Here is a 57,671-nt window from a genome sequence, read left to right on the forward strand (position 1 = left end):
GGTCGGGCCTTGCGCGTCGCGTTGGGACGTGAGCCTCGGCTGCTGCTTCCTGTGTCATGATGGACCACCCATGCCCTCTCGCGGCGGTGCGAGCGGTTGAGTTCTGTTTAGCCGAGACGCCGGTTACAGGCTGTGACGCAGTTCACAGATGCGTCAGGGTGGGTTCGGACGACGTGAAGCCACCCCGCATTCATACGGACGAAATTGCCATCGGTCCGTCCATATCGGTCGGTTAGGTTCGGCCTCATGTGCCCCAAGTACGACCCACAGCACGAAGCCGAGGCGGCGATGAAGCGGGCCGCGGCGTCCGCCGACGGCGCCGACCGGCAGAGACTGATCCAACTGGCTCTGGCCTGGCATCAGCTTGCCCGCGACCGGCGCGACGAGCAGACGGACTAATCGCATCCTCGGCGAGATCTCGCGTCAATGGCCGGACGAGGTCGGGGCGCTGGCTGGCCTGCATGAGAAAGCCCCGTGCTCGGGGGGACAAGCACGGGGCCCTTCAAAGCCGACCGGGGCTGGCGGGTCGGCACCACTCCATTACGTTGCAGCCAACGTGCTGGTCGTGATCTCATTCCGCGGCGCTGCGCATTTCGTCGCGCCGGACTGACGTTGCGCGGTTAGGAACATCCGTTCCCCGCCGACGTTGGCCGGCTATGACAGACCCCGAATTACGCGCGCAGTCTTTCGAGATCGCCTGGAAATATCTCGACCAATCCGGCCTGCTCACCGGCGAGCCCAATGATTCAGCCCGCTTCATCCTGAACAGGATCGATCGCATGATGCTACGCGGCGAGCGGCGCAGGCTGCTACTGTCGAACGCTGCGATCGACGCGTACCGCTTGCGGCCCGTGCTCGTGACCTTGGATGCATGAACGAACCGAGCGAGCGAAACGCGACATTAACAAATGCGCGCTGCCGATTTTTGCGATGACGATTCGTGCTTTTGGAACGAAGCGGAGTCGGACCGTGAACAAAAGAAATGCCGCTTAGGCGTCGGCTGATTTGGTGCTGCGACCTGACTCAATCGATCGCCAGGCAGTGCTCCAAGCGTGGCTCCGAGTCCGGCTTCTGGCGGCTTGGGCGCGCCCAGGCCTGAATAGCGAAAGCGAGTTGATGCTGACTGGCCGCCGCGTCCGCAATGGAGGCCCGCGCCGTCTCGATGCGCCGTGTGATCACGCTGGAGTTCACGACGCCAGCGTCGATTGCCAAATACGACATCGCGATCACGGCAACCGCAGATGCGATAGCCATTCTCGTCCACTCGGTTGGCAGCATCGAATTCCCTATCGGGCGCACGTCGCCCGGCGCATAGATAGGGTTCGTCCGTCAGGTTCAAAGACCGGGGCGAGGGTACCCACGTATTCGTGAAGTAAAAGGATTGGTAACTGTGCGTCCGTCACGTCGATCAAGCGGCACCGAAATTCCGGCAGCGCGAATCGAAATCGTCCACGGGATCGACGCGACAAATCGGCTCCACGTTTGCGGGCAGTCGATGTGCAGCGCCCTGCTTTCGGCCGTGGACGTCGGAGGAGGGGCGGGGATTGTTTCGCGCATCAGCGAGGCTCTTGGGCTTCCGCCGTAATATCTCCTACGATCGTTTCGTTAAGTTCGCGCGCGATTGCCTTCCTGACGTCCCCGCGGCTCATTCCCATTTGGGCTGGGCCTTGCGGTTGAACAGCCGCTCCACGCGGGAGCATCAATAACTGCTCAGGTGGTATCGCGGAGGCTTCCTCGATAAACTGCTGTTGCAGGCGCAGAATCTGAGCCTCGACATAGCGGATCGCCAACGACACAACGGCCAACAGTTGAGCATGGCCGTCTTGGCTGGGACCAACATAGGCCGCAAACAATTTGGAATGGCCAAGAAACGCACCTGTTCCCGGGCGGACCACTGCCGCGATGCTGCACTGGCGGGCCGCGCCATGCCTATGCGCGGTGTAGGAGTTCCTCAGGTTGCGCAGCCATTTGAAGTAGGGGGCTACGCCGGTGGCGTTCGGGTAGACCGTTTCCACTACAAGGGGGAAGCGATTCTTGCTGTCGAAGCAGCTGACGAATTGGGTGATTCCGTCGCGGAACAAGCTGCCATTAACAGCCCTCTCTTTTTCGCTTTCGCCACCTTCTGGGCGATATCCCTGCGTCCATAGCGTCAAGCTGACTAGGGCGCAATCGAGGTCGAACTTCGTGATCTCCATCTCCGCCAGCTCCTCCGCCACAGCCAAGCCAGTGTCGGCCATGATGAGCTCTTCGCCTTCGCCTGTGTCTGCATCGCTCATTGCCGACTTTCCTCGCTAGGTTGATCGCCCGATGCGCCTTGGCCAGCGCCTGCAGGAGCCTACTTACTCGCGTGCGGCGTACCGTGATTCGCAAGCCATTGGATCGCGCGAAACAGTGCAGCGTCGAGTTCGGCCGCGCTCATGTGAAGAACTGCGTCGGCGGCAACCTCCAAGAGCGATGGCGACCAGAATACTCCCGGCGTTTCGGTGCAAACGGTTAGCCAAAAATACGCCGCGCCTGACGCGGCTGGCGATCCCAGCAGGACTCGAACCTGCAACCCGCGGAGTAGAAAGGATTCAGTTGGGCGGTGAAAGTTCTTCAACAATCAGAGGGTTAGCAGTCCCGCCGGCAAAGTTCGGGAGTTTTTCCGGGAGGCCTCTAGCGGTTCGCCAAGCGGCGGAGATTTTGCTGATATTCAGCAAGCAAGGACGTCATATCGTCGACATCATGATAGAAACTTTGCGAGTCTATTCCCTGTTCCGATGTAAGCTTGCATAGCTTTCGGACCTTGCGAAGATCAGCCTTCGATACCTGTTTTGTGTCGCCAGGGAAACCAATGCGTCCTATGCGCCTGCGAGAGTTTCCGCCAACGAAGAGGGCTGCCAAGCCCGTGCGTGGTTCGACCTTCACGACGTCGATCGTGTTGTTGTTCGGATTCTCCAATACGAATCCGTACCGCTGAAGAATACTTCGTAACTCGCGATAGGTGATCGAATATTCGCGATCGTCGATTTCGCGAGTGTTTCGTCGCAGCCAATGCGCGATGAACTTTATCTCTGGATCGTCTTCGTTCTCGCTCAGTTGCTGATAGCGGGCTCGCTTTACGATCTCCATCTCCGCGATTTCCACCGTGAAGTCTTCAAAGTCGTCCTTCGAACACTTCGGAATCCGGCGACGCTTTGCAAGGAGGAACAACGTTGAGAGTAGGGCGGTTCTTTTGTTTGCGTCGTGGAACGGGTGATCCTTGATCAAGCCGAATAACGTGGTCGCCACCTTCTCCAAAGGATCAGGCCATTTGGCTACCCCACCGAACTCCGCCCAAGGTCGGTAAAGCGCTGACTCGAGCAGCTTCATATCCTTTGGGCCGACCCCGCCCAGCTCTCGTTGTTCTGTTATAAAGAAATCAGTAATCAGGAAGTGCGCGCGAAGTACATCCCGTATTCCTAGCGTTTGGGCGGAAGCGAACGGATCTTCAGAAATCTTACCGATGATGCGATCGTATTCGGTTTGAACGCTCGGATTGAAAAGCTGCATACCTAAACCATTGCGAGTGAAGTCCAGCGTTTGATACCAGCATTGACGCTAATGTCACCTCCGACATTCGTTCTGTGCACATGGTGGGTTGCTGATCTAGTCGTTGGTCATTCGGTCGGCGAACGACTTCGCCATTCCGTGGAAGATCCACGCGAAAAAGAGGCCCGCCGCCATCGGCAGGAGCGTGGTGTAGGCGAGTTTCGAAAAGTGGGGGAATACTTGCGCGCTCCATAGTTGATCGTTCGAATAGGCCTGCAGCAACGGCAGGATGATGCCGCCGGCGCCGGCTGCGATCGCTAGGCCGTTCCAAAAGCTTGCCTGAATTTTCAGGCGCTCGTTTTCCGTGCTCATTAGACCAGCCCTTCGCCCGTCATTAGCTCTCCTCGCGCAGGTTCACTGCCTTGTACCTGCTCCTCTTATCAATCTTTGCCTGCAGCGCCGTCACAAGTTCGACCGGCAGTCCGGACAAATGACCGCGATATATCCAATCGAGCGAAGCTCCAGTGGCCACGCAGACCTTGATCGCTTGATCGATCGAAATTCGCCGCACCGCATTCTCGTAGTTGCTCCAGGCTTGCGGTTCGATTCCAACGAAGCGGCACCAATCCGCCTGGTTTAGGTTCTTCGCCTCGCGGGTGCGTTTGAGACGTTCCGCGAGCAATTGCAGTTCGGATTTTGCTGACACAACACTGCTACTCACAAATTCTATCCACGTTCTGTGTATGCGAACAACCAAAACGAGATCATAACAATCACGCACGTTCAAGGTGTCGCGACATAAGTAACTGGTTATTATAGGCTTTTCGCGGTTCAACCCACGGATTAGAACTCCGCTGCTCTATCGAAGGCAAAAAGGGGGATTGACGAATCATTTCAATTCGATCTGAGCGGTCGGTATGTCAGCGGGAGGGGACGAAAGAATCAGTTCGGTAATTTTTTCGGGAATCTGGCTCGAAAAATCCGGCATACACCGGCATCCATTCTTGCTTTTTCGAGAATTGGTATTTTCTTGAAATTTAAAAAGTGCTTATTTTATAGGGGTTTCTTGAATTTTTCTGGCGATCCCAGCAGGACTCGAACCTGCAACCCGCGGAGTAGAAATCCGCTACTCTATCCAGTTGAGCTATGGGACCGTCTTGATGCCGGCCTCGGCTGCCGCCTGCCGGTCTTCTATCACGCCAAATATGAAAAATCCTCGCTCCCGCCAAGTCTGAACCGAACCGTTTTCCTCAACGCCGCGACTAAGCGGAACGGTGGGGTGTCAGGGTGCCGGGTTGAGCGGCAGCGGACTGGACGATGGATTACATCGCCGGGAACGCTGGCCAGCTTCCGGGACACGGCCGCCGGTCGATCGGTCAGGTAGGGCTGCGCCATCAGGACGGCGTGCGCGGTGATATCTCGATCGGTTTCCTCAGGGCTTGCCTTGTCATGGCGAATGCGACGATTTGCACCTTTGGTTCCATCGCCTTGAGTCCGTCACCTTTCCGCGCATTTCATGCTCACGCGGCGTTCGCCGCGATTTCCGGGAGTCCATTATGATCGGTCTTGTTCGCGCCGTCACACTCTGCGCCACGCTGGCGCTCGGCCTTAGCGCAGCGCTGGCCGCCGACAAGGCGTTCAAGCGCGACGACCTCGCCGATTCCGCGATCAAGCTGGAGGCCCAGATCAAGAGCGAGGCGGGGCCGGTAGCCAAGACCAGCGCGACGCTGCGCACCGACGCCGACGCCGCCTTCCGGCGCAATGATTTCCGCACCGGGCTGTCGGTGCTCGGCCAGATCGCCGCGACCACGCCGGAGGATACCGGCAACTGGCTGCGGCTCGCCAAGGTGATCTTCCAGATCTCGCCGAAAAGCTCGAGCGAGCAGACGTTCCTGCTGGAGCGGGCCTCGACCGCCGCCTACATCGCCTACCAGCGCGCCGGCAATCCGGGCGAGGAGGCGGATGCGCTCGCCGTGCTCGGCAAGTCGCTGGCCGAACGCAAGCTGTGGCGGCCGGCGCTCGATGCGCTGCGGCTGTCGCTCGACATGCGCGAGGTCGCCGACGTCCGCGGTCAATACGAGAAGATGCGCGACGAGCACGGCTTCCGGCTGCTCGACTATACCGTGGACTCGGATTCGGCGAGCCCGCGCGCCTGCTTCCAGTTCTCGGAGGAGCTGGCCAAGCGCACCGATTTCGCGCCGTACCTAGCGCTGGCGGGCCAGGACAAGCCGGCGCTGTCGGCCGAAGGCAAGCAGCTCTGCGTCGACGGGCTGAAGCACGGCGAGCGCTACAACATCAATCTGCGCGCCGGCCTGCCGTCCACCGTGAAGGAGGGCCTGCCGAAATCCGCCGAGTTCAACGTCTATGTGCGCGACCGCAAGCCGTTCGTGCGCTTCACCAGCCGCGCCTATGTGCTGCCGCGGACCGGCCAGCGCGGCATTCCCGTGGTCAGCGTCAACACGCCCGCGGTCAGCGTCAACGTCTTCAGGATCGGCGACCGCAACCTGATCAACACGGTCGTCGACAGCGATTTCCAGAAGACGCTGTCGCGCTACCAGCTCGCCGATCTCGGCGGCGAGCGTGGCGTCAAGGTCTGGACCGGCGAGCTCGCGACCGCGATGACGCTGAACCAGGACGTCACCACCGCATTCCCGGTCGACCAGGCGCTCGGCGAGCTCCAGCCCGGGGTCTACGTGATGACCGCCGCGGCCAAGGGGCCGGGCTCGGACGACGATTACCAGCTCGCGACGCAATGGTTCATCGTCTCAGACCTCGGGGTCACCGCCTATTCCGGCAATGACGGCATCCACGTCTTCGTCAATTCGCTGGCCTCGACCGACCCGGTCGGCAAGGCCGAGGTCCGGCTGGTCGCCCGCAACAACGAGATTTTGGCGACCCGCAAGACCGACGATAGCGGCCATGTGTTGTTCGAGGCGGGCCTTGCGCGCGGCGAAGGCGGCCTGTCGCCGGCGATGCTCACGGTCACCGGCGAGAAGGCCGACTATGCCTTCCTGAGCCTGAAGACCTCGGCTTTCGACCTGTCCGACCGCGGCCTTTCGGGCCGGGCGGTGCCATCGGGCGCCGATGCCTTCGTCTATGCCGAGCGCGGCGTCTATCGCTCCAGCGAGACCGTCTATCTCACCGCGCTTTTGCGCGACGGGCAGGGCAATGCCGTTGCCGGCGGGCCGCTGACGCTGGTGATCGAGCGCCCCGACGGCGTCGAATTCCGCCGCGCCGTGCTGGCCGACCAGGGCGCCGGCGGCCGCACGCTGTCCCTGCCGCTCAATTCGGCCGTCCCGACCGGGACCTGGCGGGTGCGTGCCTTCACCGATCCGAAGGGCTCGTCGGTCGGCGAAACCACCTTCATGGTCGAGGACTACGTTCCTGACAGGATCGAATTCGACTTGTCCGCCAAGGACAAGCTGATCAAAGCTAACGCTCCGGTGGAGCTCAAGGCGGATGGCCATTTCCTCTATGGCGCGCCGGCTTCGGGCCTCCAGCTCGAAGGCGACATGCTGGTCGCGCCCGCGAGCGAACGCCCAGGCTTTGCCGGCTACCAGTTCGGCGTCGCGGACGAGGAGACCACCTCGAACGAGCGCACGCCGCTGGAGAATTTGCCGGAGGCCGACGCCAACGGCGTTGCCACCTTCCCGGTGACGCTGGACAAGCAGCCTGCCTCGACGCGCCCGCAGGAGGCGCAGATCTTCGTTCGCATGGTCGAGACCGGCGGCCGTGCCGTTGAGCGCAAGATCGTGCTGCCGGTCGCACCCGCCAACGCCATGATCGGCATCAAGCCGCTGTTCGGCGACAAGAACGTCGCCGAGGGCGACAATGCGGAGTTCGATGTCGTGTTCGTCTCGCCCGAAGGCGAGAGGCTGCGCCGCGACGGCCTGCGCTACGAGCTCCTGAAGATGGAGTCGCGCTACCAGTGGTATCGCCAGAACAATTACTGGGAGTACGAGCCGGTCAAATCGACTTCGCGCGTTTCCGACGGCGACGTGACGATCGCTGCCGACAAGCCGTCGCGGATTTCGCTTAGCCCGCAGCCCGGCCGCTACCGGCTCGATGTGAAGTCGAACGACGCCGACGGTCCGGTGACCTCGGTGCAGTTCGACGTCGGCTGGTACTCCGACGGCAGCGCCGACACGCCGGACCTGCTGGAGACCTCGATCGACAAGCCGCAATACGCCTCCGGCGACACCATGACGGTGTCGGTGAACGTCCGCAGCGCTGGCAAGCTCACCGTCAATGTGCTCGGCGACCGCCTGCTGACGACGCAGACCATCGACGTCAAGGAAGGTACCGCGCAGGTGAGACTGCCGGTCGGCAAGGACTGGGGCACCGGCGCCTATGTGGTGGCGACGCTGCGCCGCCCGCTCGATGCGGCTGCGCAACGCATGCCGGGCCGGGCGATCGGCCTGAAATGGTTCGGCATCGACAAGCAGACCCGCACGCTCCAGGTGAAGCTGACGCCGCCGGCACTGGTTCGGCCGAATGCGACGTTGAAGATCCCGGTCAAGCTCGACGGGCTCAATCCGGGTGAGGACGCCAAAATCGTCATCGCTGCGGTCGATGTCGGCATCCTCAACCTGACCAATTACAAGCCGCCGGCGCCTGACGATTACTATCTCGGCCAGCGTCGCCTGAGCGCGGAGATCCGCGATCTCTATGGGCAACTGATCGACGGCATGTCGGGCACGCGCGGACAGATCAAGTCCGGCGGCGATGCCGGCGCCGGCGAATTGCAGGGCTCTCCGCCCGCGCAAAAGCCGCTCGCGCTCTACTCGGGCATCGTCACGGTCGCCGCCGACGGCACCGCCGAAGTGAGCTTCGATGTCCCCGAGTTCGCCGGCACCGCGCGCGTCATGGCGGTGGCGTGGACCGCGACCAAGCTCGGCCGTGCCAACACGGATGTCGTGATCCGCGATCCCGTGGTGCTGACCACGACCTTGCCGCGCTTCCTGCTCAATGGCGACCACGGCACGGTCAACCTCGAGATCGACAATGTCGAGGGCCAGGCCGGCGACTACGTCATCAACGTGAAGACCGGCGGCCCGGTGAAGATGACCGGCAATCCCGCAACCACGGTCAAGCTCGCCGCCAAGCAGCGCAACGCGTTTACGCTCGCAATCGACGCGACGGCGGCGGGGCAGGCGACGCTCGACGTCGACATCAAGGGACCGAACGGCCTTGCGCTGGCGCGTCACTATGCGCTCGACGTCAAGGCGGCGACACAGGTGCTGGCGCGGCGTTCGATCCGGACGCTGGCGAAGGGTGAAAGCCTGACGCTGACCTCGGACATGTTCTCCGATCTCGTCCCGGGCACCGGCAGCGTCTCGGTTTCGGCCAGCCTGTCGACGGCGCTCGACGCCGCAACGATCCTGAAGGCGCTCGACCGCTACCCCTATGGCTGCTCGGAACAGATCACGAGCCGTGCCCTGCCGTTGCTCTATGTCAACGAGCTCGCCGCCGGCGCGCATCTGGCCATGGACACCGAGGTCGACCAGCGCATCCGCGATGCGGTCGAGCGGCTCCTGGCACGCCAGGGCTCCAACGGCTCGTTCGGCCTGTGGTCGGCCGGAGGCGACGACGCCTGGCTCGACGCCTACGTGACGGACTTCCTCACCCGCGCCCGCGAAAAAGGCTTTGCGGTGCCGGACGTGCTGTTCAAGAACGCGCTCGACCGTATCCGCAACTCGGTCGTGAACGGCAACGAGCCGGAGAAGGACGGCGGGCGCGATCTCGCCTACGGCCTCTACGTGCTCGCGCGTAACGGGGCGGCGCCGATCGGCGATCTCCGCTATCTCGCCGACACCAAGTTGAGCAACCTCGCGACCCCGATCGCGAAGTCGCAGCTTGCGGCCGCGCTCGCGCTGGTCGGCGACCGCAATCGCGCGGAACGCGTCTACGGTGCCGCCCTCGACGGCCTCGCGCCGAAGCCGGTGCTGGAGTTCGGCCGCACCGACTACGGCTCGCAGCTGCGCGATGCCGCCGCGCTGGTCTCTCTCGCCAGCGAAGGCAACGCGCCGAAGGCGACGCTGACGCAGGCGGTGTCGCGGGTCGAGACCGCGCGCGGCCTGACGCCCTACACCTCCACGCAGGAGAATGCGTGGCTGGTGCTGGCGGCGCGGGCGCTGGCCAAGGAAAACCTCTCGATGGAAGTCGACGGCCAGCCGGTGAAGACCGCGCTGTACCGCAGCTACAAGGCCGTGACGCTGGAGGGCAAGCCGCTGAAGATCACCAACACCGGCGATGCGCCGGTCCAGGCGGTGGTCTCGGTGTCGGGCTCGCCGGTCACGCCGGAGCCAGCTGCATCGAACGGCTTCAAGATCGAGCGCAATTATTTCACGCTCGATGGCAAGCCCGCCGACATCAGCAAGGTCAAGCAGAACCAGCGTTTCGCCGTGGTGCTTAAGATCACCGAGGCGAAGCCCGAGTACGGCCACATCATGGTGTCCGACTATCTGCCCGCGGGCCTCGAGATCGATAATCCGAAGCTGGTGTCGTCGGGCGACAGCGGCACGCTGGACTGGATCGAGGACGGCGAGGAGCCTGAAGACACCGAGTTCCGTGACGACCGCTTCACGGCGGCGGTCGATCGCGCCTCGGACTCCAAGTCGGTCTTCACCGTCGCCTACGTCGTGCGCGCGGTCTCGCCCGGCAAATACGTGCTGCCCCAGGCCTATGTCGAGGACATGTACAATCCCTCGCGCTACGGCCGGACCGGGACGGGTAACGTCGAGGTGCGGGCGGCGAAGTGAGTGTGAAATGAACGAGTCGGCGCTTCAAACTCAGTCGTCATGCCCGGGCTTGTCCCGGGCATCCACGAACTGTGGCGCCGTGGCGAAGAACGTGGATGGCCGGGACAAGCCCGGCCATGACGGAGCAAAGGGCTGGGGCCGTCGTGTCCTCTCGGCCCTCGCACTCACGCTCATCCTCGCCATCGGCGGCTTTGTCGGCTGGGTCTATTCCCTCGGCCCGCTCCCGCTCGACGAGGCACGCCAGGTCTCCACCACGGTCGTCGATCGCAACGGAAAGCTGCTGCGCGCTTATGCCATGGCCGACGGCCGCTGGCGGCTGCCGGTCGATGCCAAGGCCAACGTCGATCCGACCTATCTCAAGTTACTGCTCGCCTATGAGGACCAGCGCTTCTACGCGCATAACGGTCTCGACCCGCTCGCTCTCGTGCGCGCCGCACTACAGCTCACCACGCGCGGCCACATCGTCTCGGGCGGCTCGACCATCTCGATGCAACTGGCGCGGCTGATGGAGCCGCGGCGGCAACGCTCGCTCTATGCAAAGCTGCGGCAGATCGTGCGGGCGATCGAGATCGAGCGCAGCATGAGCAAGGATGCGATCCTGGACCTCTATCTCGCGTTGGCGCCCTATGGCGGCAATCTCGAAGGCATCCGCTCAGCCTCGATCGCCTATCTCGGCAAGGAGCCGAAGCGGCTCTCGCTGGCCGAGGCCGCGCTGCTGGTGGCGCTGCCGCAATCGCCGGAGACGCGCCGGCTCGATCGCTATCCCGAGGCCGCACGTAAAGCCCGCGACCGCGTGCTGGACCGCATGGTCGAGGAGCATGTGGTCAGCCTTGAGGACGCGAAGCAGGCCAAGGCCGTGCCCGTGCCAAAACTGCGCAAGCCGATGCCGATCCTCGCGCCACATGCCTCCGACACGGCGCTGTCGACGGTCAAGGATACGCCGGTCATCAAGCTGACGCTCGACGCCAATCTGCAGAAGGTGCTGGAACCGCTGGCGCGTGACCGCGCCATTGCGCTCGGGCCCAATATCTCGGTCGGCATCATCGTGGTCGACAATGAGAGCGGCGACGTGCTCGCCCGCGTCGGTTCGGCCGATTATTTCGACGAGAGCCGGGCGGGGCAGGTCGACATGACCCGCGCCGTCCGTTCGCCGGGGTCGACGCTGAAACCCTTCATCTACGGGCTCGCGTTCGAGGACGGCTTCGTCCACCCCGACAGTTTGATCGACGACCGGCCCGTCCGCTTCGGCTCCTACGCGCCGGAAAATTTCGACATGACGTTTCAGGGCACGGTGCCGGTGAAGAAGGCGCTGCAATTGTCGCTGAACGTGCCGGCGATCGTGCTGCTCGACCGCGTCGGCGCGAGCCGGCTGTCGTCGCGGCTGCGGCAGGCCGGCGGCAATCTGGTCCTGCCCAAGGACGAGGCACCGGGGCTCGCGATGGGACTCGGCGGCGTTGGTGTGACACTGCAAGACCTCACCCAGCTCTATACGGGTTTCGCCCGGCTCGGCACCACCATGCCGTTGCGCGACCTCATGACCGGCCGGGACGATCGGGAACCGCTGCGGCTGCTGGACCAGGTCGCGGCCTGGCAGGTCGGCAACGTGCTTCTGGGCACGCCGCCGCCCGAAAATGCCGCCCACAACCGCATCGCCTTCAAGACCGGCACCTCCTACGGCTATCGCGACGCATGGTCGGTCGGCTTCGACGGCCGCCTGACCATCGGCGTCTGGGTCGGTCGGCCCGACGGCGCGCCGGTTCCCGGGCTGATCGGCCGCGTGGCCGCAGCCCCGATCCTGTTCGACGCCTTCGCGCGCACCGGCAAGACGCTGGCCCCGTTGCCGAAGCCGCCGAAGGGAACCCTGGTCGCCAGCAACGCCAAGTTGCCATTGCCGCTGAAGCGGTTCCGCCCGGTCGGGGACCTGTTGCGGACCGGCAGCGAGCAGGCGCTGCACATCCAGTTCCCGCTGAACGGCTCGCGGATCGATGTCGACCGTTCCGGCGGCGAGGGGAGCGCAGCCATGCCGGTGAAGGTCGCCGGCGGCGTCCTTCCCATGACCATCATGGTTAATGGAACATCACTCGGCGAGATCGACGGGCGCCGCCAGCGCCTGATCGATCCGCCCGGTCCGGGCTTTGCGCGGCTGACCGTGATCGACGCCACTGGCGCCGCGGACACAGTTGTCATTCGAATTCAATGACCCCGCCTTAACCGGTTGTCGGAATGACGGTTTCAGCGTAAGCGGAACCAATGGCCGAGACCTATCCCAGCCCCCGTTTTGGAGCACCCCGCGAGCCGAAAGCGCCCGTGAATCCGGGCAGCCGGCTCGTGCTTATGCTGGACTACGCCACGGCCAGTCACGCCCGCGCGGTTGGCTTCCTGCTGCTGTGTGCGCTGCTGCTATTCCTGCCGGGATTCTTCACGATTCCGCCCGTTGACCGCGACGAGGCGCGCTTTGCGCAGGCCACCAAGCAGATGGTCGAGAGCGGCGATTATGTCGACATCCGCTTCCAGGAAGACGTCCGCTACAAGAAGCCAGTCGGCATCTACTGGTTGCAGTCGGCCGCGGTTGAAGCCGCATCCGCGCTCAAGCTGCCGAAGGCCGAATTGCGGATCTGGGTGTACCGGCTGCCGTCACTGATCGGCGCAATCGGCGCCGTGCTCATGACCTATTGGGCCGCGCTCGGCTTCGTCACGCGGCGCGCCGCGGTGCTCGCCGCGCTCCTGATGTGCGCCTCGGTGCTGCTCGGCGTCGAAGCACGCCTCGCGAAAACCGATGCGATGCTGCTGTTCTGCGTGACCGCCGCGATGGGCGCGATGTCGCGCGCCTATCTGTCGTGGCAGCGCGCAGAGGATGAGACCCATCCGCCCTGGAGCTGGCCCGCGATCTTCTGGACCGCGCTCGCGGTCGGCATCTTGATCAAGGGTCCGCTGATCCTGATGTTCGCGGGCCTGACCATCGTCGCGCTCGCGATCCAGGACCGTGATGCCTCGTGGCTGTGGAAGCTGCGTCCGCTCTGGGGCCTGATGTGGATGCTGGTGCTGGTGCTGCCCTGGTTCGTCGCGATCTTCTGGCGCGCGGGCGATGCCTTCTTCGCCGATTCCGTCGGCGGCGACATGCTGAGCAAAATCGGCGCCCAGGAATCCCATGGCGCGCCGCCCGGACTGTATCTGGCGCTGTTCTGGATCACGTTCTGGCCCGGCGCGCCGCTTGCGGCGATGGCGGCGCCGGCGGTGTGGCGGGCCCGGCGCGAGCCCGGCGCGCAGTTCCTGCTGGCCTGGCTGATCCCGTCCTGGATCGTGTTCGAGGCGGTGCTGACCAAGCTGCCGCATTACGTGCTGCCGCTGTATCCGGCGATCGCGATCCTCACCGTCGGTGCGCTGGAGCGCAACGTGCTGTCGCGCTCGTGGCTCGCGCGCGGCTCGGCCTGGTGGTTTGCGATTCCCGCTGCCGCCTCGATCATCGCCGTGGTCGGCGCGGTCATGCTGACGCGGCAACCGGCGTTCGTGGCCTGGCCGTTCATTGCGGCCTCGCTCATTTTCGGTCTGTTCGCCTGGTGGCTGTTCGACACCAACCGCGCCGAGCGCTCGCTGCTCAACGCGCTGGTCGCAGCGCTGATGCTCGCGGTCGTGGTCTACGGCATCGTGCTGCCGTCGCTGACCCCGCTGTTTCCGAGCATCGAGATCGCACGCGCGCTTCGCAACGTCACCTGCGTCGGGCCGAAGGCAGCCGCCGCCGGCTATCACGAGCCGAGCCTCGTGTTCCTGACGGGCACGCAGACGCTGCTCACCGACGGCTCGGGCGCGGCGGATTTCCTGCGGCAGGGGAGCTGTCGCTTCGCGCTGATCGAGCAGCGCTCGGAGCGCAGCTTCGTCCAGCGGGCCGAGGCGATCGGGCTGCGCTACAAGGTAGGTACCCGCATCGACGGCTATAATTTCTCGCAAGGGCGCGCGATCTCGATCTCGATCTTCCGCTCGGAAGGCACTGAGTAGATGCCGGCGCCGGCCGACAGCGCGCCACGCCCGGGCTATCCCGCGCAATTGCTCGCGGTGTCGGGCCATGCCCTGGTGCAGCTCGTCCGTACGCCTTCGCATTCGCGCCGCGCCGAAGCCGCGCGAAAGCTGGCGCGGCATTCGCTGTGGCTCAGTGCGGCCGGTGCGACCTTGATCATCGTGCTGATGCTCGCGTTCGATCAGACCGAGATCCAGCTGATGCCGACGCGCGGCACGCCGAGCCTGTGGCCGATCCGTATCCTTACCGATTTCGGCAAGGACGAGTATGTGCTCTCGGTGCTCGGGGGGACGCTGGTGCTCCTGGCGCTCGTTGCAGCGGGATTGCACGGCACCCGTCGTGGGCTGCTGCTCGGCCTCGGTACGCGGCTGCAGTTCATGTTTCTGTCTGTCGCCCTGTCCGTGTTCGTTGCCGAGATCCTGAAATATCTCATCGGTCGCGGACGTCCGTTCGTGAGTGGCAAGGCCGATCCGTTCAACTTCATCCCGTTCGAGGGAACGGGGGCTTATGCCAGCCTGCCGTCGGGTCATGCGGTGACGGCGTTTGCGCTGGCGTTTGCGGTCTCGGCGCTGTGGCCGCGCCTGCGCGTGTTCATGTTCACTTACGCAATCGTGATCCTGCTGACCCGGCTGGTGCTGCTCGCGCATCATCCGAGTGACGTCGTCGCCGGCGCTCTGGTCGGCATGGTCGGCGCCATGGCAGTGCGCTACTGGTTCGCGGCCCGGAGGCTCGGCTTTGCCATCCGCGCCGACGGCACCATTGTGCCTCTTGCAGGGGCGGTCTCGGGCCGTCTCAAAAGGGTTGCCCACGGGGCATCCGCCCCATAAAAGCGGCTGCCTGCCGGGACCGCCGGTTCCCCGGGGCAGGCCAATTCCAACCACGAGCTTTCGATTTGTCGTCGTCCCAGCCTTCGGTTTCCATCGTCGTTCCCGTGCGCAACGAAGCCGACAACATCGCGCCGCTGATCGAGGAGATCGGCGCGGCGCTCGACGGCCGCTGGGCCTATGAAATCATCTACGTCAACGACGGCTCGACGGACGCGACCGGCGAACGGCTCGGCGCGATCATGCAGCAGCGGGACAATCTCCGGCAGCTTCGCCATGCCAGATCAGGCGGCCAGTCGGCAGCAGTGCGCAGTGGCGTGCGCGCGGCGCGCAGCACGATCGTGGCGACGCTCGACGGCGACGGGCAGAACAATCCCGCCTTCCTGCCCGACCTGATCGCGGCGGTCGAGAAGGGGGCGGGGCGCGTCGGTCTCGCTGCCGGTCAGCGTGTCGGACGCAAGGATACCGGCTTCAAGAAATTCCAGTCGCGCGTGGCGAACGGCGTCCGCAATGCGATTCTGAAGGACGGAACGCGCGATACCGGTTGCGGCCTGAAGGCGTTCCGGCGCGACGTATTCCTGATGATGCCCTATTTCGACGGGCTGCATCGCTTCCTGCCGGCGCTGGTGCGCCGCGAAGGCTACGAGATCGCCTATGTCGACGTGATCGACCGGCCGCGCCATTCCGGCGTGTCAAACTATGGTTTCTTCGACCGGCTGTGGATCGGCATCATGGATCTCGTCGGCGTGTGGTGGCTGATCCGCCGCAAGAAGCCGACACCAGATGTGACTGAGGTGAAGGCATGATCATCCAATACGGTCAGGCGTTGAATAACTATCTCTACGACGTCTTCGTCGCCAAGTTCGATTTCTGGCTGGCGTTCGGCCTCGTCGCGCAGCTGTTCTTCACCGCACGCTTCCTGGTGCAGTGGATCGCGAGCGAGCGGGCCGGCAACAGCGTGGTGCCGATGGCGTTCTGGTTCTGCTCGATGGGCGGCGGGCTGATGACGCTGGTCTACGGCGTCGTGAAGCGCGAGCCCGTCATCATCCTCGGACAGGCGCTCGCGACCATCATCTATATCCGCAACATCATGCTGATCATCAAGAACCGCGGCCGCGCCTCGAGGACGCTGGAACGCTGAGACGCGCCGCTAGCGCGGTAACGCCGACGCCGCGCCGGAGGCGGGCAGGGCGGCATCCGCCTCGCTCCTGCGATAAGGCTCGCCGGCGGCATCGAGCACGGGATAGGCGACCGAGCAGATATGCGAGTGGATGCGGCGTAGGTCGCGCAGCACGTCGAGATGCAGCGAGGTGGTCTCGATGGTCTCGGGGCGGCCCTCGCGCAAGCGGTCGAGATGACGCTCGACGGCGGCGAGCTCGGTGTTCTTCAGCGTGGTCTTCTCCACCAGCAGCTTGCGCGCTTCGTTGGCATCGCCCGACATGAAGACGCCGAAGGCGATCCGCAGCGAGTCCATCGTGCGCTTGTGGAAGGCGGCGAGCTCCTCGGCGCCCTCGGCCGAGAACTGGAAGCGGCGCTTGATCTTCTTGGTCGCGAGCTCGCTCAGGCTCTTGTCGATGATGTCGCCGATATGCTCGAGGTTGATGGCGAAGGAGATGATCTCCATCGCGCGCCGGCCCTCGCTCTCGTCGAGGCTGCCCCGCATCAGCTTCGTCACATAGAGCTTGATGGCTTCGTCGAGGCTGTCAACGACATTGTCCATCTTCGTGACCTGGTCGACCAGCGCGCGGTCGCCGGTCATCATCGCCGCCATTACCTTGCGCAGCATGACCTCGACCAGATCGCCCATGCGCAAGGTCTCACGCGCGGCGTCGGCGAGCGCCAGTGACGGCGTCTCCAGCGCGCTCTCGTCGAGATAGCGCGGCCGGGCCGGATCGTCTTCCCGGACGCGATCAGGCAGCAGCCGGGTCAGGAGCCGGGACATGATGTCGAGCAGGCCGATGAAGATGACGGCCGTGCCTACGTTGAAGGCGATGTGGAAGGCCGCCGTCATCCTGGCGAGATCAGGCTGCCAGGCGTGCATGTGCTCAGCGATCCCATTCAGGAACGGCAGCACCAGCGCGATCCCGATCACGCGGTTGGCGAGATTGCCGAGCGGCAGGCGGTAGCTTGCGGGATCGTCGCGCCGGGCGCCCTCGAACACGGGATTGATGGCGCTGCCGAGATTGGCCCCCAACACCAGCGCGAGGGCCGCGTAAGGTGTGATGAACTGCGAATAGGCCAGCGACATGATCAGCAGCACGCTGGCGACGCTCGAATGCACCGCCCAGGTGACGAGCGCGGCGATGACGATGCAGAGCACGGGATCGCCCGTGATCGCGGACATCATGACACGAACACCCGGCGCGTTCTCCGCCGGAGCCAGCGTGTCGAGCAGGATGTGCAGCGACAGCAGCATCAAGCCGAGACCGATGAATACGCGCCCGATATCCTTGATCCGCGACCGTGGGCCGGAGCGGAAGGCGACGAGCCCGAGCACGAACAGGACAGGCGCAACGGCTGCGATGTTGAACGACAGCACCTGCACGATCAGCGTCGTGCCGACATTGGCCCCCAACATGATGGCGAGCGCGGCGGCCAGGCTGACGAGGCCTTCTGCCGCGAATGAGCTGGTGATCAGCGCCGTCGCCGTGCTGCTCTGGAGCAGCGCGGTAAGGCCTAGCCCGGCGGCGAACGCGTTGAATCGGTTGCCGAGCGCCTTGCCGAGCAGCCGCCGCAGGTCCGGGCCGAAGGCGCGCAGAATCCCGCTGTGGACCATGTGCAGGCCCCACAGCAACAGCGCCACGCCGCCCATCAGATCGAGCAGAACCAACGTTCCCATGCTCCGCGTCCGGATTGGAGTCGATTGGTGAGGCTAGCGCCAAACGTCAGCGGTTCAAACCCTTTGTTGGCGCATCCGCGTTAACGTTTGCGGCGGTTGCGCGTTCCCGCGGCGCGCGTTTTGCGCGTCCGCCGGCGCGCGATTGCCGCGTCCCGAGGCGCGATGCCTTGTGAGCAGGCTCACATTGCCGCCTTGAGGGCAGCGAAGCCGCGATCGAGATCGGACTTGAGATCGTCGACGCTTTCGAGGCCGATGTGCAGTCGCAGGGTCGGGCCGCCCGGCGACCACTTCGTGGCGGTGCGATAGGCGTCGCAATCGAAGGGAATCACGAGGCTCTCGAAGCCGCCCCAGGAGAAGCCCATGCCGAACAGCTTGAGCGTGTCGAGCATGGTGTCGACGGCCTTCTGCGGCGCCGGCTTCAACACGATGCTGAACAGGCCCGACGCGCCGGTGAAATCGCGCTTCCAGATGGCATGGCCGGGATCGGTCTCGAGCGCCGGATGCAGCACGCGCGCGACCTCGGGGCGGGCCGCGAGCCAGCGCGCCATGTCGAGCCCCGAGCGGTGATGCTGCGCCAATCGTACCGACAGCGTGCGCAGGCCGCGCAGCGCCAGGAAGACGTCGTCAGGGCCGGCGCAGACGCCGAGCAGGCGGATGCCTTCGGCAATCTGCGGCCACGCCTTGGCGTTGGCCGAGATGGTGCCGAACATGATGTCGGAATGGCCGCCGATATACTTGGTGGCGGCCTGCATGCTGATGTCGACACCCTGGTCGAGCGAGCGATGATAGAGCGGCGTCGCCCAGGTGTTGTCGTCGATGACGAGCGCATCGCGCGCATGCGCGACCTCGGCGATGGCGCGGATGTCAGGCATCTCGAACGACTGCGAGCCCGGCGCCTCCACCAGCACCGCGCGGGTGTTGGGCTTGAACAGCTTGTCGATGCTCGCGCCGATCAGCGGATCGAAATAGGTGGTCTCGATGCCGAGGCGCGCGAGCATGCCGTTGCAGAAATTGCGCGAGGGCCGATAGACGTTGTCGCAGACGAGCAGATGGTCGCCGGTCTTCAGCACCGAGAGCAGGGTGGTGGAGATCGCCGACAGGCCTGACGGCACGATGCCGACGCCGGCGCATTGCGGCCCCTCCAGTGCCATCAGCGTCTCCTGGAACGCCCTGGTGGTGGGGGTGCCGTGGCGGCCGTACTGGAACTCGCCGCGATGGGCGTGCAGGTCCTCAGCGGTCGGATAGAGCACGGTCGAACCGTGAAACACCGGCGGATTGACGAACCCCTTCTGCGCCTTGGTGTCGCGGCCGGAGGTCACCAGCCGGGTTTCGGCGTGCTGTTGGGCGGGATGCGAGGAATCCATGCGTCTGCTTTCAAAAAGCGCGTTTCCACCGGGCGCGCCGCGCCCGCGGGCCGGCCGAAGGCCGCTGCCGTTAATAACAGAACACAGAAGAGTCCCGTCAACCCCTTGACCCGGCTCGCCAGTCGTTCTGAGATGCGCGGGTGCTATTCAGTCGCCGCATGTTGAGGGGCTGCCGCGACCTTCGATCCATCGCCTGACCGGACCTTGCGTCACAGCCATAACGGCGGACGCCTGCGGCGGGGATTAAGGTATGGCCTCCCGGGATGGGCGAGTGTTCGGCAAGGTTTTCCAGCATGACTCTTGCAAGGCTAGTCTTGATGCGGCTAGCCCTGGCGGAGACGATCCCAAAGACGCCATTCCTGACCTTGAGACGACTTTGAAAGGCCTTCAGCCCATGAAACGCGTAACCCTGGCTCTCACTCTCGCTGTCGCCGCCGGCCTCTCCGCCCAGGCCGCCGATGCGCAAACGCTCAAGACCATCAAGGACCGGGGCATGCTGTCCTGCGGCGTCAGCCAAGGCCTGCCCGGCTTCTCCTCGCCCGACGACAAGGGCAACTGGACCGGGCTTGACGTCGACCTCTGCCGCGCGATCGCAGGCGCGATCTTCAACGATGCGACCAAGGTCAAGTACGTGCCGTTGTCCGCCAAGGATCGTTTCACGGCGCTGCAATCCGGCGAAATCGACGTGCTCTCGCGCAACACCACCTGGACCATCTCGCGCGACACCTCGCTCGGCGCCAACTTCACCGGCGTGAACTATTACGACGGGCAGGGCTTCATGGTGAAGAAGTCGCTCAAGGTGAATTCGGCGCTCGAGCTCAACAGCGCCTCGGTCTGCGTCCAGACCGGCACCACCACCGAGCAGAATCTCGCCGACTACTTCAAGGCCAACAACATGAAGTACGAGGTAATCGCGTTCGGCACCAACGACGAGACCGTCAAGGCCTATGAAGCCGGGCGCTGCGACGTCTTCACCACCGACCAGTCGGGCCTGTACGCCAACCGCCTCAAGCTTGCCAATCCCAACGACCATATGGTGCTCCCCGAAATCATCTCGAAGGAGCCGCTCGGGCCGATGGTGCGCCACGGCGACGACCAGTGGTTCGACATCGTGAAATGGACGCTGTTCGCCATGGTTACCGCCGAAGAGCTCGGCGTGACCTCGAAGAACGTGGACGAGAAGGCGAAACTGGAAAATCCGGAGCTGAAGCGCGTGCTCGGCAGCGACGGCAATTTCGGCGAACAGCTCGGCCTGACCAAGGACTGGGTGGTGCGGATCGTGAAGGCCACCGGCAATTACGGCGAGGTGTTCGACCGCAACGTCGGCGCCGGTTCGCCGCTCGGCATCAGCCGTGGCCTCAACAATCTCTGGAATAAGGGCGGTCTTCAGTACGCGCCGCCGATCCGCTGATCCCGCCTGATCCGCGGCGATGAGCACCGAGGCTCGAAAACCGCCGGCCCAGATCGCGCTGAAGATCAGGCGCGTTCTGGGCGGCAAGGCAGGCTGGAACGGCGTCGCCGTCCAGTTTGCCTTCGCGGCGATCCTGGGCTGGATTGGCTATGAGATCGTCTCCAACGCCCGGACGAACCTCGAAAACCAGCACATTGCCGCCGGCTTCGGCTTCCTCCGGAACAATGCCGGCTTCGACGTCAACCAGACCCTGATCCCCTACACCGGCTCGGACACGTTCCTGCGCGTGTTCGTGGTCGGGCTTTTGAACACGCTCGTGGTCTCGGTGGTAGGCATCTTCTTCGCCACCGTGATCGGCTTCATCGTCGCGCTGTGCCGGCTGTCGCCCAACTGGCTGTTGTCGCGCGTCGGCGAGATCTATGTCGAGATCTGCCGAAATCTGCCGGTGCTGTTCCAGATCCTGTTCTGGTACCTGGCGGTTCTCGCGGCCTTGCCCAATCCGCGGCAGAGCATTTCGCTGCTGGGCATCGCCTTCATCAGCAACCGTGGGCTCGTCATTCCGCGCCCGATCGGCGAGGGCGGCTTCGAGCCGTTCCTGGCGATGCTGGTCCTCGGCATCGTCGCTTCGCGGGTTTTGCGCTTCTATGCGCGGCGGGCGCTATTTCAGCGCGGTCAGATGATCCGGATCTGGCCCTATGTGCTGGGCCTGCTGTTCGGGCTGCCGCTCGCGGCCGTGCTGGTGTTCGGCCTGCCCTTCACCTTCGAGCTGCCGCAGCTCAAGGGGTTCAATTTTGCCGGCGGCTCAAGAGTCATCCCGGAATTCGTGGCGCTGACGCTGGCGCTGTCGACCTATACCGCGGCCTTCATCGCCGAGATCGTGCGCGCCGGCATCCTGTCTGTCCACTCCGGTCAGATGGAAGCGGGATCCTCGCTGGGGCTGAGCCGCGGCACCACGTTGCGCCTGATCGTCGTGCCGCAGGCGATGCGCGTGATCGTGCCGCCGCTGACCAACCAGTATCTCAACCTCACCAAGAACTCTTCGCTGGCGGTCGCGATCGGCTATCCCGACCTCGTCTCGGTGTTCGCCGGCACGTCGCTGAGCCAGACCGGGCAGGCGATCGAGATCATTGCCATGACGATGGGTGTCTACCTCCTGATCTCGCTGCTCACGAGCGCCGTCATGAGCGTCTACGGTTGGCGCGTCAGCCGGAGTCTGGGCGCATGAGCGACATCATCTCGTCCGCCTATGTCCGCCGGGACCTGCTCACCGAGCGTCCCGCGCCGGTCAAGACCACGGGCTTCATCGGCCTGATGCGCACGCGCCTGTTCAATTCGCCGACCAACATTTTGCTCACGATCGTCGGCGCCTTGCTGCTCTGGTTCACCGTCATTCCTGCCGTGAAGTTCCTGATGGTCGATGCGGTCTGGACCGGCAAGGATCGCACGGCGTGCCTGACCGAGAATGCCGGCTTTACGGTCGGCGCCTGCTGGCCCTTCATCCAGGCCAAGCTGCCGCAACTGATCTACGGCTTCTATCCCGAGGCCGAGCGCTGGCGGGTCAATCTCGCGCTGATCCTGGCGGCGGCTCTGCTGCTGCCGCTGCTCATTCCGCGCCTGCCGGCGAAAGGACTGAACGCAAGTCTCTTCTTCTTCGCCTTTCCCGTGGTGGCGTTCTTTCTGCTGCACGGCGGCGGCATCACCGGGTTCGGCCTGAGCTGGACGGCCGGCCTGCTGCAATTGTTCGACGACAGCATCATCGGCGCCGGGCAGGCTCTGCTCAGTCTCGCCAAGACCTCAGCCATCGCACCGCTCTTCTGGCTGGCCGGCAATCTCATCGTGCTGGTCGGCAGCGCGATCTACTGGCTGATCTTTCCGCTGACCTGGCTGCGTGACCAGCTCCAGGCGACGGGCCAGTCGGTCTGGGCCGATTTCGCCATCACGGCGGCGGTCGTCTCCCTGATCGCCTTCGTTGTCGGCGGCGGCGTTCGCACCGGCGGCCGGGCGCTGACATCCAGCATCGCCACCTTTGTCGGCATCGCGGTCGTGATCAAGCTGATGGGGCTCGATCACGGCGGCCTGCCGGTCGTGACCACGAATCTGTGGGGCGGGCTTCTGGTGACGCTGGTGGTCTCCGTGACCGGCATCGTCACCTCGCTGCCGATCGGCATCGCGCTGGCGCTCGGCCGCCGCTCGACCATTCCGCTAATCCGGATCTTCTCGATCGCCTTCATCGAGTTCTGGCGCGGCGTGCCGCTGATCACCGTGCTGTTCTTCGCGACCTACATGCTGCCTTTGTTCCTGCCGGGCAATTTCACGGTCGACGGTCTGGTGCGCGCGCTGATCGGCATTTCGCTGTTCACGGGCGCCTATCAGGCCGAGAACGTCCGCGGCGGGTTGGCCGCGATCCCGCGCGGGCAGGGCGAGGCGGCGGCCGCCCTGGGCCTGTCCTGGTGGAAGACGACCTCGCTGATCGTGCTGCCGCAGGCGCTGCGCCACGTCATTCCGAACCTCGTCAACAGCTTCATCTCGCTGTTCAAGGACACGTCGCTGGTCTCGATCGTGGCGCTATTCGACCTGCTGGGCTCGCTCCGGGCGTCGTTCTCGGATCCGAAATGGTCGACGCCGTCGACCGCGTTCACCGGCTTTGCCTTCGCCGGGATCATCTACTTCATCTTCTGCTTTGGAATGTCGCGCTACTCGCTCTTCGTCGAGCACCGCCTCAACGCTCACCGTCGCAACTGATCGAGGTCATCATGTCCGACCCCATCGTCAAGATTTCCGGCCTCAACAAATGGTACGGCGAGTTCCATGTGCTGCGCGACATCGACCTCGAGGTCAAGAAGGGCGAGCGCATCGTGATCTGCGGCCCCTCGGGCTCGGGCAAGTCGACGTTGATCCGCTGCATCAACGCGCTCGAGGAATTCCAGGAGGGCGAGATCGTCGTCGACGGCATCGAGCTCGGGCCGAACCTGAAGCACGTCGATGCGGTCCGCCGCGAGGTCGGCATGGTGTTCCAGAGCTTCAACCTGTTCCCGCATCTGACCGTCCTGGAGAATTGCACGCTGGCGCCGATCTGGGTGCGGAACATCCCGAAGAGGGACGCCGAAGTCAACGCGATGAAATTCCTGGAGCGGGTCAAGATCCCGCATCAGGCCAACAAGTTTCCCGGACAGATGTCCGGCGGCCAGCAGCAGCGCGTCGCGATCGCACGCGCGCTGACGATGAACCCCAAGGTAATGCTGTTCGACGAGCCGACCTCGGCGCTCGACCCCGAAATGGTCAAGGAAGTGCTCGACACCATGGTCGACCTCGCCGAGGAGGGCATGACCATGCTGGTCGTCACTCACGAAATGGGCTTCGCCCGCGAGGTCGCCAACCGCGTCGTGTTCATGGATGCGGGCCAGATCATCGAGGCCAATACGCCGAACGAGTTCTTCGCCGCTCCCCAGCACGCACGGACGAAGCTGTTCTTGAGCCAGATCTTGCGGTGACCCCGTAGGGTGGGCAAAGGCGCCTTTGCGCCGTGCCCACCATCCGTCCGCAGTCTCCGGCAAGCAAGGTGGGCACGCTTCGCTTTGCCCACCTTACGGCTACGGCACCGCGGCTTGGCTCAACTTGAGCCGGACTTCGAAATCCGGGCGGCCGCAACCCTCCCGGCCTAGACGAACGGCGGCTTGATGTTGCTGCGCTTCTCCAGCCATTCCGGCACCGGCAGGTTCTTGGCGCGCATGAAGTCGGCATTGAACAGCTTCGACTGATAGCGGCTGCCGGAATCGCAGAGCACGGTCACGATGGTCTTGCCGGGCCCGAGCTGTTTCGCGAGTCGTATCGCGCCGGCGATGTTGATGCCGGTGGAACCGCCGAGGCACAGGCCTTCGTGCTGGAGCAACTCGTAGATCACCGTGACGGCTTCCGCGTCGGGAACGAGATAGGCGTCATCCACCTTCGCGCTCTCGACGATTGCGGTCGCACGGTTGAGGCCGATACCTTCCGTGATCGAGCCGCCCGGCGTCGCCTTGGCGTCGCCGCTCCGGAAATATTCGAACATGCCGGCGCCATGCGGATCGGCGCAGGCGATCCGGACGTCCTTGTTCTTCTCTTTCAGATAGCGGCTGACGCCGGCGAGCGTGCCGCCGCTGCCGACCGAGCAGACGAAGCCGTCGACCTTGCCGCCGGTCTGCTCCCAGATCTCGGGACCCGTCGACTCGTAGTGCGCCTTCGCATTGTCGAGGTTATTCCACTGGTCTGCGAACAGCACGCCATTGGGCTCGGTCTTGCGCAGCTCGTCGGCGAGCCGGCGACCAACATGCTGATAATTGTTGGGATTGGCATAGGGCAGGGCCGGCACCTCGACCAGCTCGGCGCCGCACAGCTTCAGAAAATCCTTCTTCTCCTGGCTCTGCGTCTCCGGGATCACGATCAGCGTGCGGTAACCGCGCGCGCTCGCCACGACCGCGAGGCCGATTCCGGTGTTGCCGGCGGTCGCCTCCACCACGAGACCGCCCGGCTTGAGCTCGCCGCGCTTCTCGGCCTCCAGGATCATCCATTTGCCGGCGCGGTCCTTCACCGACTGGCCCGGATTCATGAACTCGGCCTTGCCCAGAATGGTGCAGCCGGTCAGTTCGGAGGCGCGCTTGAGCTTGATGAGCGGGGTGTTGCCGATGGCTTCGACAACGTCATTTTTGATGGTCATGTCAGGCAATTACCGGCTGGATCATAGGGTGGGCGCGACCCTAAAGTAGGGTGGCGGGCCTTACAAGCGACCCTTGCAAGGCGAGCCCGCAAACTCTTATTGCTGCTTTGCGAAGATGACTTGCCGGACGTCGATATTTCCGGACAGGAATCCGGCCTCGCAATAGGACAGGTAATACTCCCACAGCCGCCGGAACCGGTCGTCGAAGCCGAGCGGCACGAGGCCCGGCCAGGCCGTCTGGAAGTTATTCCGCCAGGTGGCCAGCGTCTTGGCATAATCCTGCCCGAAGATGCGCTCGCGAATGACGGGCAGGCCGAACGTGTCGCCGAGCGACTTGAGCACGGCGGGCGAGGGCAGCATGCCGCCGGGAAAGACGTAGCGCTGGATGAAGTCCACCTCGCGCCGGTAGCTCTGGAACAGCCTGTCCTGGATGGTGATCGCCTGGATGCCGGCGAGGCCGCCGGGCAGCAGCCGGTCCCGCAACTGGGCGAAATATTTCGGCCAGAACTGCTCGCCGACGGCCTCGATCATCTCGATCGAGGCGATGCGGTCGTAGCGGTCGCATTCGTCGCGATAATCCTGAAGACGGATCTCGACCTTGTCGGCAAGGCCCGCCTCGTGAATGCGCTTCTGCGCAAAATCGCGCTGCTCGGTCGAGATCGTGAGGCCCACCACGCGCGTGCCGAAGGTCTTTGCGGCGAACTCGGCGAAGCCGCCCCAGCCGCAGCCGATCTCGAGCAGCGTCTGGTCCGGCTTCAGGTCGAGCGCCTCGGCGAGCCGGCGGTATTTGTTGGTCTGGGCTGCCGTGAGATCGCAGGTGCTCTCCTCGAACAGCGCCGAGGAATAGGTCATGCCGGGATCGAGCCAGGCCGAATAGAACGCGTTGCCGATGTCGTAATGGGCATGGATGTTGCGCCGCGCCTGACGGCGGGTGTTGCGGTTGAACCAGTGCTGCAGCAGCTGGACGAACCGCATCAGCGGCTTGTCGTTCAGCATGGCCTGGATCAGATCGTGATTGACGCAGAACAGGTAGAGGAATTGCGTCAGGTCCGGCGTATCCCAGTCGCCGGCGAGATAGGCCTCCGCGATGCCGATGTCGCCGCCGTTGATGAGGCGCGACGCGAAGCCGTAATTGTGCAGCCGCATCGCCGCATTCGGGCCCGGCTCCTGGCCGCCGAGGCGGATCACGCGTCCGTCGGGCAGGGTGACGTCGAGCGTTCCTCGCCGCAGCCGTGCGCCAAAACTGAGTGCGAGCCGAACGATGCGCGGCAGATCGGCAAGCACTGTGTCTATGGTGTCTGACGTCACCGAGATGGTATGCGACATCGGCAGATCCATCACCTGAACGGATACTGTCCGACCGCGAGCCAGGCGCCCCCATACGCCTCATATCGCTGGACCCGAGGGCGCCCCGCAAACGGTCAGCGTCGAATCATGCGCATGATATAGGTGTGCGCTGCGCCGGTCGCCAAGGGGCTGGCGGGGTACCTCCGGCAGTCCACCGCCGTGTGCACAGCGCAATTGCGGGCCAGCACCCGATCATAGCGCGCCGTGCGCTCAGCTAAGGCCAGGGAAGCTGCGGTGCGCCGCGGCGCAGGTTTCGGTGGAGCGCCTGGCGGGACCGGTAGCCCTGGCGTCGGCGTGGCGGCAATATCACATGAAATCTTGGTAAGCTTGAATGCGCCCCGGGCCGAGGTTGGAATACAAAATAGCCCTGTGACACAGGCATATTTTGTATTTGCGTGAGTTCGGCATCGACGCATTCGAGGCCGCATTTCGCAGGTGCGGGACTGTCCCCCTGTTCCGCGCCCCGCTAGTATGAACTTCAGGTTCCGCAGAAAGCATCACGGCTGTGAACGAGTTACATAAACGCCCCCGGCCGTCCCGCCACGAATCGGTTAATCCGGCTCTGCGGTGGCGGATCGATCTGCCCGGCGGGGGGTGGATGTGACACAGGATGGTCCTGCGGTCGCCATGAGGCAATCTCCCGGCCTTACGTTCCGGACGTCGCGCGCGGCGCGATGGGCTGCCGTGGCGTGCCTTGCCGCCAGTTCAGGCGCCTGCGTGCTGACGCAGGATTTGCCCGATCCCGCACTCGATGTTCCCACGCAGTACAAATACGCGGGCAAGCCGGATGTGCCGCCGTCGCTGGATTGGTGGCGCGGCTTTCGCTCCGCGGAACTGACGCAACTGATGGAGGAGGCGCAGACCGTCAATCTCGACATCGCCGCCGCCGTCGCGCGCATCGTCCAGGCCGACGCCCAGGCGCGGCAGGCGGGCGCGGCGCTGCTGCCGAGCCTGTCGGGCGGCGGATCGGAAACCTATTCACGCACCTCGGGTTCGAGCGCCTCGGGCCTGTCCATCGGCGGCCGCGAGGTCGTCAACTATTCGGCGTCGCTGAGCGCGAGCTACCAGCTCGACTTCTGGGGCCAGAACCGCGATGCGCTGCAATCGGCGGAAGAGACGGCGAATGCCAACCGGTTCGATCGCGACGTCGTCGCGCTGACGACGCTGGCCGGCGTCGCCAACGCCTATTTCCAGGTGCTGGCCTCGCAGGATCGCCTGCGTACCGCCCAGAGCAACATCGCCAGCGCGCAGCGCATCCTTGATGCCATCCGCGAGCGCCGCAAGGCCGGCACCGGGACCGATCTCGACGTCGCCCAGCAGGAGAGCGTGGTCGCCAACCAGAAGGCGCTGGTGCCGCCGCTGCGCCAGACGCTCGACCAGAACGTCAACGCGCTCGCCGTGCTGGTATCGCGGCCGCCGGAGAGCGTCCGCGTGCTCGGCGGCTCGCTGAACAAGATCGCCATCCCGCGCGTCACGCCCGGCCTGCCGTCGGAGCTTTTGACGCAGCGGCCCGACATCCGCCGCCAGGAGGCACAGCTCGCCTCGGCGACCGCGAACATCGGCAATGCCCGCGCGCAGTTCTTTCCGACGATCCAGCTCACCGGCAATGGCGGCTATCAGAGCTCGGCGCTGGTCTCGCTGTTCCAGCCGCATGCGGCCTTCTTCCAGCTCGTCGGCAGCGCCACGCAGCCGATCTTCGACGGCGGCAAGATCCTCGGCAATTTCGAATTCGCCAAGGCGCGGCAGGACGAGTTGCTCCAGACCTACCGCAAGACCATCATCCAGTCGTTTGCGGACGTCGACAACGCGCTGTATTCGATCAAGCAGACCACGATCAAGCTACAATTGCAGCGCGATGTCGTTACCTCGTCGAAGCGCGCCTTCGATCTCGCCGAGCAGCAATTGCGCGCCGGCACGGCCGACATCGTGACTGTGCTGAACGTCCAGCAGACACTATTTCAGGCCGAAGATGCGTTGTGGCAGGCCCAACTCGCACGGCTTCTCGCCATCGTCAGCCTGTATCAGGCGCTCGGCGGCGGCTGGGAGCCGCGAATGGAGAAACCGGTCAATGCTCTTTAAGCCGGATACGAAGGAAGGCGCGAAAGAAGGGACGGCGAAGAAATCGCGCGGCCGCGGCTTCGTCATGACCCTGATCACGCTCGCCATCCTTGGCGGGCTCGGTTATTTCGGCTGGACCGTCTGGCATCAGCAGCCGCAGCAGGCGAATGGCCGCAACCAGCGGCCCGATCTGCCGGTGCCGGTGCTGGCGGCGACGCCCCGCATCCAGGACGTCCCGGTCTATCTCGACGGCGTGGGAGCGATCCGCGCGCTCAACACCGTGACCGTGCGCTCGCAGGTCGACGGCAAGCTGATCGCCGTGAAATTCACCGAGGGCCAGGACGTCAAGAAGGGCGACGTGCTCGGCGAGATCGATCCCGCGCTCTACCAGGCGACGTATGATCAGGCCGTCGCCAAGAAAGCGCAGGACGAGGCGCAGCTCGCCAACCAGCGCATCGACCTTACGCGCTACGAGCAGTTAGCTGCCTCCAACGCGGGCTCCAAACAACAGGCCGACACCCAGCGCGCCGCGGTCGCGCAGACCGAGGCGCTGGTCAAAGCCGACCAGGCCGCGATCGACAATGCGGCGGCGACGTTGAGCTACACCAAGATCGTGGCGCCGCTTTCGGGCCGCGCCGGCCTGCGGCAGGTCGACCAGGGCAACATCATCCACGCCGCCGACGCCACCGGCCTCCTGGTGATCACGCAATTGCAGCCGATCGCGGTGTGGTTCAGCCTGCCGCAGCAGCAGATCATGCGCGTCAACGCAGCGGCGTCGAAGGGCACGCTCGCGGTCGACGTGTTCGGCAATGACGGCATCACCGTGATCGACACCGGCAAGCTGACCGGCATCGACAACCAGGTCGACCAGACCACCGGCACGCTCAAGCTCAAGGCGGAATTCCCCAACGCCAATTACCAGCTCTGGCCGGGCCAGTTCGTCAATGTCCGCCTCAAGGTCGAGACCTTGATGCAGGCGCTGGTGGTGCCGACATCGGCGGTGCAGCGCGGACCGATCGGCACCTTCAGCTACGTCATCGGCGAGGACAATGTCGTCTCCGCCAAGCCGGTGACCGTGACCCAGCAGAACGAGCATGACGCCGTCATTGCCAGCGGCTTGTCGCCGACCGACAAGGTCGTCACGACCGGCTTTGCCAATCTGTCCGACGGCTCCAAGGTGGTCGTCGGCCGCGATGACCAGACACCGTCGGCCGATCTCGCCCCGCGCAAGCGCACGCGCGGCCCGGATGGCCAGAAGAAGGATGGGCAGGCCAAGGACGGGCAAAAGGACGGACAGGGCAAGGACGGCGAGCACCGCGCCAAACGGAGCAGCAGCGAAGGCGACCAGAAGGGGCAGACCGGCGCGGCACCGGGGCCGGGGGCCTCGGGACCAGGAGCCAAGCAGCCATGATCCCGACAACAGCCGCCTGAGCGGCAGGCACATCCCATGGGCGTCTCCGAACCCTTCATCCGCCGCCCGATCGCGACCTCGCTGCTCGGCATCGCCCTGCTGATCGGGGGCGCGCTCGGCTATTTCTCGCTGCCGGTCTCGGCGCTGCCGCAGGTCGACTTCCCGACCGTGCAGGTGACGACGCAGCTGCCGGGCGCCAGCCCCGACGTGATCGCCTCGCTGATCACCGCGCCGCTGGAGCGGCAGCTCGGCCAGATCCCGTCGCTGTCGGCGATGAACTCGACGAGTTCGTTCGGCGTCAGCCAGATCTCGCTTCAGTTCGATCTCAACCGCGACATCGACGGCGCGACCCAGGACGTGCAGGCCGCGATCAACGCGGCGGCCGGCGTGCTGCCCAAGACGCTGCCGTATCCGCCGACCTACGCCAAGGTGAACCCGGCGGACGCACCGGTGATGACGCTGGCGCTTCGCTCCGACACGATCTCGCTGCGGGCGATGAGCGACATCGCCGACACGCTTCTGGCACAGCGGCTGAGCCAGATTTCCGGCGTCGGGCGCGTCTCGGTGCTCGGCGGGCTGAAGCCGGCCGTGCGCGTCCAGGCCGACCTCGCGCGGCTCGCGGCCTATGGCATCGCGATGGAGGATCTGCGCGCCGCGATCGCCAACGCCAACGTCTCGGGGCCAAAAGGCTCGCTCGACGGGGCGCAGCAATCCTACATCATCGCCGCCAACGACCAGATCGCTGCCGCCGACGCCTACAAGCCTGTTATCATCGCCTACCGCAACGGCTCGCCGGTCACGATCGGCGACGTCGCGCAGATCGTGGATGGCCTCGAGAACGACCGCACCGGCGGCTGGTACCAGGGCACGCCGGCGGTCATCATCGACATCCAGCGCCAGCCCGGCGCCAACGTCATCGATGTCGTCAGCCAGATCCGGGCGGAAATCCCAAAGGTCCAGCGCGCCATTCCGGCCGGCGTGAACCTCACCATCGTCTCCGACCGTACCGTCACCATCCGCGCCTCGGTTCGCGACGTGCAGTTCACCCTGATCCTCAGCGTCGTCTTGGTGACGCTGGTGGTGCTGTTGTTCCTGCGCTCCCTGCGGGCCACGCTGATCGCGGGCGTCGCGCTGCCGCTGTCGCTGATCACCAGCTTCGGCATCATGTATTTCGCCGGCTTCAGCCTCGACAATCTGTCGCTGATGGCGCTCACCATCGGCACCGGCTTCGTCGTCGACGACGCCATCGTCATGATCGAGAACATCGTCCGCCACATGGAGAACGGCGATAGCGCGATGGAGGCCTCGCTGAAGGGGGCCAGCGAAATCGGCTTCACCGTGATCTCGCTGACGGTGTCGTTGATCGCGGTGTTCATCCCGCTGCTGTTCATGTCCGGCCTCGTCGGGCGCATGTTCCGCGAATTCGCGCTGACGCTGACGATCGCGGTCGTGACCTCGGCCGTGGTCTCGCTGACGCTGACGCCGATGATGTGCTCGCGGCTGCTCAAGCACGCCCATGAGGAACTGGCGGTGCCGGGATTGGCCGCGATCAGCCGCTTCATCGATAGCACCGTCGAGTTCTATCACCGGACGCTGCTCTGGGTCCTGGAACGCCAGCGCGCCACGCTGCTCGTGACATTTGCGACCCTGGTCGCGACCCTCGTCCTCTACGTCGTCGCGCCAAAGGGCTTTCTGCCGCTTCAGGACACCGCCTCGATCACGGCGGTGACGGAGGCGGGACCCGACGTGTCGTTCACCGAGATGCAGAAGCGTCAGGCCGAGGCGGCCGATGCCATCAAGGCCGATCCTGACGTGGTCGGCGTGGTCTCGGTGATCGGGGCGGGCTCGGTCAACCCGACCACCAATGTCGGGCGCCTGGTCATGACCTTGAAGCCGCGCGGCGAGCGGCGCGACGACGTCAGCGCGGTCGTGACCCGGCTGAAGGAACGGGTGTCGGCCATCCCCGGCATGACCGTCTATTTCCAGCCGGTGCAGGACGTGCAGATCTCGACCCAGTCGAGCCGTTCGCAGTACCAGTACACGCTGACCGGGACCGATGCGACGCTAGTGTCGGAATGGGCGCGCAAGCTTGTTGCCGAGATGCGGCGCGATCCGCTGTTCCGCGACGTCTCCTCGGAGGCGCAGGAGGGCGGCCTGCGGGCGCAGCTCGATGTGGACCGGACCCGGGCCGGGCAGCTCGGCGTGAGCCTGCAGGGAATCACCGACACGCTCAACGATGCGTTCGCGCAGCGGCAGATCTCGACCATCTACGGCCAGGCCAACCAGTACCGCGTGGTGCTGGAGGCGCTGCCGATGTACCAGCGCGATCCCTCGATCCTGTCGAAGCTGTATCTGCCGGGCGCGGCGAGCAGCATCGTGGGCGCGCCCAACGCCCAGGTGCCGCTCTCGGCCGTGGCGACGCTGAAGCGCACCACGGCGCCGCTCGCGATCTCGCACCAGGCGCAATTCCCGTCGATCTCGCTCAGCTTCAACCTCGCCCCGGGCGCCGCGCTCGGCGATGCCGTCGAGGCGGTGAAGACGATCGAGACCCGGATCGAGATGCCCAACAGCATCGTCGGCGTCTATGCTGGCGATGCCGCCGAATTCGCCAAGGCGCTCGCCGGCCAGCCCTGGCTGCTGCTCGCCGCCGTGATCACGATCTACATCGTGCTGGGCGTGCTCTATGAGAGCTACATCCACCCGATCACCATCCTGTCGACGCTGCCTTCGGCCGGCGTCGGCGCGATCCTGGCGCTGATGCTGTGCGGGCAGGACCTCTCGGTGATCGGCCTGATCGGCATTATCCTGCTGATGGGCATCGTCAAGAAGAACGCGATCATGATGATCGACTTCGCGCTCGAGGCCGAGCGCCGGCAGGGGATGTCGCCGAACGAGGCGATCGTGCAGGCCTGTCTCTTGCGCTTCCGTCCGATCATGATGACAACGCTGGCGGCGCTGTTCGGCGCGCTGCCGCTCGCAATCGAGAGCGGCACCGGCGCCGAGCTGCGCTTTCCGCTCGGCATCTCCATCATCGGCGGCCTGCTGCTGAGCCAGCTTTTGACGCTCTACACCACGCCCGTGATCTACCTGGCGCTCGACCGCATCAACCGCCGCCTCGAGCAGGCGCTGCCGCCGGCTGAATCCGGCGGCCCGCCGGTCGCGGGCGCGACCGAGGGGATGCAGTGATGGCATCGATCTCGGAGCCCTTCATCCGCCGGCCGGTCGCGACCACGCTGCTGTCGATCGGGTTGTTCCTGCTGGGTGTCGTCGCCTACGAGTTCCTGCCTGTCGCCTCGGTCCCGAACGTCGACTTCCCCGCCATCTTCGTGTCGGCCAGCCGGCCGGGCGCCGACCCGTCCGTCATGGCGGCGACGGTGGCCTCGCCATTGGAGCGTCGGCTCGGCGAGATCGCGGGCATCAACCAGATCACCTCGACGTCGTCGCTCGGCACGACCAGCATCCAGCTGCAGTTCGACATCGGTCGCAACATCGACAAGGCCGCACGCGACGTGCAGGCGGCGATCAACGCGGCGCTGATCGACCTGCCGAGCGACCTCCCGACGCTGCCGCGCTTCCGCAAGGCGAACACGGCCGGCGCGCCCGTTTTCGTACTGGCGCTGACCTCGAAGACGCTGTCGGCCAGCGCGATCTACGACGTCGCCGATACCGTGCTCGCGCAACGCATCTCGCAGGTGCCTGGTGTCGGCGACGTGACGGTGAGCGGCGCCGATCAGCCGGCGGTGCGCGTGCAGCTCAACCCCGTCGCGCTGTCTAACGCCGGCATCGCCACCGACGACGTCAGGACTGCAATCATCAATGCCAACCCGCTTGGTCCCGTCGGCATCTTCAACGGCGAGCGCCAGAGCGAGACGCTGTCGCTGAACAAGCAGATGCGGACGGCGAAAGAGTTCCGCGACATCATCATCAAGAGCTCGAACGGCAATTTCGTCCGGCTGTCCGACGTCGCCGACATCGAGGACTCCGTCCGCAACGCTCGCTCCATCGCCTGGTTCAACAAGCAGCCGGCGGTGCTGATCCAGATCACCAAGCAGGGCGACGCCAACGTCATCGACACCGTCGACCGGGTGAAGGCGCTGATCCCGGCGCTGAAGCAATGGATCCCGGCGGGTGTCGATATTTCCACGCTGGTCGACCGCACCAGTACGATCCGCGCCAGCGTGCTCGACATGCAGTGGACGCTGCTGGCAACCGCTGTCCTCGTGATGGTCGTGGTGTTCGTGTTCCTACGGCGGCTGACGCCGACGATCGCGGCTGGCATCTCGGTGCCGCTGGCGCTGGCCGGGACCTGTGCCGGGATGTGGGTCGCGGGCTTCTCGATCGACAATCTGTCGCTGATGGCGCTGGCGATCTCGGTCGGCTTCGTGGTCGACGACGCCATCGTCATGATCGAGAACATGTACCGCAATCTCGAGCATGGCATGCGGCCGCTCCAGGCCGCGCTCGTTGGCGCCCGGCAGATCGGGTTCACCGTGGTCTCGATCAGCCTGTCGCTGATCGCGGCTTTCACGCCGCTGATCTTCATGGACGGCATCGTCGGCCGCCTGCTGCGCGAGTTCTCGCTGACGCTGACCTTTGCGATCCTGGTCTCGACGCTGGTGTCGCTGACGGTCACGCCGATGATCTGCGCCCATTACATCCGGCAGACCACGTCCGGCACCGCGACGCTGTTCGATCGGCTGATCGAAGGCTCGCTGTCGCGCGTCGTCACGTTTTACGCCCGCAGCTTGCGCACCGTGCTGCAATATCCGCTGCTGACGCTGCTGGTGTTCTTCGCCACCATCGGCCTCACGGTGACGCTCTACATCAAGGTCCCCAAGGGCTATTTCCCGACCGACGATTCCGGCTTCGTCATCGGCGCGACGCGCGCCTCGGCCGACATCTCGTTCCAGTCCATGCTCGGCCTGCAGCAGCGGCTCGCCGACATCGTGATGCAGGATCCGGCCGTGGCCGGCATCGGCTCGACGGTCGGCAGCGGAGGCGGGCCGGGGGGGGCGACCTCGAACCGCGGCACCATGTTCATCAGCCTGAAGCCGCCGGAGGAGCGTGACCACGTCTCGACGCAGGTCGTGATCGACCGTCTCAGGCGCGCCCTGTACCCGGTGCCCGGAATCCGTCTGTTCATGTTCGCCGCCCAGGACGTCCGCGCCGGCGGACGGCAGAGCGATTCCGACTACCAGTACACGCTGACCAGCACCGACCTCGGCCTGCTCCAGAAGTGGGCGCCGATCGTGGCCAAGCGCATGGAGAGCGTCGAGGGCATCACAGATATTTCCAGCGACCGCGATCCCGGCGGGCTTCAGCTCACGCTCTCGATCGACCGCCAGAAGGCCTCGGCGCTCGGCGTCAGGGTCCAGGACATCGACAACGCGCTCAACAACGCGTTTTCGCAGCGGCAGATCGGGATCATCTACACCCAACGCAACCAGTATATGACCGTGCTGGAGATCGACCCGAAATTCCAGGTCGACCCATCCAACCTTGATCGCATCTATGTCGCCGGTGCCAATGACGCGCAGGTGCCGCTGTCGGCCGTGGTACATGCGACGCGCGGGCTCGCTGCGCTGGCGGTCTATCATTCGCAGGGGTTTCCCTCGACCACGGTGTCGTTCAACCTGATGCCGGACGTGCCGCTCCAGACCGCGACCCAGAACGTGCAGCGCGCGATCGAGGAGCTGCACATGCCGGAAGGCATTCGCGGCAGTTTTGACGGCAATGCCGGCGATTTCGCCAGGACCAGCGGCCGCCAGCCGCTGCTGATCCTCGGCGCGCTGGTGGCGATGTATATCGTGCTCGGCGTGCTCTATGAGAGCCTCGCCCATCCGCTGACGATCATCTCGACGCTGCCGTCCGCGGGGCTCGGCGCGCTGCTCGCCTTGCAGCTCACTAACACGCCGCTGACGGTGATCGCCTTCGTCGGCATCATCCTGTTGATCGGCATCGTCAAGAAGAACGGCATCATGATGGTGGACTTCGCGCTCGATGCCGAGCGCCAGCGCGGCCTGTCCTCGGCGGAGGCGATCTTCGAGGCCTGCCAGGCGCGCTTCCGCCCCATCCTGATGACGACCATGGCGGCGCTGTTCGCCGGAATTCCGCTGGTCATCGCGACCGGTCCGGGCACGGAGCTCCGCCGTCCGCTCGGTATCACCATCATCGGCGGCCTGTTCGTCTCGCAGATCCTGACGCTCTACACGACTCCCGTGATCTACCTGCTGATCGACCGCCTGCGCCGCCGCTCCGAGCCGCGCCCGCTGGCCGCACCGGCGGAATAGGCCAAGTATCGCGCACGTTCCGACACCGTCAGTCGGCTCGATCCCCTAACATTTGATGTTGTCAACTTAACATCTGTTCTCATAAAGGCTGTTACTTCTCATTTCTGTCAACAAAGCTCGTTACAGAACGGAGACGGGCGCGGCCTTCGCTCGTCGCGCCGCCCGAAGCTGTTGCATTCGAACGGAATTCCGCCCCGAGAATGTGTGACGTGCTTGGGAAACCTTGTGGGCGAGCGGAAATCGGCTGGCTCGTGTTGCTTTGGAGTGATTGGCCAAATGGCTAATACCGTCGGATCGCACTTTTTCCCGGAGATTGCGGCGGGTGGATTCTCTCGGGTCGATGGCACGATTCAGTTCTGGCAGCGGGTCGGGGCCTTGGTTGGACCGGATTCCGTCGTGCTGGACTTTGGCGCCGGGCGAGGCGCCGGCCAGAGCGAGGATTCGGTCGCCTACCGGCGCAGTCTGCGGTCGTTGAAGGGACGGGTGCGCGAGCTCGTCGGGGTGGATGTCGACCCGGCTGTCACGACCAACAAGGCGCTGGATCGGGCGTTCGTGATCACACCCGACGGAGAGCTTCCGATCGCCGATCAATCCATCGACGTGATCGTATCGGATTTCGTGTTCGAGCATCTCCAGGATCCTGCCAGAGTCGCCCGTGAACTCGACCGCGTGCTCAAGCCGGGCGGCTGGATCTGCGCGCGAACGCCCAACCGCTATGGATACATCGCACTCGCCAACCGGATGATCCCCGACCGGTTGCATGCCCGCATCATCCAGTCGGCCCAGGACGACCGCAAGGGCGAGGATGTCTTCCCGGCCGTCTATCGGCTGAACACTGCCAGCGCGTTCAAACGGCATTTTCCCGCCTCCCGATACGATCTGTATGTGATCCCGTGGGACGCGGAGCCGGCCTATTATTTCGGATCGAAGCTGCTCTATTCGCTGTTGCTAGCGGTTCAGCACTGCACGCCGGCTCCGTTCAAGACGGTGTTGACGGCGTTCATGCGCAAACGCCCCGTGCCGTGAGCCCGACAGCCAAGTCACGTCGGGCTCAAGCCGCCGTACACCTGATTGCGAAGACGAAAGAGCGCACGGGACGAAAGGCCTTCGAGCGCGGAACGTCACGCAACGCAGGCGCCTTGTAGAACGATCGTACCCTCCAAGACGTCACCAAGTCCGAGCGATAACGTCATTCGGCAGTCAACTGGACCGTGTACTACGGCCCGACCATCACACTTCATGACCATCGCCTCCCAATCCCCGCCCCAAAGCCCATGTCGACGTAGGTGCTCAGTTCTACGACACCGACCTCAGCAAGCCGATTTGGGTCGCCAACGTGGCCGCGAATGGTACTGTGGATTGGAGAGACGCTGCCGGAACGCCGGTCTAGCAGAGCGGTCGACGCGTTCGACATACCGGCGCAACGAGACCGCCTTCGGGCGGTCTTTTTGTCGTGTGCCGAGGTTCGGGGTTATGGCGGCGCCACTCCCGGCAAGAGAGTTGTTGAACCGCCGCTTCAAGCGTATAGCGGCGACCATGTCGAACCCCACAGCCGCCGCGCCGGCCGATCCGATCCCCGAATGCCCGCACTGCCAGAAGCCGATGCCGCTGTGCATCTGCGACAGTGTCACGCCCATCAAGAACCGGCTCTCGCTCCTGATCCTCCAGCATCCGCAGGAGCAGGACAGGGCGCTCGGCACCGCCCGGCTGCTTGCGAAGCACTTTGCCGATGCCACGGTGCGGGTCGGCCTGTCCTGGTCGAGCCTGTCCAAGGCGCTGGCGCGGCCGGTCGAGAACGCCTCGCACTGGGCCGTGCTCTATCTTGGCTCGGCGCGCGCGGCCGATCTGGAGGCCGAGGGCGAGATCCTGGCGCTCAACCGCAAGGGCGAAGTCGCGGAGAACCAGCGCTCGATCCTCGGCAAGCTCGAAGGCGTGGTGCTGCTCGACGGCACCTGGAGCCAGGCCAAGGCGCTGTGGTGGCGCAATCCCTGGATGCTCAAATGCCAGCGCGTGATCCTCAACCCGGCGCATCCCTCCCGATACGGACGCCTGCGCAAGGAGCCGCGGAAAGACGGGCTGTCGACCATCGAGGCGGCCGCGACCATCCTGGCCAGTCTTGAGAAGCGCCCCGATATCGCCGAGACGCTCAATGCCAGTTTTGAACGGATGTTGACGCGCTACCGCGAGGTTCAGGCCGAAATGCCGGAATTGGCGCCAAAACCGCCGGTCAAGGACCGCCGGCGCGGTGTCCGGCGCAGCAAGCGCAGCTGACTCGCGCTTAAATCCTCCGTACGGTTGATTGCCCCGCGCGAGACGGGCGGGTAGAGACGATCGGCCGATGGGCCGCGAACTGTTATCTTCGCAGAATCGGAAAGCCGGAAGCGGAAGGGGCAGTCGAATTCAGGCCGCGGCGAAGGAAATCCTTGCACAGGTGGCGCGGCCCGATCGGTGGGGCACGCTCGCGCTGATGGACATCTCGCTGCGTTACCGGCGCACCGTGATCGGCCCGCTCTGGATCACGCTGACGCTGGCAGCAACAATCGCAAGTGTCGGCACGGTCTACGCCGCACTGTTCAAGCAGGAACTCGCCGGTTTCCTGCCGCCCTTTGCCGTCGGCCTGATTGTCTGGACCCTGATCGCGACGACGCTTCAGGAGGGCTCCAGCATCTTCGTGTCGTCAGGCCATCTGATCAAGGCCGTGCCGGCGCCGCTGATCGTGCATGTGCTTCAGATGATCGCGCGCAACGTGCTCATCTTCGCGCATCATCTGGTGATCGTCGTTCTGCTCTATATCGTAATGCCCTGGCCGCTGCATGGGAGCATGCTGCTCGCGGTGCCCGGCTTTGCGATCCTGCTCATCGTTCTGCTCGGCGGTTCGGTCGCGCTCGGCATGCTCTGCGCGCGCTTTCGCGATATCGGCACGGCGATCGTCAGCGGCCTGCAATTCATCTTCTTCCTGACGCCGATCATCTGGACCGAGGACGCCCTGCGCGGCACCGCGTTCCACTGGCTGATCCGGGCCAATCCGTTCGCGACGCTGCTCGACCTCGTGCGCAGGCCGCTGCTGTCGCAGCCGACCGATCCGCAGCAATGGCTGCTCGGGGCGATCTATGCGATCGTCGTAGCCGTCATCGCCTTCGGCTGCTACGCAAAATACCGCCACCGCGTGGCGTATTGGCTGTGAGGCGCGCATGAGCCTTGCTGCCCAGATCGTGCTCCGCAACGTTTCGGTCAAATTTCCGGTGCTGTCGTTCCGCGACCGTTCGCTGCGCAGCCGCTTCGTCAGCGCGGTGACGCTGCGCCGGACGCCGGCGGTGCCGCACATCGTCTCCGCGCTCAACGACGTCAGTCTCGACATCCGCGCCGGCGACCGCGTCGCCATCATCGGCGCCAACGGCGCCGGCAAGACCACGCTGCTTCGGGTGCTCGCCGGTATCTATCATCCGACCGCGGGCAGCGTGGACGTACTCGGCCGCTGCCTGTCGCTGTTCGACCTGTCGGCCGGCTTCGACGAGGAGGCCACGGGCTACGAGAACATCGTGCGCCGCGGGCTCGTAATCGGCGCGCGGCGCTCCGAGATCGATGCGCGGCGGGCGGAGATCGCCGAGTTCACCGAGCTCGGTGACAGGCTCGACCTGCCGCTGCGGACCTATTCCAGCGGCATGATGCTGCGGCTGATCTTCGCGGTCGCAACCGCCGTGGAAGGCGAGATCGTGCTGCTCGACGAATGGATCGGCGTCGGCGACCAGCAATTCCGCCGGAAGGCGCGGCAGCGGCTCGACGAGATCGTGGCCCGTGCCGGCATCCTGGTGCTGGCCTCGCACGACATCGAGCTGATCCAGAGCACCTGTAACCGCGCGATCCTGCTCGAGGAGGGGCGGATGACCGCGGTCGGCCCGACCATGCGATTCTTGCGAAATATCTCGCCGGCCCGGGCGGGTGCAAGGCGTAAACGCCCGGTCGGGGTTGCCTAAGCCATTGATCCCCTATATTGCTCCGCCCTTACGGGGCCACGTGGCGGAGTGGTTACGCAACGGTCTGCAAAACCGTGTACACCAGTTCAATTCTGGTCGTGGCCTCCATAACAACCTCCTGATATTTCATCATAAATTTTGCTCACCGCGCGTTCCGCGGAGCACGCGATTGAGGCCTGCCAGGCCGTGCACACCGGGTTTGCCCGGGGCTTGGCGGACACCAGCGATTCAGGCCCGATGGCATAGACTTCGCATCTGCGAAGTGATGCGTCACGAACCCCTGGAGCTGAAGAGCACGTGAGCGACGTCGTCCGATTCGTCCCGAAATCCGAGCTGGAACGGGCTCGCCTCATTCGCGAGGCCCGTGCGATCTATGACAGCATCTTTCCGCCGGCCGCACCCGACCGGGTGCCGCAGGACGGCGAGGAGCGGGTCAAGACCTGATCGGAGCCGCGCCGTTCCGGCGCATGGCCGATAGCAAAACGCCCGCGGGAGCGGGCGCATCGGTTGACGTTGAAAGTGGTCTCAACAGGCCGCGTACCAGCCGTCCGGAAACGGCAGAAGGGGCCAGGCGCCCTCATTGTCATTGGCGGCTTTGGGCGTTGCGACGTACGACCACGAGCGGGGCACGAATTCCTCCTCCGGCTCGGGCGCGAAATCTTGATAGACCATGGCGTCCCGGACGGCATCCAGCAGCAAGTTGAATTCGGCTTCGCTCATCGCACCCTCGCAGAACGCGGATGGCGCAATGTCGCAAAGCCGGTTTGTTACCCGATTGAGCCGATCGTTCGCATTTTAGCGACCCGGCGATCGGGCTCCGATTGGTTAGCAATTCCTTAAAATCCCCTCGGAACCGTACGTTCCTCCCGTCCGGCCTCAGTGTGAAAGAGATCACATCCCCCGCGATTTATTTCTCCTACCCCTTGGCACGACACCGGCCAGCGAAGGCCGGGGGCGGGCAAGGCAGACGGGAGACTTGGTCATGAGGGCAAGGTTCTTACGGTTTGCGGGTGCGAAGAGCCGGGCGCGCCGCGCCTCGACGGTCGGGCTGTTCCTGGCGCTGTTCGCCTCCGCCGCCAATGCGCAGCAGGGAACGCCGGAGCAGCGCCGGGCCTGCACCCCCGACGTCTATCGGCTCTGCGCCGGCGAGATCCCCAACGTCCGCGCCATCACGGCCTGTCTGCGCCGTAACCGCTCAAGCTTGAGCGAGGCTTGCCGCACCGTCTTCGACCAGGCCGGCGGCTGACATAGCCGCCCTGTGGGTTTGTGCGCAGCAAGTGGCTCGTGCGGTCTCGCGAATCCGGCATAGTCGGCCTGTGGATATGCTGCGGACAGGCTGTGGAAAGCGGTGAGATGCTGTGGATGTCGTCCACAGATGCGTCTGCCCGGCACCTCATTTCCGCCAGTAAACGTCATATCTCCGTCAAATATCCTGACTGATTGATTCTCCGACCGTGCAGATCATTGCGTCGCGCGAGATGATTTGGTTCTCCCGAATTCGGAATTGCGTGCCGCAGGACACCTGACGCACGAACAGTTTTTGTGCAGGGTGCTGCCCAATTCGCGGGCCCCATTCATCCAATTTTTTGTACGCCCGCGGACAAGCTTTCCCGTCCGCACTCCACCTAGGCTCGTTCCCGAGATCTGGAACATGGCCAGTGCCATGACAATTCGAAGGAGCTGGAGATGGAGACACGGGTATTGCCCCACGCGCAGGGAACGGCGCGCGCATCATCACCGTGGCGCAAGGTCGCGCTCGGCGCCACCATCGCCTTCGGCCTCGTCGCAGCGGCGCCGCTGAGCGCGCAGGCCGCCGCGCCCGCCGCCTGCGCCGCACTCCAGGAGAAATATCCGGACTGGAAGGGCAAGACGCTCGTCAACGCCATCAACCCGCATACACCGGGCTATGAGACGATCGACCCGAAGGATCCCAGCAAATATATCGGCTTCGACATCGATCTTGGCGAGGCCATCGGCGAATGCCTCGGCTTCAAGCTGACCTACAAGCCGGTGACGTTCGCAGCACTCCTCACAACGCTCGCTGCCGGCCAGGCGGACATCGTCATCTCCGACATCTACGCCACCAAGGAGCGCGCCAAGGCCGCGGACTTCATCACCTACTCGAAAGTGTTCGACGGGGTGCTCGTCGCCAAGGGCAATCCGAAGGGCATCAACGGCATCAACATGTCGATGTGTGGCGCGGCCGCCGCCGAGAACACCGGCTATGTCGAGGTGCCCCTGATCCAGGCCCTGATCCCGGAATGCAAGAAGGCGGGCAAGGCCGAGCCGACCATCCAGCTCTACGACAACAACGCCAACTGCATCCAGGCGATCCTCGCCGGCCGCGCCGACACCTATGTCAATGACGTCAACACCGTCGACAGCGCGGTCAAGGCCTATCCGGACAAGCTGGAGAAGGCGATCGCGGTGACGATCCCGTATTCGGTCGGCATCGCCGTTCCCAAGGACAAGCCGAAATTCCGCGACGCCGTGCTCGCCGCGCTGATCGAGGTGCAGAAGGCCGGCACGCATATGGAGCTTCTGAAGAAGCATGGGCTCGACGTGAACAACTTCAAGGAGCCTGACATTCTGACGGCAGACTGATGTCGCTGTTCCTCCATTACCTGAGCATGCCGTATCTGCTCAAGGGCATCGAGCTCACCCTCGAGGTGACCGCCCTCGGGCTCGGCGGTGGATTGATCCTTGGATTGATCCTCGCCGGCATGCAGCTCTCGCGCTTCTGGCTCCTGGCGGCGATCGCCAGGGCCTATACCGTGATCTTTCGCGGCACGCCGCTGATCCTGCAGATGGTGTTCGCCTACGACGCGCTGCCGCATATCGGTATCAAGCTGCCGGCGGTGCTTGCCGCCGGTCTCGCACTCGCCTGCAACGAGGCGCCGTTCATCGCGGAAATGTTGCGCGCCGGCGTGCTCGGCGTCGACCGCGGGCAGGTGACGGCCGGCCAGGCGCTCGGCATGACGCCGCGGATCCTGATGTGGCGGGTGATCGCGCCGCAGGCGATCCGCACCATGATCCCGGCCTTTGGCAACGAGGCGGTGAGCGCGCTGAAGAATTCCTCGCTGGCGTCCGTCGTCGCAGTCCAGGAGCTGACCTTGCGCTCGACCCAATTGGCGTCCTCGACCTTCGACTTCTTCTCGATCTTCTTCGCCTCGGGTCTTTTGTATCTCGTGCTGACCTTTGCCATCAGCGTCATCCAGTTGTTCGTCGAATGGCTGCTCGATCTCGACCGCGCCAAGGGACGGAAGCGCAAGCTCGCCGATTACCTGCCGTGGCGTCGCGTCGATCTCGGCGCCAAGCTGGAGCTTGCGGAGGCGACCGTCGCCGATCCCGAACCCGTGCAGGCAGAGCTGACCGACACGCCGCCGCTTGCTCTGACCAGAGAGGAGCGTACGCGGCGTTCCGCGACGATCGCGCGCAACAACATCGCGGTCGAGACCAAGGACCTCACCAAGAGCTACGGCACGCAAAAGGTGCTCGGCGGCCTCGATCTGACCGTTCGCGTCGGCGAAGTGGTCGCGCTGCTCGGCCCCAGCGGCTCGGGCAAGAGCACGCTGCTCCGCTGCATCAACCATCTCGAAAGCTGGGACGGAGGCACCGTGCGCGTCGGCGGCCGCCGTCTCGGCTTTGACGACGACGGCAAGTTGCTGTCACCCCGGGCGATCGCCAACGAGCGGGCAACCGTCGGCGTCGGCATGGTGTTCCAGCAGTTCAATTTGTTCGCCCATCTGTCGGCACGCGAAAACATCGCCGGGCCTTTGCGCTGGGTCCACGGTATGACCCGCATCGACGCCGACCGTCGCGCCACCGAGCTGCTCGACCGTGTCGGTCTCTCACATCGCGCCGACGCGCTGCCGCGACATCTCTCCGGCGGCCAGCAGCAGCGCGTCGCCATCGCCCGCGCGCTGGCGCCCAATCCAAGCGTGCTGCTTTTGGACGAGCCGACCTCGGCGCTCGATCCCGAGCTCGTCAACGAGGTGCTTGAAGTGATCCGGCGGCTCGCCATCGACGACGGCCTCACCATGATCATCTCGACGCACCAGATCCGCTTTGCCGATGAGGTCGCCGATCGCGTCGCTTTCCTGAGCGGCGGCGCGATCATCGAGGAGGGGCCGGCGCACGAGGTGCTCACCAACCCCCGCAATCCGCTGACGGCGCGTTTCCTCAGCGTGATGGAAGCCGACAAGACTCCGGAGGCGGTGCGATGAGCGCTGCCTTCGTAAGGTTCAAGACTCCCGAAGAGGCCACGTCATGAAGCATTTCACGCTGCCGGTTTCGCCGAAGACCGTCCACTGGGGCTATTTCTCCAAGAAGGTCACGCCGGCCCTGACGCTGCGCTCGGGAGACCGCGCCACCATCGAGACGCTGACCCATCATGCCAATGACGATTACGAGCGCATGATCCAGGGCGATCCCGGTGCCGAGAGCGTGTTCCAGTGGACGCGCGAGCACAAGGCGGTGGCGCGCCGCGGCTCGGGCCCGACCGAAGGTCCGTTCATCCGCGGCGCAGGCGAGGGGATCGGCGTGCATCTCCTCACTGGTCCCGTCGCGATTGAAGGTGCCGAGCCCGGCGATATCCTGGAAGTGCGCATCCTCGACATCCGGCCGCGACCGAGCTGCAGCGCCTGCCATTCCGGCCGCTGCTTCGGCTCCAACGTCGCGGCCAATTGGGGCTTTCACTATCACGATTTGATCGAAGAGCCGAAGCCGCGCGAGGTCGTCACCATCTTCGAGCTCGACACCTCGGGCGAGCCTTATGCGAAAGCGGTCTACAACTACGTCTGGACGCCGCAGACCGACCCCGACGGCATCGTGCATCCCACCATCGACTATCCCGGCGTGCGCGTCGATCACGCCACCGTCAGGAAGCGCGAAAACATTCTGTCGAGCGTGAGGGTGCCCGCGCGATTGCATTTCGGCACCATGGGCCTCGCGCCCTCGGAAGCTGATTTCGTCAGCTCGATCCCACCGAGCTACACCGGCGGCAACATCGACGACTGGCGCATCGGCAAGGGCGCGCGGATGTTCTATCCGGTCGCGGTCCCCGGCGCCTATTTCTCGGTCGGCGATCCCCACGCCGCGCAAGGCGACAGCGAGCTCGGCGGCACCGCAATCGAGACCTCGCTCACCGGCGATTTCGAGTTCATCCTGCACAAGAAGGCTGATCTGGCCGGCACCAATCTGGAGGGCCTCGACCATCCGATGCTGGAGACCGATCACGCCTGGTCGTTCTACGGCTTCACCTATCCGAACTATCTGGCCGCGCTCGGGGCCGATGCACAAACCGAGATTGCCAATCACTCGAGCCTCGACCGTGCGATGCGCGATGCGTTCAGAAAACTCCGGCGGTTCCTGATGACCGTGCACGGTCTCGGCGAGGACGAGGCGATCTCGCTGCTATCGGTCGGCGCCGATTTCGGCGTCACCCAGGTCGTCGACGCCAATTGGGGCGTCCACGGCACGATCCGCAAGAACATCTTTCGCTGCGACTAATGCATTGAGACACAGCGAGTTTTCGGGATGAGGGGATGAGCGGCGAACGTCATTTGCGGCCCGTTGCTGCGACGGATGACCGCGTTCGTCTGGCACAGAGGTTGCTTCGATCAACTGCAATCTGGGTTGATCCGATGAGCTTCCGGCCGTTCACGAGCGAGTCCTACGCGCAAGACGACCGCCCCGAAGCCTGGCGGGACGTGCTGGCGGCGGTTGGCCTGCAACCGGCGACCGGCCATTCCTTCTTTGACGGACATGCAACCGCATCGCATCGCCATGCCGCAGGTGTTGCGCTGACGCGCATGGCCGCTGGCGCGCAAAGCGTCGCGCCTCTTTCGCAACCGAATGAAGACCTTCCGATCGCGCTGATCCCGGTCGAGGACGGCATGGTGCTGAAGAGCGCCGGCGGCCACCGCATCGTTCCGGTCGGCCATCTCGTGCTGCTGCCGCGGAGCGGGGACTGGAGCATCGTGTTCCAGCGCGACATGCGGGCCATCGTGCTGTCGGTGACCTCGGAAGCGCTGCACGGACGCCTCTCGGGCAGGCCGCGGCTCGGCGAGCCCCGCGTCGTTCCACCCAGCGGCTTTGCCGATGTGTTCTCGCGTCTGCTGGACGCGACCGCGCGCACGCTCGACACGTTGAGCGATGCCGAGTGGAATTCGGTCGCGCAGTCGCTCGTTGATCTGCTCCTGACGCTCGCGCATCAACTGGCGGCTTCGACGTCCGATGCCGGATCGAGCGCGACGCAGGCAGCGCTGCTGCATCGGATCTGCCAGACCATCGAGCGCCGGCTCGACGATCCCGAACTGGCACCGGCGCGCGTCGCGCAGGCCGAGGGGATTTCCGAGCGCTACCTGCAAAAGCTGTTCGAGACGGTCGGCGACAATTTCACCCATTACGTCCGGGAGCGCCGCCTCCAGCGTGCCTGGGCCGATCTGTCCAATCCGACCGAGGCGCATCGTTCGATCTCGGAGATCGCCTATGCCTACGGCTTTGGCGATTCCGCTCATTTCAGCCGCGCCTTCCGTCACCGCTTCGGCCTGCCGCCGCGCGAGTTTCGCCAGCAGGAGGCGGAGCGGGCGACCTTGCAGCACGGCATTGCCGGCCAGCGCGGCTGGCCGCAGGAGGCGCTGGCGCAACTGCGCGTGCATTCGAGCGTCGAGGCACGCAGCACCGTTGCGTGTGCCGGCACTGAGGAGCGGACGACCACGGAACGCAGGCATCACCATCTCCCGGTCGAAGCCAGCCGCATCCATTGGGGCTATTTCAGCCGCTCGCTGGCGCCGCAAATCGAGATCGCCTCGGGCGACACCGTCACCATCGAGACGCTGACGCAGCACGCCTCCGACGCGCCCGAGATGATGATCGCGGGCGATGCCGGTGCTGAAAGCGTGTTCGGCTGGACACGGGACAAGAAGAACGTCGATCGTCGCGGCGCTGGTCCGATGGACGCGAGTGTGTTCGGCCGCGGCGCCGGCGAAGGATTTGGCGTGCACATCTGCACGGGGCCGGTCGCGGTGAAGGATGCCCAGCCCGGCGACGTGCTGGAGGTGCGCATCCTCGACATCGTGCCGCGCGCGAGCCGCAATCCGAACCATGCCGGCCGCGTGTTCGGCTCCTCGGTCGCGGCCTGGTGGGGCTATCACTACAACGAGTTTCTCGGCGGTCCCAAGCCGCGCGAGGTCGTCACCATCTACGAGATCTTCGACGATCCCGAGGAGCCGCACGCCCGGGCGCTCTATTCCTATCGCTGGGAGCCACAGACCGACCCCTTCGGCGTCGTGCACGCCACCTACGACTATCCCGGCGTCCCCGTCGCGCCCGCCACGGTGAAGCGCCGGCATGCCGTACTCGACGGCATCCGCATTCCCCTGAGGCCGCATTTCGGCGTGATCGCGGTGGCGCCGCGCGAGGTCGATTTCGTCGACTCCGTGCCGCCGTCCTATTTCGGCGGCAACCTCGACAATTGGCGACTGGGGAAGGGGTCGACCGTCTACCTTCCGGTCTCCGTGCCCGGCGCGCTGCTGTCGGTCGGCGATTCCCATGCCACCCAGGGGGACGGCGAACTCAGCGGCACCGCGATCGAATGTTCGATGACAGGGACGTTCGAGGTGATCCTGCACAAGAAGGCCGAACTGGCCGGCCAGCCCTTTGCCGATCTCTCTTATCCCCTGATCGAGACCGAGACCGACTGGGTGCTGACCGGGTTCAGCCATCCCAACTATCTCGCCGAGTTCGGCGCGCAGGGCCAGAGCGAGGTCTACGCAAAGTCCTCGCTCGACCTTGCCATGAAGGATGCGTTCCGGAAAATGCGGCGCTTCCTGATGAACGTGAAGGGCCTCAGCGAGGACGAGGCGATCGCGCTGATGTCGGCCGCCGTCGATTTTGGCGTCACCCAGGTCGTCGACGGCAATTGGGGCGTGCACGCCATCCTCAGCAAGCGCCTGTTTCGGGACGCGACTTAACAAGGACATCTCAAGTGAAATTCCACATGATCAGCGGCGGACCGAAGCCGGTCGCGCCCTTCAGTCACGCCGTCGAGACCGACGGGTTTGTCTTCGTCACCGGCCAGATGCCGGACACGCCGCAGGCGCCGGGTGTGCTGCCCGACGGCATAGAGGCGCAGACGCGGGCCGTGATGGAGAATTTGAAGGTGGTGCTCGCCGGCCTCGATCTCGGCCTCGAGCACGTCGTGATGACGCGGATCTATCTGACGCGTTTCAAGGAAGACTATGCCGCGATGAACGAGACCTATCGCAGCTTCTTCGCACCGGATCGTTTGCCGGCTCGCACGTGTGTCGGCGTCACTGGGCTCGCCTATGACGCACTGATCGAGATCGATCTGGTGTGCCGGCGGCCGTGAGCTCGGCTTTCGCAGCCCGGACGCTGCGGCACGAACTGATGCGCAGCAGAGCCGGGGCCCATGCCACAGCTACGGTGCGGCTTTCCGGGTCCCGGCTTGGCGCCGCAACGGTTCACGTTGCAACGCGTCCGGGACACGAGAGTGGCAGTCACCAAACGCTCTCTCTCCACTTCGTCTTAAATTGCAACCCGCGCGTGCAAGAAGTCTTGATCGGCCGTGATCTATCGATGGTCACCAGCCTTGAACGCGTCGCCTGCGGCCGACGACTAACCCACAGAGTGCATGAGGGTCAGGGGAACGTGATCGTACTTCCTCTTCCTAAAGCACCAAAATGGTGCTTTAGTGCTTTCCATGAGCCCGTCGCCCCGAAACGCGCCGTCCGCGCTGCGTTACAGGCTTGCCCCTGACCCGGCCGCCAAGGCCGCCATGGAGGCGACGTTCAGGGCCTATGACCGCATGATGGAGATCCTGGATGACGTGGCGCGGAGCCATAACGTCGGCTCCAACGTCGTCCTGCTCCATGCCCATGCCTATGAGCCGATCCGGAAAGAAACCGCGCTGCCGTCGCGGCTGGTGACGCTGGGCCTGCGCGACCGCGCCGATTATCGCGCCGCGCAGGGCCGCCGCCTGCCGCTCGACGACAAGCTCGCCAAGATCAAGGGCCCCGCGACCATTTCGATTGCGACCGTGCAGGGGCGCTTCAGCGTGCCCTTCGACTATGCCGGCTATGCCGAGGGTTGGGGGCAGAGCGCTCCCGCGCACCTCATCCGCACCGACGACGGTTTCGAAGTTCACTACGGCGTCACGCCGAACAGTCTGCCAGAGGAGGAGAACGCCATGGATACCATCGCTGCCGCCCCCGACAACTTCCTGTCCCGGGTCGGGCGCCTGATCGCCGGGATCGCCTATGACGCGATCGAGCAGGCGGAGGGGAAGAACAAGCTGAACGTGGTTGGCCAAGCCATCCGCGAGATCGAGCGCGCGGAAAGCGAGGCGCGCGATGCGCTCGCGTCCGCGCGCGCCGAGGAATACCGTCTCAACGCGCGCCGCACCGAGATCGAGCGCGAGATGACCGATCTTGCGCCCAAGATCGAAGGTGCGATCGCTGATAGCCGCGACGATCTCGCACGCGCCGGCATTGCGCGGCAGATGGACTTGGAGGCGCAATTCGAGGTGCTCTCCCGCGCCATCGATGAGAACAACGAGAAGATCGAGCAGTGCGTGACGTCGCTGCGCGCCGTGCTGTCAGCATTGCAAGATGCCGAGCAGCGCCGCGCCGATCTCGAAAAGAGCGAGGCTCAGGCAAGCCATCAGGCTTCGACGTCGCCCCGGAAGTCCGGTGGTGCCTCGGCGGCAGCGAAGGCCTTGCGCGCGGGCAGGGCGGTGGCGCGCGCCACCGGCGTCCCGGCAGCGATCCCGTATTCAAGCGACATCGACGAGCTCAGCACGTTGCATCGCGACAAGGAGATTGCAGCGAGGCTGGCGCGGTTGAAGTCGCGCTCCTGAGTAATGTGTCATGAGCGCTCTGCTCGAACACGTGATGTCGCCGGAGGTCAGGCCGTTCGCGATCGCGGCGGCCATGATCCTCATCGTCGGCTCGATCGAGGTGGTCTCGATGCTGGTCGGGGCCTCGCTGAGCGAGATGCTCGGCACCAACATCGATTTTGGTCACCCCAGCGACAATGGCGTGATCAACGCCATCTCCTGGATCAATGTCGGCGGCGTGCCGCTCTTGATCTTCCTGCTGTTGCTGCTTGGCGCGTTCTCCATCACCGGCTTCCTGATCCAGGACATCGCGCGGATGGTGGCCGGTCCCTTGCCGGCAACGCTCGCGTCGGTCGGAGCGGTCGCCGTCTCGATTCCGCTGGTCCGCGCCGCAAGCAGGGGCATCGCGCGGGTCATTCCCAAGGATGAAAGCTATGCCGTCGGTCTCGGCGATCTCGTCGGCCGCGTCGGCGAGGTCGTGATCGGCCCGCTCGATCAGGGGCCGCCCGGCCGCGTCAGCGTCGCCGACATCCACGGCAACCGCCATTTCGTCTGGGCGGTCGCCGCACCGTCATCATCGCCCCTGCCGCAGGGAACTATGGTCCTGCTGGTCGATCGCGCCGGCACCCGCTTCGTCGCGGTGAAGGCCGACGATGAACTGAAACCTTCCAAGCCGACTCTAAGCAGCTAGCAAGCCATTTATTGGAGAAAGTCATGTTCGACATCGCAGTCCCGGCCATGATCGGCGTCGCGCTGATCGTTGTCCTCGGGATCGTCTTCACCATCCTCTACAAGCGCGCCACCCGCGACGAGGCCTTCGTGCGCACCGGCCTCGGCGGCAAGAAGGTCGTGCTCGACGGCGGCGCCATGATCCTGCCGATCTTCCACTCCTATGCCAGCGTCAATCTGAAGACGCTGCGGCTCACCGTCGAGCGCAAGGAGCGGGAGTCCCTGATCACCAAGGACCGCCTGCGCGTCGACATCGTCGCCGAGTTCTACGTGCGCGTCCGTCCTGACGATGAGAGCATTGCGCTCGCGAGCCAGACGCTGGGCGCGCTGACGAATGACGCCGAAGCCCTGCGTAACCAGGTCGAGGCAAAATTCGTCGACGGCCTGCGTTCAGTGGCGGCCACCATGTCCATCCTGGAGTTGCAGGAGAAGCGCAGCGACTTCGTCAAGCATGTGCAGGCGACCGTGGAATCGGACGTAAAATCCAACGGTCTCGAGCTTGAATCGGTGTCGCTGACCAAGCTCGACCAGACGGATGTGAAATTCTTCAATCCGGAAAACTTCTTCGACGCCGAAGGTCTGACCCAGCTGAAGACCGTTACCGAGACGCGCCGGCGCGACCGCAACTCGATCGTGCGCGACAACGAGGTGGCGATTGCGCAAAAGGACCTCGAGGCGCGGCAGCAGACCCTGACCATCGAGCGCACCAAGAAGGAGGCCGAGCTCTCCCAGGAGCGCGACATCGCCAACAAGACCGCGAGCACCCGCGCCGAGGTGGCGACCGCGACGCAGACGGCGCGCCTGACCGAGGAGAACGCCCGCATCGACACCGACCGCGCCGTTGCCGAGAAGGAGGCCGGCGCCAAGCAGGTCAAGGAAACCGCAGTCATCGAGTCGGATCTGGCGATCAACAAGCGCAAGACCGACGCGCAGCGCGAAATCCAGATCGCCACGCAGGAGAACGAGATCCAGATCGCGGCCAAGAGCAAGCAGACCTCGGAAGCCGTCGCCGACGCCAAGACCGCCGAGGCGCTCGCCGTCTCCGCGGAGGAAAAGGTCGTGACCGCCCGCGCGGTCGAGGTCGCCGACCGTGCCCGTCTCACCCAGGTGCTCGCCGCGCGCACCGAGGCCGAGCGCAAGTCGACCGAGCTGATCGTCGCGGCCGAAGCTGAAAAGAAGGCCTCGCTCGATCGTGCCGAGGCCGTCAAGACGCTGGCCACCGCGGAAGCCGAGTCCAACAAGATCAAGGCAGTCGGCGTCAGGAATATCGGCGAGGCCGAAGCCGCAATCATCACGCTCAAGAACGAGGCGCAGAACAAGCTCGGCGCCAACGTCATCGATTTCGAGCTCGCCAAGAAGCGGATCGAGACCATGCCCTCGGCGCTGGCCGAGATGGTCAGGCCGATCGGCAACCTCAAGGACGTCCGCATCCTGCACACCGGCGGCGCGTTCGGCGGCAATGGCGCCGGCGGCGGCAATGTCGGCTTTGGCGAGGGGCTCGCCGGCGAGCTTCTCAAGGTGCACGCGCTGCGTCCGATGATCGACGAGATCCTGCGCCAGAGCGGGTTTGCGCCGGGCGAGGATCCCGTGAAAGCGCTGGTCGGCGCCGTGACGGGAAAGAGCAACGGCGCCGCAGTGCCGGCGCCCGCACCGGAGAAAACAAACACCGCCGATCTATGAACGCCGGTTCATTGCTGCGGAGAATTCGAATCGATATGAACTGCCCGTGCGCGTCTCGCGTCGCGCACGCTCCGGAGCGTCGATCGATCGCGTGTTGAACCACTCGATCGCGCTCCGGGTGAATTCTTCGAGGCAACGCCATTTGTTGCCGCGGTGCCTGCGCGGATCGACGTCAGGCACCGGAGCCTCTTTCGATCGGGGGAATTTCACATGAAGTATTTTCTGTCCGGACTGATCGCGATCGGTCTTGCGATCGCCGCTGCGCCGTCGTTCGCGGCCGACGCCCGCAACGTCACCGTCGTCAACGAGACCGGCTATGCCATCAAATTCCTGGGCTTCAACGCACCGGACGACGGCCTGGACGAATGGGAGAACGAACTCGACAAGGTTTTGCAGAACCAGGCGAGCACCTATGTCGAGTTCGAGGAGGACGACGAGGGATGTGTCTGGAACATCCGCGTCGACTGGCAGAACTATGACGAGTCCGTGCTCTGGAAGAACGTCAACCTCTGCAAGATCACCGCGCTGCGGCTGCGCTACGACTCCGGAACCAAGACCACGTCCTTCGTCGCCGAATAGTTTGACCTGACTTGAGCCAGGGGAGGGGCGGCGGCCCTTCCTCGGCGCATTGTGCAAGATCGCGAATTCGTCCTTTGCAAGCGCAAGCGGCTTTGTTATACGCAGCCGCGCGCGAACGACTGGTTCGCCCTTTCCTCGGTAGCTCAGCGGTAGAGCATCCGACTGTTAATCGGATGGTCGCTGGTTCGAATCCAGCCCGGGGAGCCAAAATCCAGCAAATTCAAAGTCTTACTTGCGTTGCAATTGCGCAACACTACCCGAGGCCGCCGCGTTGGGGCCGGTGCACGGCTGAGCAGTCGGCCGGTGGAGAGGGAATCGGTCGGACCATAGCTGTCCCCCAGCACAGCCGAACCAGGCGCCTATAATTCATGCTCAGAGGGTTGAACCCTCAGGCGAGGGACAGTTCGTCCTCCCAGGGTCTGCGACGGACGTTCCCCGAACATCGCATGGTAATACTGCGAGAACCGCCCGAGCTCGTAGAAGCCCTGCTGCATGGCGACAGCGGCCACGGTCGTCGAGCCCGGCACGCTCTCATGCAAAATGGAATGAACGGCACACAGCCGCTTGTGCCTGAGGAAGCTAACCGGGCCCAAGCCGAACACCTCCTGAAACGCGCGATGGAGGGTGCGGCGCGACACCCCGAGAGCGGCGCAGATCTCCGAGACATGCACTGGGCGCGTGCCGGCCTCGTCGAGATACTCCTCGACCCGGCGGATCAGCCGCCTTGCCGAAGGCAGCCAGCCGGTGTCGTCGGGCGGTAGCGACGACATCACGTTGGCCGCCATGCATTCGACGATCGATCGCTTCCAGAAATCGGCGGTCGAGGGCGTCAGGCCGCTCCTGTAAGTGCGCAGATGTGACATGATCCGGACCAGACGATGTGCGGCGATCGCGCCGCTACCGGGGTCCGCCCGGAAATGGTCGCGCCTGCGCCAGGTGTCGGGATTGCTCAGCCTCGCTTCGCCGCCGAACAGCGATGCGACCTCGTTGATGTCGAAGCGCATGGCGGCGTAAGCGGATCCACCGTGAAAGATTCCGTCATGCTCGAGCAGCGGCGGAATCACGAGCACGTCGTTGAGGCGCATGTCGAAGGACCAGTGGGTGACGCGCTCTTCGGCCGCGAGCAGCATCCCGATGATCAGCTTGTCGTCGCTGGCGACGCGCTGCGTACGCATGCCGACGCTGAAGGTGCCGATGCTGAGCGAGAAATCGCCGATGCCGACATGGGACAGCGATCCGCGCAATCGCCCGCGCCCCAGCTGCATGACATCGACGTGCGAGCCGTGAACGGCCTGGTGAAGACCTTCGAAGCCGTCGAGCTTACGCGAATCAACCAGAAGGAATTGGCCCATGGCTGCACCCTGTTACTCAAGCGCGACAATTCTGCGGCAGGCGGCGGCTGAACACCACTACAACGCGAAGTGGGTACGAGAGCCCGAGTTCGCGCTTTGAGGTAAATTATCGCCGAATTTGACGCGAGCTGTGCGCCACATGACGCTGTGGATTGAGGAATTTGCGACATGTGTCGTTAAGCCTCACCGATCGGCGCGGCGTATTGGCACAAACTGCACATCACGGGCATCCAATCTTCGGATACCATTTGCAACCTAGGCGATATCGGCGACGATCGCTCTGCGAACCGCGGGGCGGGGCAGGCGGTATGGTGTTGCCGCGGGCTCGAAGGATGTGCGCAAAAGAGGGAGAGATGCTGACGCAAGTCTACGACACCCATCTCGCACCCTCGGCGCCAAGAAGAGGGGACCAGACAATGCGTCCAGAATGCCGGGCGATGTGCTCTCGTCGACGCCTGCTGAAATCCGCGCCATAGTACCGGGTGGAATACTCGTATCGGAGTTTCCACGATGCTGCGGGCGGATACGGATCACTGCGAGTGGTTGCCGGACGACGTGAAGACCGGCGAAATGGTCTTCATTCCCGGCGGGACCTTCCATATGGGATCCGACCATCATTATCCCGAGGAGGCGCCGAGCCACCGCGTCTCGGTCGACGGTTTCTGGATCGACCGCACCCCCGTCACCAACCGGCAGTTCAAACAATTCGTCAACGCGACCCGCCACGTCACCGAGGCGCAGATCGTTCCCGACCCCAAGGACTATCCCGGCGCCCTGAAGGAGATGCTCTACGCCGGCTCGCTGGTGTTCGAGCCGCTGCCGCGCATCACCGATCTCACCGACTGGAGCCAATGGTGGTCCTTCATGCGCGGCGCCAACTGGCGCCATCCTTACGGCCCCGGTAGCAACATCAAGGGCCTCGACGACCATCCGGTCGTGCATGTCTCCTATAGCGATGCAGCCGCCTATGCCCGCTGGGCCGGCAAGGAACTGCCGACGGAAGCGGAATGGGAGTTCGCCGCGCGCGGCGGCCTCGACGGCGAGGAGTTCGCCTGGGGCGATGCGCTGATGCCCGGCGGCAAGCACATGGCCAACATCTGGCAGGGCAATTTCCCCGTCCAGAATCTCGGCGAGGATGGGTTCAAGCGTACCTCGCCGGTCATGGCTTTCCCGCCGAACGGCTACGGCCTCCACGACATGATCGGCAATGTCTGGGAGTGGACCTCGGATTGGTGGTCGTCAAAGCATGCCGCCGACGCCGCGAAGCCCTGCTGCATTCCCAGAAATCCCCGCGGCGGCCGCGAGGAGGCGAGCTTTGATCCATGTCAACCCGACATCCGCATCCCGCGCAAAGTCTTGAAGGGCGGCTCGCATCTCTGCGCGCCGAACTATTGCCGTCGCTACCGCCCCGCGGCGCGCCACGCCGAGCCGGTCGATACTTCAACCAGCCATGTCGGCTTCCGCTGCGTGATGCGGACGCCTCTCGTTGTTCATCGCGAACAAGAAGGGTCTGCTGCAACATAGCAAGATAGGGAGTATCGCATGAGCAGCGAGTTGGAGAAGAACAGCACCCAGTCCGGGGCTGACCAGTCGATCAATCGCCGGAAACTGCTTTTGGGAACTTCGTCCATCGTCGCCGCGGCGACGCTGACATCGGAGGCACTGGCGCAAGCGCAGAAAGCGGCGCCGGGTTCAGCCGCGAGCCCGGCGGCTTCATCGGCGTCCGGCCGCAAGCCGAACATCCTCGTGATCTTCGGCGACGACATCGGACAGACCAATGTCTCCGCCTATTCCTTTGGTGTGATGGGCTATCGCACGCCGAACATCGACCGCATCGCGAAAGAAGGCATGATGTTCACGGACTATTACGCCGAGCAGAGCTGCACGGCGGGGCGGTCCTCGTTCATCACTGGCCAATGCACGCTGCGCACCGGCCTTTCAAAGGTGGGCATTCCCGGCGCGACCGTGGGTCTGCAAGCGCGAGACGCGACCATCGCAGAGTTGTTGAAGCCGCTTGGTTACGCCACCGGGCAGTTCGGCAAGAACCACCTCGGCGACCGCAATGAATATCTGCCAACCGTGCACGGCTTCGACGAATTCTTCGGCAATCTCTACCACCTCAATGCCGAGGAAGATCCGGAGAACCGCTTTTATCCGACCGGTATGCGGGACCAGATCGGCCCACGGGGCGTGCTGCGTTGCAAGGCGTCGGATCGCGACGATCCGACCGAACATCCGCGCTGGGGCAAGGTCGGCAAGCAGACCATCGAGGACACCGGCGCACTCACCAAGAAACGGATGGAAACGATCGACGACGAAACATCGGCTGCCGCCATCGATTTCATGCAACGTCAGGCGAAGGCCAACACGCCATTCTTCTGCTGGTTCAACACGACCCGAATGCACTTTCGCACGCATGTACGGGAGTCCCATCGTGGCCCGCCCGGGCTGACGGCCAGGACCGAATACGCCGACGGCATGATCGAAAACGATGCGACGATCGGAACGGTGCTCAAGGCTATCGACGATCTCGGCATCGGTAACGATACCGTCGTGATCTACACCACGGATAATGGGCCGCATCAGAACTCCTGGCCGGATGCGGGAACGACGCCGTTCCGCAGCGAAAAGAACACCAACTGGGAGGGCGCGTTCCGCGTGCCGTGCATGATCCGCTGGCCAGGACGAATTCAACCCGGCTCGATCTCGAACGAGACGATCAGCGCGCTCGACTGGATGCCGACCCTGCTGGCGGTCGCGGGCGAACCGGAAATCAAGGACAAGCTGCTGAGGGGGCACCAGGCCGGAAGCAAAACGTTCAAGGTCCATCTCGACGGATATAACCAGCTTCCCCACCTCACGGGTCAGCAGGAGCGCAGCGCGCGCAAGGAGTTTGTCTACTTCGACGACGATGGCGACGTGGTGGCTCTGCGCTACGAGAACTGGAAAGTCGTCTTCGAAGAGCAGCGTGCGCAAGG

Annotated in this window: 46 protein-coding genes and 3 tRNA genes (2 of these 49 cut by a window edge); 37 read left to right on the plus strand and 12 right to left on the minus strand. The window is 64.5% G+C overall.

The genetic code is table 11. The features are described from left to right. Window positions 1–58 carry the beginning of a hypothetical protein gene (locus CT676_RS00850; RefSeq protein WP_028161343.1) on the minus strand. 101 nt of this gene lie to the left of the window's left edge, so only the first 58 of its 159 coding nucleotides appear in the window; it begins with the start codon at window positions 56–58; its stop codon lies beyond the left edge, outside the window. A 598-nt stretch (window positions 59–656) separates the two neighbouring features. Here CT676_RS00850 and CT676_RS00855 point away from each other — a divergent pair. Further along, window positions 657–875 (plus strand): hypothetical protein, encoded by a 219-nt coding sequence (locus CT676_RS00855; protein WP_028161344.1) that lies wholly within the window; start codon window positions 657–659, stop codon window positions 873–875. Between the two features lie 287 nt (window positions 876–1,162). Then, window positions 1,163–1,315, plus strand: coding sequence for a hypothetical protein (locus CT676_RS44750; RefSeq protein WP_193560860.1), 153 nt, complete (start codon window positions 1,163–1,165; stop codon window positions 1,313–1,315). A gap of 241 nt (window positions 1,316–1,556) precedes the next feature. On the opposite strand, the gene CT676_RS00865 is transcribed toward CT676_RS44750, so the two are convergent. From CT676_RS00865 to CT676_RS00885, 5 genes are all read right to left on the minus strand, one after another. Then, window positions 1,557–2,276 carry a hypothetical protein gene (locus CT676_RS00865; protein ID WP_135213573.1) on the minus strand — a complete coding sequence of 240 codons (720 nt, stop codon included), beginning with the start codon at window positions 2,274–2,276 and terminating at the stop codon, window positions 1,557–1,559. Window positions 2,277–2,655: 379 nt separating this feature from the next. Then, on the minus strand, window positions 2,656–3,531 hold the full coding sequence (locus CT676_RS00870; protein ID WP_135213574.1) for a Fic family protein: 876 nt from the start codon (window positions 3,529–3,531) through the stop codon (window positions 2,656–2,658). 96 nt (window positions 3,532–3,627) lie between these two features. Next, window positions 3,628–3,882 (minus strand): hypothetical protein, encoded by a 255-nt coding sequence (locus CT676_RS00875; RefSeq protein WP_135213575.1) that lies wholly within the window; start codon window positions 3,880–3,882, stop codon window positions 3,628–3,630. A 22-nt stretch (window positions 3,883–3,904) separates the two neighbouring features. Continuing rightward, window positions 3,905–4,231 carry a helix-turn-helix transcriptional regulator gene (locus tag CT676_RS00880; RefSeq protein WP_167767890.1) on the minus strand — a complete coding sequence of 109 codons (327 nt, stop codon included), beginning with the start codon at window positions 4,229–4,231 and terminating at the stop codon, window positions 3,905–3,907. A 356-nt stretch (window positions 4,232–4,587) separates the two neighbouring features. Then, window positions 4,588–4,664 (minus strand) — tRNA-Arg (locus tag CT676_RS00885). Between the two features lie 163 nt (window positions 4,665–4,827). On the opposite strand from CT676_RS00885, the gene CT676_RS00890 reads away from it, so the two are divergent. From CT676_RS00890 to CT676_RS00920, 7 genes are all read left to right on the plus strand, one after another. Then, entirely contained in the window at window positions 4,828–5,070 is a 243-nt protein-coding gene (locus CT676_RS00890; protein ID WP_135213577.1) for a hypothetical protein, read from the plus strand. After that, on the plus strand, window positions 5,067–10,271 hold the full coding sequence (locus CT676_RS00895) for an alpha-2-macroglobulin (protein WP_135213578.1): 5,205 nt from the start codon (window positions 5,067–5,069) through the stop codon (window positions 10,269–10,271). The genes CT676_RS00890 and CT676_RS00895 overlap by 4 nt, the downstream gene beginning before the upstream one ends. Before the next feature lie 7 nt (window positions 10,272–10,278). Then, a complete protein-coding gene (pbpC, locus tag CT676_RS00900; RefSeq protein ID WP_244623019.1) occupies window positions 10,279–12,471 on the plus strand; it encodes a penicillin-binding protein 1C in 2,193 nt (730 codons plus the stop codon). A 50-nt stretch (window positions 12,472–12,521) separates the two neighbouring features. Then, window positions 12,522–14,264, plus strand: a complete 1,743-nt coding sequence (locus CT676_RS00905) for a glycosyltransferase family 39 protein (protein WP_028151725.1) — start codon at window positions 12,522–12,524, stop codon at window positions 14,262–14,264. Next, window positions 14,265–15,110: a phosphatase PAP2 family protein gene (locus CT676_RS00910; protein WP_135213579.1), complete on the plus strand. Its 846-nt coding sequence runs from the start codon at window positions 14,265–14,267 to the stop codon at window positions 15,108–15,110. A gap of 65 nt (window positions 15,111–15,175) precedes the next feature. Further along, window positions 15,176–15,913, plus strand: coding sequence for a glycosyltransferase family 2 protein (locus CT676_RS00915; protein ID WP_135213580.1), 738 nt, complete (start codon window positions 15,176–15,178; stop codon window positions 15,911–15,913). Beyond that, on the plus strand, window positions 15,910–16,248 hold the full coding sequence (locus tag CT676_RS00920; RefSeq protein ID WP_071914138.1) for a lipid-A-disaccharide synthase N-terminal domain-containing protein: 339 nt from the start codon (window positions 15,910–15,912) through the stop codon (window positions 16,246–16,248). The genes CT676_RS00915 and CT676_RS00920 overlap by 4 nt, the downstream gene beginning before the upstream one ends. Window positions 16,249–16,257: 9 nt before the next feature. Here CT676_RS00920 and CT676_RS00925 read toward each other — a convergent pair whose 3' ends face one another. Beyond that, window positions 16,258–17,946 (minus strand): Na/Pi cotransporter family protein, encoded by a 1,689-nt coding sequence (locus CT676_RS00925; protein ID WP_135213581.1) that lies wholly within the window; start codon window positions 17,944–17,946, stop codon window positions 16,258–16,260. Window positions 17,947–18,125: 179 nt separating this feature from the next. After that, window positions 18,126–19,310 (minus strand): cystathionine beta-lyase, encoded by a 1,185-nt coding sequence (gene metC, locus CT676_RS00930; protein WP_135213582.1) that lies wholly within the window; start codon window positions 19,308–19,310, stop codon window positions 18,126–18,128. A gap of 394 nt (window positions 19,311–19,704) precedes the next feature. On the opposite strand from metC, the gene CT676_RS00935 reads away from it, so the two are divergent. Genes CT676_RS00935 through CT676_RS00950 form a run of 4 tightly spaced genes read left to right on the plus strand, consistent with a single transcriptional unit; the run spans window position 19,705 to window position 24,212 of the window. After that, the gene (locus tag CT676_RS00935; RefSeq protein ID WP_135213583.1) at window positions 19,705–20,721 is read left to right on the plus strand and encodes an amino acid ABC transporter substrate-binding protein; all 1,017 of its coding nucleotides are present in this window, start codon (window positions 19,705–19,707) and stop codon (window positions 20,719–20,721) included. A 19-nt stretch (window positions 20,722–20,740) separates the two neighbouring features. Further along, on the plus strand, window positions 20,741–21,946 hold the full coding sequence (locus CT676_RS00940; protein WP_135213584.1) for an amino acid ABC transporter permease: 1,206 nt from the start codon (window positions 20,741–20,743) through the stop codon (window positions 21,944–21,946). After that, the gene (locus CT676_RS00945; protein WP_135213585.1) at window positions 21,943–23,463 is read left to right on the plus strand and encodes an amino acid ABC transporter permease; all 1,521 of its coding nucleotides are present in this window, start codon (window positions 21,943–21,945) and stop codon (window positions 23,461–23,463) included. Before CT676_RS00940 ends, CT676_RS00945 begins: the two co-directional genes overlap by 4 nt. Window positions 23,464–23,474: 11 nt before the next feature. Beyond that, window positions 23,475–24,212: an amino acid ABC transporter ATP-binding protein gene (locus CT676_RS00950; protein WP_063983419.1), complete on the plus strand. Its 738-nt coding sequence runs from the start codon at window positions 23,475–23,477 to the stop codon at window positions 24,210–24,212. Between the two features lie 167 nt (window positions 24,213–24,379). On the opposite strand, the gene CT676_RS00955 is transcribed toward CT676_RS00950, so the two are convergent. Both CT676_RS00955 and CT676_RS00960 read right to left on the minus strand, forming a co-directional pair. Continuing rightward, window positions 24,380–25,414 (minus strand): cysteine synthase A, encoded by a 1,035-nt coding sequence (locus tag CT676_RS00955; protein ID WP_135213586.1) that lies wholly within the window; start codon window positions 25,412–25,414, stop codon window positions 24,380–24,382. A gap of 96 nt (window positions 25,415–25,510) precedes the next feature. Further along, window positions 25,511–26,740 carry a cyclopropane-fatty-acyl-phospholipid synthase family protein gene (locus CT676_RS00960; protein WP_135213587.1) on the minus strand — a complete coding sequence of 410 codons (1,230 nt, stop codon included), beginning with the start codon at window positions 26,738–26,740 and terminating at the stop codon, window positions 25,511–25,513. A gap of 648 nt (window positions 26,741–27,388) precedes the next feature. Here CT676_RS00960 and CT676_RS00965 point away from each other — a divergent pair. From CT676_RS00965 to CT676_RS43805, 10 genes are all read left to right on the plus strand, one after another. Then, window positions 27,389–28,840 carry an efflux transporter outer membrane subunit gene (locus CT676_RS00965; protein ID WP_244623020.1) on the plus strand — a complete coding sequence of 484 codons (1,452 nt, stop codon included), beginning with the start codon at window positions 27,389–27,391 and terminating at the stop codon, window positions 28,838–28,840. Then, window positions 28,830–30,230: an efflux RND transporter periplasmic adaptor subunit gene (locus CT676_RS00970; protein WP_135213589.1), complete on the plus strand. Its 1,401-nt coding sequence runs from the start codon at window positions 28,830–28,832 to the stop codon at window positions 30,228–30,230. The genes CT676_RS00965 and CT676_RS00970 overlap by 11 nt, the downstream gene beginning before the upstream one ends. 36 nt (window positions 30,231–30,266) lie before the next feature. Then, window positions 30,267–33,416, plus strand: a complete 3,150-nt coding sequence (locus CT676_RS00975) for an efflux RND transporter permease subunit (RefSeq protein ID WP_135213590.1) — start codon at window positions 30,267–30,269, stop codon at window positions 33,414–33,416. Further along, window positions 33,416–36,520: an efflux RND transporter permease subunit gene (locus tag CT676_RS00980; protein ID WP_135213591.1), complete on the plus strand. Its 3,105-nt coding sequence runs from the start codon at window positions 33,416–33,418 to the stop codon at window positions 36,518–36,520. Before CT676_RS00975 ends, CT676_RS00980 begins: the two co-directional genes overlap by 1 nt. A 225-nt stretch (window positions 36,521–36,745) precedes the next feature. Further along, window positions 36,746–37,546, plus strand: coding sequence for a class I SAM-dependent methyltransferase (locus CT676_RS00985; RefSeq protein WP_135213592.1), 801 nt, complete (start codon window positions 36,746–36,748; stop codon window positions 37,544–37,546). A gap of 510 nt (window positions 37,547–38,056) precedes the next feature. Next, the gene (locus tag CT676_RS00990) at window positions 38,057–38,791 is read left to right on the plus strand and encodes a tRNA-uridine aminocarboxypropyltransferase (RefSeq protein WP_063983412.1); all 735 of its coding nucleotides are present in this window, start codon (window positions 38,057–38,059) and stop codon (window positions 38,789–38,791) included. A 196-nt stretch (window positions 38,792–38,987) separates the two neighbouring features. Next, entirely contained in the window at window positions 38,988–39,704 is a 717-nt protein-coding gene (locus tag CT676_RS00995) for an ABC transporter permease (protein WP_343287530.1), read from the plus strand. A gap of 7 nt (window positions 39,705–39,711) precedes the next feature. Continuing rightward, the gene (locus CT676_RS01000) at window positions 39,712–40,494 is read left to right on the plus strand and encodes an ABC transporter ATP-binding protein (protein ID WP_244623022.1); all 783 of its coding nucleotides are present in this window, start codon (window positions 39,712–39,714) and stop codon (window positions 40,492–40,494) included. A 34-nt stretch (window positions 40,495–40,528) separates the two neighbouring features. Beyond that, window positions 40,529–40,602, plus strand: a tRNA-Cys gene (locus CT676_RS01005). 189 nt (window positions 40,603–40,791) lie between these two features. Further along, window positions 40,792–40,938 carry a hypothetical protein gene (locus tag CT676_RS43805; protein WP_167767891.1) on the plus strand — a complete coding sequence of 49 codons (147 nt, stop codon included), beginning with the start codon at window positions 40,792–40,794 and terminating at the stop codon, window positions 40,936–40,938. A gap of 81 nt (window positions 40,939–41,019) precedes the next feature. Here CT676_RS43805 and CT676_RS01015 read toward each other — a convergent pair whose 3' ends face one another. Further along, window positions 41,020–41,214, minus strand: coding sequence for a hypothetical protein (locus CT676_RS01015; protein WP_039148908.1), 195 nt, complete (start codon window positions 41,212–41,214; stop codon window positions 41,020–41,022). A gap of 262 nt (window positions 41,215–41,476) precedes the next feature. Between CT676_RS01015 and CT676_RS01020 the strand changes: the two genes are divergently transcribed. The 11 genes from CT676_RS01020 to CT676_RS01070 all read left to right on the plus strand — a co-directional run bounded on the left by CT676_RS01020 (window position 41,477) and on the right by CT676_RS01070 (window position 53,548). Beyond that, entirely contained in the window at window positions 41,477–41,740 is a 264-nt protein-coding gene (locus CT676_RS01020; RefSeq protein WP_063983409.1) for a hypothetical protein, read from the plus strand. 440 nt (window positions 41,741–42,180) lie between these two features. Further along, window positions 42,181–43,098 (plus strand): ABC transporter substrate-binding protein, encoded by a 918-nt coding sequence (locus CT676_RS01025; protein ID WP_135213594.1) that lies wholly within the window; start codon window positions 42,181–42,183, stop codon window positions 43,096–43,098. Then, window positions 43,098–44,720, plus strand: coding sequence for an amino acid ABC transporter permease/ATP-binding protein (locus tag CT676_RS01030; protein WP_135213595.1), 1,623 nt, complete (start codon window positions 43,098–43,100; stop codon window positions 44,718–44,720). Before CT676_RS01025 ends, CT676_RS01030 begins: the two co-directional genes overlap by 1 nt. 43 nt (window positions 44,721–44,763) lie before the next feature. Beyond that, window positions 44,764–46,005: an acetamidase/formamidase family protein gene (locus tag CT676_RS01035; protein WP_135213596.1), complete on the plus strand. Its 1,242-nt coding sequence runs from the start codon at window positions 44,764–44,766 to the stop codon at window positions 46,003–46,005. Between the two features lie 134 nt (window positions 46,006–46,139). Then, window positions 46,140–48,470 (plus strand): acetamidase/formamidase family protein, encoded by a 2,331-nt coding sequence (locus CT676_RS01040; RefSeq protein ID WP_167767892.1) that lies wholly within the window; start codon window positions 46,140–46,142, stop codon window positions 48,468–48,470. A gap of 14 nt (window positions 48,471–48,484) precedes the next feature. Continuing rightward, a complete protein-coding gene (locus tag CT676_RS01045) occupies window positions 48,485–48,868 on the plus strand; it encodes a RidA family protein (protein WP_063983404.1) in 384 nt (127 codons plus the stop codon). A gap of 342 nt (window positions 48,869–49,210) precedes the next feature. Further along, the gene (locus CT676_RS01050) at window positions 49,211–50,374 is read left to right on the plus strand and encodes a PspA/IM30 family protein (protein ID WP_135213598.1); all 1,164 of its coding nucleotides are present in this window, start codon (window positions 49,211–49,213) and stop codon (window positions 50,372–50,374) included. 10 nt (window positions 50,375–50,384) lie between these two features. Next, a complete protein-coding gene (locus CT676_RS01055) occupies window positions 50,385–51,044 on the plus strand; it encodes an OB-fold-containig protein (protein WP_014495394.1) in 660 nt (219 codons plus the stop codon). Window positions 51,045–51,067: 23 nt separating this feature from the next. Continuing rightward, complete coding sequence (locus CT676_RS01060) at window positions 51,068–52,762, plus strand: flotillin domain-containing protein (RefSeq protein ID WP_135213599.1); 1,695 nt, start codon at window positions 51,068–51,070, stop codon at window positions 52,760–52,762. A gap of 210 nt (window positions 52,763–52,972) precedes the next feature. After that, window positions 52,973–53,341 carry a hypothetical protein gene (locus tag CT676_RS01065; protein ID WP_063983400.1) on the plus strand — a complete coding sequence of 123 codons (369 nt, stop codon included), beginning with the start codon at window positions 52,973–52,975 and terminating at the stop codon, window positions 53,339–53,341. Window positions 53,342–53,473: 132 nt separating this feature from the next. Next, a tRNA-Asn gene (locus tag CT676_RS01070) sits at window positions 53,474–53,548 on the plus strand. A gap of 152 nt (window positions 53,549–53,700) precedes the next feature. Here CT676_RS01070 and CT676_RS01075 read toward each other — a convergent pair. Beyond that, complete coding sequence (locus tag CT676_RS01075; RefSeq protein ID WP_244623023.1) at window positions 53,701–54,585, minus strand: helix-turn-helix domain-containing protein; 885 nt, start codon at window positions 54,583–54,585, stop codon at window positions 53,701–53,703. On the opposite strand from CT676_RS01075, the gene CT676_RS45075 reads away from it, so the two are divergent. From CT676_RS45075 to CT676_RS01085, 3 genes are all read left to right on the plus strand, one after another. Then, window positions 54,565–54,744 carry a hypothetical protein gene (locus CT676_RS45075; RefSeq protein WP_244623024.1) on the plus strand — a complete coding sequence of 60 codons (180 nt, stop codon included), beginning with the start codon at window positions 54,565–54,567 and terminating at the stop codon, window positions 54,742–54,744. The two genes, CT676_RS01075 and CT676_RS45075, sit on opposite strands and share 21 nt — an antisense overlap. 459 nt (window positions 54,745–55,203) lie before the next feature. Beyond that, window positions 55,204–56,217: a formylglycine-generating enzyme family protein gene (locus CT676_RS01080; RefSeq protein WP_135213601.1), complete on the plus strand. Its 1,014-nt coding sequence runs from the start codon at window positions 55,204–55,206 to the stop codon at window positions 56,215–56,217. 18 nt (window positions 56,218–56,235) lie between these two features. Further along, a protein-coding gene (locus CT676_RS01085) for an arylsulfatase (protein ID WP_135213602.1) crosses the window boundary here: on the plus strand, window positions 56,236–57,671 show its 5' portion. Its footprint extends 274 nt past the window's final position; only the first 1,436 of its 1,710 coding nucleotides appear in the window; its start codon is at window positions 56,236–56,238; its stop codon lies off the right edge, out of view.

It is taken from the genome of Bradyrhizobium sp. MOS001, assembly GCF_004634465.1.
GTDB lineage: Bacteria > Pseudomonadota > Alphaproteobacteria > Rhizobiales > Xanthobacteraceae > Bradyrhizobium > Bradyrhizobium barranii.

Excerpts from the sequence above, each read along its gene's own strand:
- CT676_RS00855 (WP_028161344.1), top strand. The coding sequence starts at position 657 with ATGACAGACCCCGAATTACGCGCGCAGTCTTTCGAGATCGCCTGGAAA.
- CT676_RS44750 (WP_193560860.1), top strand. The coding sequence starts at position 1,163 with ATGCGCCGTGTGATCACGCTGGAGTTCACGACGCCAGCGTCGATTGCC.
- CT676_RS00865 (WP_135213573.1), bottom strand. The coding sequence starts at position 2,276 with ATGAGCGATGCAGACACAGGCGAAGGCGAAGAGCTCATCATGGCCGAC.
- CT676_RS00870 (WP_135213574.1), bottom strand. The coding sequence starts at position 3,531 with ATGCAGCTTTTCAATCCGAGCGTTCAAACCGAATACGATCGCATCATC.
- CT676_RS00875 (WP_135213575.1), bottom strand. The coding sequence starts at position 3,882 with ATGAGCACGGAAAACGAGCGCCTGAAAATTCAGGCAAGCTTTTGGAAC.
- CT676_RS00890 (WP_135213577.1), top strand. The coding sequence starts at position 4,828 with ATGGATTACATCGCCGGGAACGCTGGCCAGCTTCCGGGACACGGCCGC.
- CT676_RS00895 (WP_135213578.1), top strand. The coding sequence starts at position 5,067 with ATGATCGGTCTTGTTCGCGCCGTCACACTCTGCGCCACGCTGGCGCTC.
- pbpC (WP_244623019.1), top strand. The coding sequence starts at position 10,279 with ATGAACGAGTCGGCGCTTCAAACTCAGTCGTCATGCCCGGGCTTGTCC.
- CT676_RS00905 (WP_028151725.1), top strand. The coding sequence starts at position 12,522 with ATGGCCGAGACCTATCCCAGCCCCCGTTTTGGAGCACCCCGCGAGCCG.
- CT676_RS00910 (WP_135213579.1), top strand. The coding sequence starts at position 14,265 with ATGCCGGCGCCGGCCGACAGCGCGCCACGCCCGGGCTATCCCGCGCAA.
- CT676_RS00920 (WP_071914138.1), top strand. The coding sequence starts at position 15,910 with ATGATCATCCAATACGGTCAGGCGTTGAATAACTATCTCTACGACGTC.
- CT676_RS00925 (WP_135213581.1), bottom strand. The coding sequence starts at position 17,946 with ATGGGAACGTTGGTTCTGCTCGATCTGATGGGCGGCGTGGCGCTGTTG.
- metC (WP_135213582.1), bottom strand. The coding sequence starts at position 19,310 with ATGGATTCCTCGCATCCCGCCCAACAGCACGCCGAAACCCGGCTGGTG.
- CT676_RS00935 (WP_135213583.1), top strand. The coding sequence starts at position 19,705 with ATGAAACGCGTAACCCTGGCTCTCACTCTCGCTGTCGCCGCCGGCCTC.
- CT676_RS00940 (WP_135213584.1), top strand. The coding sequence starts at position 20,741 with ATGAGCACCGAGGCTCGAAAACCGCCGGCCCAGATCGCGCTGAAGATC.
- CT676_RS00945 (WP_135213585.1), top strand. The coding sequence starts at position 21,943 with ATGAGCGACATCATCTCGTCCGCCTATGTCCGCCGGGACCTGCTCACC.
- CT676_RS00950 (WP_063983419.1), top strand. The coding sequence starts at position 23,475 with ATGTCCGACCCCATCGTCAAGATTTCCGGCCTCAACAAATGGTACGGC.
- CT676_RS00955 (WP_135213586.1), bottom strand. The coding sequence starts at position 25,414 with ATGACCATCAAAAATGACGTTGTCGAAGCCATCGGCAACACCCCGCTC.
- CT676_RS00960 (WP_135213587.1), bottom strand. The coding sequence starts at position 26,740 with ATGTCGCATACCATCTCGGTGACGTCAGACACCATAGACACAGTGCTT.
- CT676_RS00965 (WP_244623020.1), top strand. The coding sequence starts at position 27,389 with ATGAGGCAATCTCCCGGCCTTACGTTCCGGACGTCGCGCGCGGCGCGA.
- CT676_RS00970 (WP_135213589.1), top strand. The coding sequence starts at position 28,830 with ATGCTCTTTAAGCCGGATACGAAGGAAGGCGCGAAAGAAGGGACGGCG.
- CT676_RS00975 (WP_135213590.1), top strand. The coding sequence starts at position 30,267 with ATGGGCGTCTCCGAACCCTTCATCCGCCGCCCGATCGCGACCTCGCTG.
- CT676_RS00980 (WP_135213591.1), top strand. The coding sequence starts at position 33,416 with ATGGCATCGATCTCGGAGCCCTTCATCCGCCGGCCGGTCGCGACCACG.
- CT676_RS00990 (WP_063983412.1), top strand. The coding sequence starts at position 38,057 with ATGTCGAACCCCACAGCCGCCGCGCCGGCCGATCCGATCCCCGAATGC.
- CT676_RS00995 (WP_343287530.1), top strand. The coding sequence starts at position 38,988 with ATGGACATCTCGCTGCGTTACCGGCGCACCGTGATCGGCCCGCTCTGG.
- CT676_RS01000 (WP_244623022.1), top strand. The coding sequence starts at position 39,712 with ATGAGCCTTGCTGCCCAGATCGTGCTCCGCAACGTTTCGGTCAAATTT.
- CT676_RS01015 (WP_039148908.1), bottom strand. The coding sequence starts at position 41,214 with ATGAGCGAAGCCGAATTCAACTTGCTGCTGGATGCCGTCCGGGACGCC.
- CT676_RS01020 (WP_063983409.1), top strand. The coding sequence starts at position 41,477 with ATGAGGGCAAGGTTCTTACGGTTTGCGGGTGCGAAGAGCCGGGCGCGC.
- CT676_RS01025 (WP_135213594.1), top strand. The coding sequence starts at position 42,181 with ATGGAGACACGGGTATTGCCCCACGCGCAGGGAACGGCGCGCGCATCA.
- CT676_RS01030 (WP_135213595.1), top strand. The coding sequence starts at position 43,098 with ATGTCGCTGTTCCTCCATTACCTGAGCATGCCGTATCTGCTCAAGGGC.
- CT676_RS01035 (WP_135213596.1), top strand. The coding sequence starts at position 44,764 with ATGAAGCATTTCACGCTGCCGGTTTCGCCGAAGACCGTCCACTGGGGC.
- CT676_RS01040 (WP_167767892.1), top strand. The coding sequence starts at position 46,140 with ATGAGCTTCCGGCCGTTCACGAGCGAGTCCTACGCGCAAGACGACCGC.
- CT676_RS01055 (WP_014495394.1), top strand. The coding sequence starts at position 50,385 with ATGAGCGCTCTGCTCGAACACGTGATGTCGCCGGAGGTCAGGCCGTTC.
- CT676_RS01060 (WP_135213599.1), top strand. The coding sequence starts at position 51,068 with ATGTTCGACATCGCAGTCCCGGCCATGATCGGCGTCGCGCTGATCGTT.
- CT676_RS01065 (WP_063983400.1), top strand. The coding sequence starts at position 52,973 with ATGAAGTATTTTCTGTCCGGACTGATCGCGATCGGTCTTGCGATCGCC.
- CT676_RS45075 (WP_244623024.1), top strand. The coding sequence starts at position 54,565 with ATGGGACAGCGATCCGCGCAATCGCCCGCGCCCCAGCTGCATGACATC.
- CT676_RS01080 (WP_135213601.1), top strand. The coding sequence starts at position 55,204 with ATGCTGCGGGCGGATACGGATCACTGCGAGTGGTTGCCGGACGACGTG.